The sequence below is a fragment of the Rahnella sp. GSA61A genome (assembly GCF_019969905.1).
In the GTDB taxonomy this organism is placed as follows: Bacteria; Pseudomonadota; Gammaproteobacteria; order Enterobacterales; family Enterobacteriaceae; genus Rahnella; species Rahnella aceris.
The window spans coordinates 1-57,671 of sequence record NZ_JAHXYO010000004.1; the positions used below are offsets into that span (position 1 = coordinate 1).

Below are 57,671 nucleotides of genomic sequence, written 5' to 3' on the forward strand. Positions count from 1 at the left end.
GCTTATTGAACGATTTTCTGAATATGCCCGCCACGCGCAGCGCGCTGAAGTATCTGAAAATTTATAACCCTTACCGTTTCCTCGAGGAGAAATTACGCGGCGTGATCGACAGCCTGGACGTCTTCGACCTGTTAAGTGTTTTTGATGAGCTCCTCTCCGTCACCAAAAAACTTCTCGATAAAGTCACGGCCTGGGGCCCGGCATCGTTAAAGCAACCCGTAGCCGCGTTGTTGAACATGCTGATGGCAGTACGTCGCAACGCGGACCGGATGCTAAGTAAAGCCCTCGGCCCCGTCACGGATTTACTGGAAAAACTGGCAAACCGCCTGCGTGTTGAAGGTGACAATGCCTACCGCGCGCATGTGGGCACCAACGTACACCTCTACGGCGGCGAACGGGCGGCTAAAGAAGTGGAGATGTTTAAGCAGGAAAAACCGGATTGGGTGGATGTTGGGGTATCCGTGGAGAAATATAAGCCGATTAAAAAACTATCCAAACCACAAATCGTCCAAATTGACCAAGGCTGGCCAGACATTAAAAACATGCCTCACCGCAAAACACCTTTGAATGGGAAATTTAATACTTTCGATAATTCCATGACAGGCGTTGAAATTCCCCCGGGTGAAATTATCTATCGGGTCATTGACCCAAACTCTTCAGACAACAGCATCTGCTGGATGCGTAAGGCAGAGTTTGAAAAACTGACATCGAAAAGTGACTGGCGTAAAAACTTTGCCGTATGGAAAAGCTGGAATGAAAACGGGGAATATGTCGTTTACACCGTTCCGCCGGGGCAACCGCTTAAAGTCTGGGAAGGTCGCGCTGCAACACAAGTTAATGAGAATGCCAAAGAATATTCGCTGGAAGGTGGAGCGGTACAAATCGTACTGGACCCGTCGCAGCTTAGAAAAGAGTTTACCGGTGAGCGGCGTAAAACCGGCTGGGGCTATGGTGATGTGGCCGGTGACCCTGTCAGCCCTTATCTGGGGCTACCGAAGCTAGAGAATAAAAACAACTGGTATGAACCAAAAGGAAAAGAATAATGGGTATTTTACATCCGCAGGAATGTTACTTTTTAGAAAAATTTATCTCAGCAGAACATTATGCCGAAACCCGTGATGCCATTATTGCTTATATCGATGCACATGAGGAAGCACTGGCAAGATATAAACGTGAAATGCCGCTTAACGCCAGAAAGCTCCCACAGTGGCAACAGGCCGATGTGGTATGGGAGTCTCGGGTGATGCCTAATATCAGGCCAATGAAAGAACGATACATGAAAGCTTATATCCTACGAACTCATAACGATATCAAAGCATTCGATATCGGTCATGCTATGAGCAATATTAACAAAGGTATTGTCGAGTTTTGGAATGGCTGGATGAAGGAGGAGGATATTTTAAATATCTCTGAATTAGAATATAAAGCATCAGCATTAGACAATAGACTGTCATATACTTTGCGCGGCAATTGGGACGACGGGGATTTGACCTATACCGGCTGCGGAAGCTTATATTCAAACATTGAACTCCCAGCAAAAATACCTTGTTATGAACTTGATCCTTCCGTAAGAATAGAAATAGGACAAAATCCCGAACAAACAGGATTCTATCTTCCGGATATTAAGTTTGCACCAGCCCGGTTTATTCCCGAGGACTTTGGGCAACCAGTCCCTGCATCTCAGGGCATCAGGCGCAGTAACTGGTCAGACCCAGACACAGGTGAAAAAGATTACGGTTGGGAAGAAACTGAGTGGACCGAAACCGGCTGGACCCTTATCCGTCGGGTTGAAGGCGAATTTATCGATGTGCCGCCAGAAGGTTTTTTCCCAAAAGGATTACCGGAAGAATTATACGGCTGATCAAAGTGTTCGCCTTAGTCCGCCGTCAATAATTTTACTTCACTGCCCCCATTGCCGCCTGCTCAATCAGTGCGGCCACTTCTTTTGGATGTGATTCATAAACGGAATGGCTGGCGCCTGCGATTTCCACGGTGTGGCTGTGTGCGCGTTTGGCGTACATGCGTTCTAAATCAGGGTTAATGATCTTGTCGGCCTTCGCCACCATGTACCAGCTCGGTTTCACTTTCCAGGCCGGATCAGGAATGTTCGCAGTAAATACGCTGGCGGATGTCAGCATCTGGGCCTGCGCTTCAAATTCAGCCTGTTTACGTGGCAGGTCTGCGGCGAAATCAGACGGGAAATTGGCCGGATTGATGTACAGGAAACCGTCCGGCGTTTTCACAAACGGATGCGCGGAGTTCGGGAATTTCTTACCGTTAATCGCTTCGGTTTCCCCGTTGTCCAGCGCATGCGCCGCGATATACACCAGCCCCGCTACGTGCGGATCGTTGCCTGCTTCAGTAATAATCGCGCCGCCATAACTGTGGCCGACCAAAATGGCAGGGCCGTTTTGTCTGTCCAGAATACGTTTAGTGGCTGCAACGTCTTCGGCAAACGACGTCAGTGGTTCCTGTACCAGTGTCACTTTATAGCCATCGCGGGTCAGAATGTCATACACCGGACGCCAGCCAGAGCCGCCAACAAACGCGCCGTGAACCAGCACGATATTTTTCACTGGCGCAGCGGTGGCTGCCTGGGAACCGAACGCCGCAGTGGCGGCAAACAACAATGTTGAAACTACACGTAAACGCATGGCACGACCTCTTTTACTGTGATCAGAAATGAAACTCAGTGTGTGATGCCACTTTGCGTGTGGCGCTCTGACAGAGGAGTGACCTGCGGATGACAAAAAAGTCATAAAGCCGCTGACCCGCAGGATGCGGTGAAAACGTTTCCCCGGGTTTATTTGCGGGTATTTTAAGCGCTGTGAGAATTCTCCATTTTATATCTTTTGTAAAGACGCCACGGTTTCATTACACGGAACTTATCGTCTGAAAAAACAGCGATGAATATGCCGCTGTCTTGAAATAGTGGTCTATATTTATTCTGAGGTCTGCGCCTTCGTCTGGATTTCGAAAGACAAAAAGGAATTAGCCAGCTGAAAATATTCTCTGATAAATACGCATCAGGTGCATTTTTGTTTTCCGGTAAATCACCTAATTATCAGTTGGTTGTATATTGTGTAATCGTTACCACTGAGGCGCGGATAAATACCGGGAGATCGTTGGATGATTTTTCGAATGAAAGCGGATGTTTATTTTGTATCGGAATATAAACGCTATCAGACGAATAAAACCCTGTATTTTGCGCGGAGATAGAATTTGAAAATGGCGTCAGATGTACACTGCGTGCGGTATTTTGTTAAAAAGTTATATTTGTAAAGTTGCGTATGTACTAACAAGAAGAAAAAATCTATAGTGAGCCCCTTCACGGCTCTCAATCAGATTGGTCAATTTATGTCTACTTCTTATGTCCAGAATTGAGAGATGCGTCGTATTTTTTGACTCAACCTTTTAACGTAAAACAAAAGAACTCATAAAGTGAACGCCAAAACCTCTGCTTTTATCATCACGTTTTTGTCATTTTTTAACCCGGTATCAGTCAGTTACGCCCAGTCTTCGACAGCGTCGCCGAAAGATGATGCGGGTGACACCGCCGGCTCATCAACAATGATGGTCATCAAGCGTGAAAGCACCGGTAAATTATCCGAACTCGATACCCCGGCGGCAGTCAGCGTGATTGATGGCGGGGATTTCAGAAACAGCAAAGCGCAGGTCAATCTGTCTGAAAGCCTTGGCAGCGTCCCCGGTTTACAGGTTCAGAACCGCCAGAACTATGCGCAGGATCTGCAACTTTCCGTTCGCGGATTCGGCAGCCGTTCCATGTATGGCGTGCGCGGTGTGCGTATTTACGTTGATGGTATTCCTGCCACCATGCCGGACGGGCAGGGACAGACCTCCAATATCGATCTGAACTCGGTAGAGCGTGTTGAAGTGCTCCGCGGGCCGTTCTCAGCGCTGTACGGCAACGCCTCCGGCGGCGTGGTGAACGTCGATACCCAAACCGGTTCACAGCCTGCCAAACTGGAAGCGGGCACTTATTTCGGCAGCTACGGTTCGTTTCGTAACAGCGTCAAAGCCAGCGGCGCAACCGGCGACGGCACCCATGCCGGTGATGTGAATTACCTGATTTCCGGTTCCCGTTTCACCACTGACGGCTACCGTGACCATAGCGGTACGCAGAAAAATCTCGGCAACGGCAAACTGGGCGTGCGTATTGATGATGACAGTACCCTGACGCTGATGTTTAACAGCGTGTCCGTGGATGCCAACGATCCGGGTGGCCTGACAGAATCTGAATGGCATGATGACCCGAAGCAGGCCAAACGCGCCGATCAGTACAACGCCCGTAAGAGTCTGGATCAGACACAAGTCGGGTTACGCTATCAGCGTCAGATGGGCGAAAACGACGAGTTCAGCCTGATGACTTATCACGGCGAACGCCACACGACGCAATACCAGACCATTCCGGCGGCATCGCAGAAAAATCCGCTGAACGCGGGCGGGGTGATTGTTCTGGAACGTAAGTATTCCGGTGTGGATACCCGCTGGAAACATGACGATCAGATAGGTTCCGTGCCGTTTTCCGTCACCGGCGGGCTGGATTATGAAACCATGACCGAGCGTCGTTTCGGTTATGAAAACTTCAATGATGAAGGCGATCTGGGCGTGAAAGGCGACGAACGCCGTAACGAAAAGAACGTGATGTGGAACCTCGATCCCTATCTGCAAACCACGTGGAACCTGACATCGCGCTGGACGCTGGATGCCGGTGCGCGTTACAGCACCGTGAGTTTCGACTCGCAGGATTATTACATTACCGGCAGCAACCCTGATGACAGCGGTTCGCGCCGTTATCACAAACTGCTGCCGATGGCGTCCCTGAACTATGCCGTGACGCCTGCACTGAACACTTATATTTCGGCCGGGCGCGGTTTCGAAACGCCGACCATTAACGAGCTTTCTTACCGCACCGACGGTAAATCTGGCCTGAATCTGGGACTGGAACCTTCCACCAGTAACACCGTGGAACTGGGCAGCAAATGGCGCGTGGGCAACGGTTTAGTGACCGCTGCCGTCTTCCAGACCGATACCGATGACGAGCTGATTGTGGCACAAAGTGTCGGCGGGCGGTCAAGCTACACCAACGCCGGTAAGACACGCCGTCGCGGTCTGGAACTGTCGTTAGATCAGCAGATTGAAGAAAACTGGCGCGTGAAAATGGCCTGGACGCTGCTCGATGCTACTTTCCGCAACGAGACCTGTGGCGCGGGTGATTGCACACCAGCAGGCAACCGACTGCCGGGTATTGCGCGCAACATGGGCTACGCTTCTCTTGAGTGGGCGCCGGTTGACGGCTGGCACGCGGGCGCCGATGTGCGATACATGAGCGACATTGAAGTAAACGACGAAAACAGTGAACAGGCCCCCGCTTATACCGTGGCCAGCGTGAATGCGGGTTACCGCTTCAACTGGAACAAAGTGACGCTCGATTTGTTTACCCGCGTCGACAACCTGTTCGACAGAAATTATGTCGGTTCTGTGATTGTTAATGAAGGCAATGGCCGTTATTTCGAACCGGCACCTGGCAGAAACTACGGTGGCGGCGCTACGCTTTCTTATAGTTTCGAATAACTTTTAGTCAGTACGTTCAGTCAGCAGAACAATGAACCACGCGGTGCTGCCCGTTACCTGCACTTTTTGAAGCGGGGCAGCACATGCAAGGAATGACACCCGGTGAGAACCGGATGTTCTTGAAGATTCGGCTCATGCCTGAATCGACGATTATAAAAAATCAGTAAGGTCATCAACTATGGAAACGAAAGCCTCGTTATCACGCATCGTCGTCATAATTACCGCTTTGTTCGCCGCGTTAAGCGGGATTTATCTTCTTGTCGGCGGTATCTGGCTGGCAAAATTAGGTGGTTCTCTTTATTACATTATTGCCGGTGTTATCTCGCTGGTTACCGCGTGGTTGCTGTATCGCCGTCGCTCTTCTGCATTACTGCTGTACGCAATCTTCCTGTTCGGCACCACGGTGTGGGCGGTGTGGGAAGTAGGCACAGACTTCTGGGCACTGACGCCGCGTTTAGACGTCACCTTCTTCCTGGGCCTGTGGATCCTGCTGCCGGTTGTGTATAACCAGATGCTGGCGAAAAATGCTTTCGCACGCGGCGCTCTGGCCGTTTCCCTGCTGTTCACCGTGATTGTGCTGGCGTACTCCGTTTTCAACGATCCGCAGGAAATCAACGGCACCCTTAAAGCTGCCGATGCTGCACCGGCAGCAACCGATTCCGGCGTTCCTGCCAGTGACTGGCCGGCCTATGGCCGTACTCAGGGCGGTACCCGTTACTCGCCACTGAACCAGATCAATGATAAAAACGTCAGCAAGCTCGACGTGGCCTGGACTTTCCGTACCGGTGACCTGAAGACCCCGAACGATCCGGGCGAAATCACTGACGAAGTGACGCCAATCAAAATCGGCGACATGCTTTACCTGTGTACGCCGCACCAGAAGCTGTTTGCTCTGGATGCCGCGACCGGTAAAGAGAAGTGGAAGTTCGATCCGCAGCTCAATTCTAACCCGACCTTCCAGCACGTGACCTGTCGCGGTGTGTCTTATCATGAGACCACACCTGCTGCACAAGGTGATGCGGCTAATGGCGCAGCGCCTGCTGTCTGTTCACGTCGTATCATTCTGCCGGTCAACGATGGCCGTCTGTTCGCGCTGGACGCTGAAACCGGCGCACGTTGCCCGGCATTCGGTAACAACGGTGAGCTGAACCTGCAAGGCAACATGCCTTACGCAACGCCAGGGCACTACGAGCCAACGTCACCGCCAATCATCACTAAATCTGTGATCATCGTGGCGGGTGCGGTTACTGATAACTACTCAAACCGCGAGCCTTCCGGCGTGATCCGTGGCTTTGATGTGGAAACCGGTAAACTGCTGTGGGCCTTCGATCCGGGTGCGGCTGAACCGAACAAAATCCCTGAAGATGGTCAGCACTTCACGCCAAACTCCCCGAACTCATGGGCGCCTGCGGCTTATGATGACAAGCTGGATCTGGTCTACCTGCCAATCGGCGTAGCGACACCAGATATCTGGGGCGGCAACCGTACTCCGGAAATGGAACGTTATGCGAGCGGCCTGCTGGCGCTGAATGCGACCACCGGTAAACTGGCCTGGTTCTATCAGACCGTTCATCACGACCTGTGGGATATGGACGTTCCGGCGCAGCCAACGCTGGCTGATATCACTGACAAGAGCGGCAACAAAGTTCCTGCGATTTATGTACCGACCAAAACCGGTAACATCTTCGTGCTGGATCGCCGTGACGGTAAGCTGATTGTTGACGCACCTGAAAAACCTGTTCCGCAAGGCGCAGCGAAAGGCGACCACGTTTCTCCGACTCAGCCGTTCTCCGAACTGACTTTCCGTCCGGAAGCCAAACTGACCGGTAAAGACATGTGGGGCGCAACGATCTATGACCAGCTGATGTGTCGTGTGATCTTCCACAAACTGCGTTATGAAGGCACCTTCACACCGCCATCCGAGCAGGGCACGCTGGTGTTCCCGGGTAACCTCGGTATGTTCGAGTGGGGCGGTATTTCTGTGGATACCGACCGTCAGGTGGCTATCGCGAACCCGATCGCACTGCCGTTCGTGTCTAAACTGATCCCACGTGGTCCTGGCAACCCTATGGAGCCAGATGAGAACGATAAAGGTGGTTCCGGTACTGAGACTGGCATTCAGCCACAGTACGGCGTGCCATTTGGCGTGACGCTGAACCCGTTCCTGTCTCCGCTGGGCTTCCCTTGTAAACAGCCTTCATGGGGTTACATCTCCGGCGTTGACCTGAAAACCAACGATATCGTGTGGAAAAAACGTATCGGTACCGTGCGTGACAGCTCACCATTACCGCTGCCGTTCAAAATGGGTATGCCAATGTTGGGCGCACCGATTTCTACCGCCGGTAATGTGTTCTTCATCGCAGCGACCGCAGATAACTACCTGCGTGCATTTGATATGAGCAACGGTGACAAACTGTGGGAAGCTCGTCTGCCAGCAGGTGGCCAGGCGACCCCGATGACTTACTCTGTGAATGGCAAGCAGTACGTTGTTATCGCAGCAGGCGGTCACGGTTCGTTCGGCACCAAACTGGGCGATTACATTATCGCTTACGCACTGCCAGACGCTGACGCTAAATAATTAGCTGTCATAAGCTCTGAAATCTGAAAGGCCGCGCAAGCGGCCTTTTTTATGGCTACAACGCCCGTAGCCATCACGCCGTGGCCGATAAAGCAGTTTTCCCCGACAGTGACATATTCACAAATAAAGGTATGCGACTGGATTTTTGTCCCCCGTCCGATGCTGGTGTTGGCCTGAATTTCCACAAAGGGCCCGACAAAAACGTCATCACCGAGAATACAGTCATACACATTAGCGGGTTCGTAAATCACCACATCCTGGCCTGCTTTCACATTACGGATTGTCACGCACATTGATGACCTTACGCAGATGGGCAACATCTTTTAGCGGTGGCAGACCAAAGATGCGGGCGTAATCCCTGTTAAACTGGGGCACACTCCTGTACCCCACTTCCTGGGCAACAAACGTCACGCTTTGTTGCCTGCCTAATAACATCGTTCTGGCATGAAGTAGCCTAACGCGCTTTTGATACTGTAAAGGACTCATGGCCGTGACGGCTTTAAAGTGACGATGAAAAGCCGATACGCTCATCGCCTCCCGTTCGGCCAATGATTCAACGACAAACTCTTCTGTAAAATTATGTCTTAACCAGCGAATGGCATTGCCGATTCGGGCCAACATCGTGCCCGGAGAAGCAATGTCCCTCAGCATCCAGCCATGAGGTCCTTTCAATACGTGATACAGAATTTCGCGCTCATAATTGGGCGCGAGGGCGGGGATATCGTCGGGGGTCTTCATCAGACGCAGCATTCTGACCCACGCATCAAGAAGTTCCGATGTCACTGAGGCAACAGAGAACGCGCCTTCCGGTCTGTTTTTCATGGCTGATTGAGGTAAATCGTCCAGCATAGCAGCCACCCGTTGAGGTTCCAGGGTCAGGCTCACCGCCAGATACGGTTCTCCCGTCGCAGACGGATGAACAGCACCCACTGCAGGTAAATCAACCGACATCACAAAATACGAGGCAGGGTCATAGTTGAAAACCCGGTCTCCCACCGTCATCGACTTACTTCCCCTGAGGATCAGATTGATCATTGGCTCATAAACCGCAGCCAGTGCCGAAGCCGGAATATTTCCCTGAACCATCGCGACGCGTGGGATCCCCGTCTCCGTTCGCCAGTTGCTGGCGTGTGCGGCAAGACCACAAAGCTCATCAAGCTGGGATTGCATCATCATGTCTTACATCCTCGGTCTCATCGTTGAAAGGAGCATAAAGCAGAAACAGGCAAGAATCGAGCAGGAACACGGAAGCCCCTGTTTGACCCTTACCTTACTATTACTCCAACGCAAACACAGAGAAAGGAAACATCATGAAAGTTATTCTTGTAACAGGTGGAAGCAGTGGTATAGGAGCCAGTACGGCTATCCAGTGTGCCGCACGCGGTATGGGCGTGGTACTCACCTACCATAATCATCCCGAAGCCGCTGACAAGGTTATCAAACAAATCGAAGCGACTGGCGGTAAGGCTATCGCTGTCCAGCTTGACGTTTCGCGCTCTGAAACTTTCCTTACCTTTAGGAAGACCCTTGAGGATTTACTACACCGTTTCTGGCAACGTTCTGATTTTGATGTACTGATCAACAATGCCGGTTTCGGCCTTTTTAACCCGATTGAAACGGTGACAGAAAATGAGTTCGACAGTCTGTTCAATGTTCACCTTAAAGGCCCGTTCTTCCTGACACAGGCTCTTTTGCCCGTCCTTGCTGATGGGGGGCACATCGTGAATGTGACCAGCGCAACGACACGCGTTGCGACTTCAGGTGTGGCGCCTTATGCCGCTTTCAAAGGAGGGCTCGAGGTACTGACACGCTATATGGCCAAGGAGTTTGGGCCACGCCGTATTCGCGCAAACGCTATTTCTCCAGGTGCCATTCGTACCGGCCTGGGCGGCGGCCTGAATGATGAGTTCGAAGCCTTACTCGCTTCACAAACAGCGCTTGGACGCGTTGGGGAGCCTGACGATGTAGGTAAGGCCATTGCGAGTCTGGTGTCGGATGAAAATGGCTGGGTTAATGCTCAGTCCATCGAAGTGGCTGGCGGCTATCACATTTAATGATGACAGGAGGCTCTATGATCGATCATATCTTTCTATCGGTGACTGAAATCGGGCGATCCGTTGCGTTTTACACCGCAGCCCTGGCGCCTCTCGGCGTCACCGTTCGCCTGGACTATGACGGAAATGATGGGCCGCCGGGGCATCCTGACCTCAAAGGCTTTGGTGCCAACGGCCGGATATTTTTCTGGCTGCGCGAGGGGGACGCTGCAGGCGGGGCCACGCACGTTGGCTTTGTCGCTAATAGCAAAGAAAGGGTTGATGAAGCCTATGCCGCAGCAATGAGTGCGGGAGCCGCTGACAATGGTGCGCCGGGCGCACGCCTTTATTATGATCCCCGTTATTACGCTGCCGGCGTTATCGATCCCGACGGCTACACCCTGGAATTCGTCTATAAAAGTTGGCAGCACACCTCATCATGAAAACATTACTTATTTACGGTGCCACCGGTTATACCGGACGCATGATTGCCAAACAGGCAAAAGACGCTGGTCTCAATTTCGTGATTGCCGGCAGAAATAAAGAAAAACTGGATGAACTGGCGAAAACATTGGACGTAAGGGCCCATGCTTTTGCGTTGGATGATGCCGGGGCTCTCCCTCGTCATTTAGACGGGATAACGGTTGTATTGAACTGCGCCGGTCCTTTTGCTCATACCTCAGAATCACTGATGCGAGCCTGCATTATTCAGGGTATTCATTACCTGGATATTACTGCCGAAATCAACGTTTATCGGCTGGCTGAGTCACTGCATGATCTCGCCTCCACGGCCAGGGTCATGTTACTGCCTGGTGTGGGATGGGATGTTGTGCCAACGGATTGTCTCGCGGTGACGATAGCTGAAAAGGTGCATGAGCCTGTACGCTTGAGAATTGCGCTGCAGGTTGCAGGCTCAATGTCACGGGGTTCGGCCTTCAGTGTGGGAGAGATTATCAGCGCGGGTCTGCTTGCCAGGGTCAATGGTGAACTGACGACGAAAACCGATGCCAAAACAGACTTTTTTGATTTTGGTGAAGGGAAAGTAGAATGTGCGCCACTCTCTTTCGGTGATCTTGTTACTGCATGGCATTCAACCGGCATTCCAAATATTGAAATGTATGTCCATGTGAGTGGCGATGCCTTTCCATCCGGAGATTTATCACGCTTGCCTGATGGCCCCTCTCAGGAAGAGCGCGCAGGTAATGTCGCTCGTGCAGTGGTAGAAATGACCGGGGTTGATGGTGACATTCACCATGCAGTCATTGAAACGGTCAACGGATATTCCTATACGCCACTCGCTGCGGTCGAAGCCGCCAGACGGGTGCTTAACGGAGTAAGCCAGCCTGGATTTCAGACGCCAGCTAAAGTATTTGGTGCAGATTTTGCGCTGAGTATTCAAGGGACGCGTATTTCCATACTTTGAGCCATAGGTGTGTAAAACCATGCTAAAGCTGCGCGGCAGTCAGTCTCGAGCATCTGTTCAATAAGATTGCGCACCGTTGGCAATCGCTCATGCCTTCGAAATAGTGCCGCCACCTCCGAAACAATAGCAGGGCCGGCAATTTCTCTGAAAACGACATTCGGCAATTGAATCGTGTTGATCAGCACACTGGGAATGATTGCGACACCCATACCCAGCGCTACTTGTGTCAACACCGCAACCAGAGTTCCGGGCGACGAGACGATATGTGGATCGAATTTTCCGCGCCTTGCGACCTCACGCAAGCCCAGACCTTGTTCTGGGATCACAAACGACTCATTGGAAAGCGCGCGCGGGAGAATGTCCGTCGACATCTTCGACAGAGCGTGGTCTGCCGGCAGAGCCACACAGAATCGGTCCCGTGCCATGACATGGCTGGAGACAGACAGAGGCAGATGCACGGGCGTTCGGACAAAAGCCAAATCTATCCTGCCTTCCTCCAGGAGTGGCAGGATCTGCTCGGTGGGTAATTCCTTCGTGTTAAGCATAACGTCGGGCCATTTATTGCGAAACCGCTGGACCTGTTCCTGGAGTACCCCAAAAAATGCCGCTGAACCAACATAACCTATCTCCACTCTTCCAACCTGACCCCAGACACCTACACGCAGTTGTAGCACGTGCCGATTACGGTAAGCTTCATAAGATAATGATCGGAGACAATAAGAATGATTTTGAGGCCGCCCAGGGATACGAAATGTCGTTTGCATTTGCAAATTGGGGTTATGGATCTCTGGTGGACGAGAGTGAAGCAGTCATTCTCAGAAAATTCATAGATATTCTCGACTTCGTAGATTTACCATCTTGATGAACCATCGTGTATTTGTTGACCACTTCAATGCCGGATGGCAGGGAAATCTGGACATAGGTTTCGCTATTTCCCGCAGCCTGTCACTTGCGGATAATTGCGGCAAACCAGCATGAGTTTATGTTTCGGTTCAAAACCTTTATCCAGCATGCATTGCTGAACTTTCGCGGCCTTAAGAATGGTCGGAACGAAAGGAACCGAGCCTAGCGGTTTCGGATATCCGCATTCATACATCATTTGTAACGCGAGCTTATCGTTCTCCACAGCGTGTGAAAAATGCAGTGAGGCGCCCGCTTTACGCCAGCTGATGAGCTGTGACTCATCCCGGCCTGAATCCGGTTTGATCGGGTGAAAACCCTTATCGGCGACAAAAGGTAGCGCTTCGAGCTGTCGCTGACTGAGCGGATGTCCCTGTTGTTTCTCGATGCAGGCAGGGGTGTTTTTGTAGTAATCGCAAATATGGAAATCGCCCTTATAGGTAAATCCTTTCCCCTCCATGCACTGGTAATACAGCACCGTTTCATTGTCGGTAAAAGAAGGTTCCGGCCCCGGAAGCGGGACGCCGCATTGCCCCATCGCAACACGCGCGTCATCTATGGTGCTGCCAGGGCGCTGCCACTGGGTTAAATCAGGCGGAGGCGGACATCCTGTGAGCAGAAAAACCGAACCGATCAGTGCAGATGAAGAAACCAGAGAAGTGATGCGGGGCATAAAAATCCTTTTTAATAATAATGTTATAGAATTCTTTGACTCCCTTTATGCAGCGGGAGTGGCAGGAGAAGGATAACTTTAGTTCAGTTTCAGGAAACAGAAGCGTTTATATGTCCTGAAGTAAGGAGAAGACAGATGACCGTTGTTTTGGATGAAGGCACGCCAGCGGCTGAAACTCTGGCGTGACACTGCGCGGAACTAAGAAGCACAGCCCTCTGGCTTAAATACCCGTGTTATGGACGCCGGATTATTGGCCAGTTTATTGGCCGGTCTGCGGGGACGGGCAACGAGTTCTCCGCCACAGTTGGGGCATATCCGGTGAAGTTTGTCTTCGGCACAGGTTACACAGAATGTGCATTCAAACGAGCAAATTCTGGCATCAGCAGCAGGGGGGAGATCGGTATTGCAACACTCGCAGTTGGGTCTCAGTTCCAGCATAGAATTTATCCTTCAACAGTATGACTTCAGGGATAACCATCAGACGTTCGCCGGTCTGTTTCGTCATAAACATATCCTGAAACAGGTGTTTGGGAAAGATCCGGCGCAAGGACTGACCGGAATAACGAAACATCTGCCGCAATCGCTGGAATGCGTATCAGAACCCGTTGATTTAAGCAGAGCGCCTGTGAGGGCGCTCCGGGTTGAGCTGTTTACTCTATCGACAACCGGTAAACCCGCAGGCGATACCCGTCAGGATCCAACGCGAGAAAGGTATAGCCGAAATCCATCTCAACAGGTTCCTGCATTATCTCAAGTCCCTTATCGCGCCAGAGAGAGCAGAGAGCATCGACCTGTTCATTGCTGTCAGCAGAAAAGACGATCTCACCATTTCCGGCATAACCTTCAGCGGCGGGTTCGACAGTATGCTTTGACCAAAGGCCCAGCCTCATCCCTGAGGGTAGAACAAACATGGCGAAAGTGGCTGAAGCCTCAACGGGTTGTTTTTCCAGAAGGTCTTCATAGAATCTGGCGCTGACCTGCGGATTGTTGACGTACAAAATAACGAAGTTTGAATCAATCATTAATGGCCCCTCAGGAATGAAAAGACATCCGGTTTGATGTCTGTTACTGAGTATCTTAGTGGCCACCACTGCCAGTTTCTGTCAGGAGTGATTCGGGTTACTGAGGTGAGATTTGTTCCTTATCCTGCCACTCTTTCAGCAATCTCTGACGCCGCCTTGGGTAGCGCTCATCCGTTCGTTTGAGAGACATAATGCAGTCGGTGCGGAAATGACGAAAGCTCTGACGCGACTCGCACCATGCGATCAGTATCTGAACCTGATCGAAATAACCGAGGGCAAATGGCCAGATCACCCGGGAGGAACTTTCATTTTTCAGGCTGCGATAAACAATTTCAATTTTACGTTCGTCTTTAATTGCCTGACGGATTTGCGGTAATAAGGCTGCGTCTGCGCCAGAATTGTCTGCTGGGCCGATGAGTAAGGTTGTCGATTCCAAAGACATGCGCAGATCTTCGGGCAGCACCGCTGCAATTTTGGCAAGCGCGTTTTTTGCTGCCGCGCTCAGTTGCCCGTCGCTACGTCTGGATACCCAGCGGGAACCCAACACCAGTGCCTGGATTTCATCCTCAGAAAACATCAGAGGAGGAAGCATGAAACCGGGGCGCAAAATATATCCCAGCCCCGGCTCGCCCTGAATATCGGCTCCCTGCTCCTGCAATGTTGCGATATCCCGGTAGAGCGTTCTGACGCTGATATTGAGTTCCGCAGCCAGCGTGAACCCGGTCACCGGAAACCGGTGGCGGCGGAGGATCTGAATTAAATCAAGCAAACGCTGGGAACGGGACACGGTGTTACTCTCTTAGGTATCGGTTATCTATTATTTCCATTATTTCTCCGCCTGCAAGTGACCGCGCTGACCTCGCAGGCGGCTGACGCTTATCACACTCGCCAGCACCGTCGCCATCACCGCCACCCACAAACTGACCTTCACCGCCTGCGCTTCGTGTAACACCGTGCTGGCAGAATAAAGTGTCAGGATGACCCCGACGCACGCGGCACCGAGACACTGGCCGAAGGTGCGCATAATGGCCAGTACGCCGGAGGCATAACCGCTGTTTTCCCGCGACGCATTGGAAAGCATTTCACGGTTGTTCGGGCTCTGGAAACAGCCGAAGCCCAGTCCGCAGATAAAGCTTCTCAGGCCGATATCCCAGACCTGGGGTTGCGCGGGGAGTTGCGCGAGTAACAGTAATCCCACCGCAAATACCGCCAGACCCACAGTAGAAATAATGGCGGCCGGATAACGGTCGGCAAGGCGTCCTGCATGCGGTGCCGCCAGAATAATCCCCAGCGGCCAGGGCGTGAAAAGTAATGCGGAAACAAAGGCGCTGTAACCGTAAACGCTCTGAAACAGGAACGGCAGCGCGACAAAGGTGATGCCCTGGCTGACGAATGAGGCCAGCGAGGTGAAGGCCGCCAGCGTGAACCGCGTGGAGGCAAACATGCCGAGCGGCAGCAGCGGTTTTGGCGCCCGACGCTGACGCCAGACAAAGGCCACGCCTGCAATTATCGCCGTCAGGCCATAGGTTATGGCGGTGGCAAGTTTGTCATTTCCCGGATGCGCAAAGGATTCTGCCGCCATAATCAGCGCGCCCAGTGCGACTGCCGATAAAATCGCCCCGGCAGTATCAAACGGCTGGCGCGTACTGGCGGGGTTTGATGGCACCACGCGCAGCGTAAGAATGACCGCAATAATGCCGAGCGGAATATTGATCGCGAACAGCCACTGCCAGCTCATCGCCGATAATATTGTCCCGCCCAGCACCGGCGCGACAGCGGTGCTGGTGGCGATCATCAGAGCATTCAGCCCCAGTATTCGTCCGAGAAGGCGGTTGGGGAAAACGGAGCGCAATATCGCCGGGCCAATACTCAGCGTGGCTGCTGCGCCAATTCCCTGAAGCACCCGCATGATAATCAACATGTCGAGCGATGATGACAGCGCACAACCCAAAGAGGCAAGGGTGAACACCGTCAGTCCGGCGGCAAACAGCGGACGGAAACCGATGCGGCTGGCCAGCGCGGCGAAGATTGCCAGTGTCATGGACGCCGACAGCAGATAACCGTTCGACACCCAGACCGCTGCACCTGCCGAGATATCCAGTGCATGTGCAATCTGTGGCAGTGCGATGTTGACCATCGAACCGTCGAATACCGCCATCGTTGCCATGATCATCACGGCGGCCATGGCAAATCCCCGTTCACGGCCGGGTAATCCTTCATCGCCTGGTTTGTCGGAAAATAATTCCATAACGCATTCGCCTTATTGATATTGAGTCAGGTAACTATACCGGCAGGTAATATAGTGCGGAAGACGCAGCATCTGCACTTAATACCTGCACCAAACGCCTTCTCTCATTATTGCCATTGCGTTACTCTGTTCAGATGACTGAACCCGATCTGAACTTACTTATTGCACTTGATGTGCTGCTGGCTGAAGCAAGTGTAGCCGCTGCTGCCCGACGTCTGGGATTAAGCGCCTCTGCTATGAGCCGTACACTGGGTCGCCTGCGCGAAACCACCGGCGATCCGCTGCTGGTGCGCGCCGGACGAAATATGGTGCTGACGCCTTATGCCGAAGAAATCCGCCAGCGCACCCGGAATGTGGCGTTTGAGGCGCGCGCCCTGTTGCGGCCTTCATCAGCAGATTTCAATTTAGCCAGACTTGAGCGTACTTTCCTGATCCGTTCCAACGATGGTTTTGTGGTGGCATTTGGCGCGGCGATGATTGCCGCCGCTGCGCAGGTGGCCCCGTCCGTATGTCTGCGATTTATGCCAAAACCGGAAAAAACCTCAAATGCGTTGCGGGAAGGGCGGGTGGATCTTGAGATTGGTGTTTTAGGCGAAATGGGACCGGAAATTCGTTTGCAAACTTTGTTCCGCGACAGGTTTATGGGCGTGGTGAGAAAAGGTCATCCGCTGGCGCTTAAGAAAACGATTACCGCGCACGAATACGTGTCGTTCGGGCATGTTGTCGTTTCACGTCGCAACAACACTTACGGACCTGTGGATGACGCGCTGGCCGAAGTCGGGCTGAAAAGGAAAATTGCCGCCGTCGTGCCGGGTTTTTCCGCCGCCCTGGCGATTGCGCAAAACTCCGATCTGGTGGCGCTGATCCCCGCGTCATTCCTGATTGCTGAGCCAGACCGGTTATATGCTTTCGAACTGCCGCTGGAAACCCGTGAAATCACGATTTCTCAGATGTGGCATCCGCGTTCAGAAGTTGACCCGGCGCACCGCTGGCTGCGGCAACTGGTGTTGGGTGTGTGTCGTGATAAGGTGCCGCTGTAACGGTTTACTCTACCTCCAGATAATGCCTGAGTGTCATCCGCAGGTCAGGCGTTAATTCTTTGATGTTATTCAGCATCCAGCGCAGGTACATCGGGTCGTCTTCGGCGATTTCAGCAATTTTCCTGCCGCGATATTTCCCAAACATCATGGTGCTCACCAGCGCAGGGCGGCCGGTAATGGTCACCATTTCTTCCGGTGTCCAGCCTGATTCATCCATAATGCGGATAAGTAACGCGGCGGTGATGTAGCAGTCAAACAGCGCGCGGTGATGATGCAGATCCGCAGGCGTTGCCACGTCCAGCTTGAGGGATTTGTACAGCGCCATGTTGCTGTATTTGATCCCCGGCCATAAACGGCGGGAAAGTTTCACGGTGCAAATCCAGTCACCCGGCATATCGGGTAGCATGCGCTGGTCAAAGCTGGCGTTATGGGCCACATAATATTGGCTGCCGTGATAACGCGGAATGATCTCTTCAATCCACGGTTTGTCGGCCACCATGGCCTCGGTAATTTTGTGGATGGCCATTGCCTGATGGCTTATCGGCCGGTCGGGGCGCACCAGATCACTCATCGGGTTGACGATTTTCCCGTCTTCAATGTCGACCGAAGCCACTTCAACCACGCCGCCTTGTAATCCACAAGTTTCCGTATCAATAACGCGCAACATATTCCACTCCGACTGGTCAGCAAACACCTTCTAAAAACGTTAGCCTAACGGATTGACTTCCTCGTGCCCACTTTTCTCATCACAAAGTAAAGGCCGCAATATCCCCCTACATCCCATCCGTCTATTTCCTGTACAGATCACACTTCCCCTCACTTTCGTGAAAATGCTCACATTCCGTCGTGCAGATGCCCAAATCTACCGGCAAATTTTCGGCTTTTAGCCGTGGAAATGCGTCACCAAACTGGCTAAGTTCAATAATGAAACGCTATTTTATTATTGTTGGATTGCGGTTTTAAAGAAGTGTGAGTGTGCTCACACTGCTGAATGGACGCGCAATGACGAAGCGCTCTGAAGGGCGTTAACTCTCTCAGTAATGGCAGGTATCGCTGTGAAAATAAGTTCTGTTGAAGTCTCTGTTTTTACTTATCCGACCCGTCGCGTTTCTGACAGCGCGGGTCATTCTCATCCGGGTGAAGAAAGTCAGGCGAAAATGGCCATGTTAACGATCACCACTGACGAAGGTGATTGCGGGTATTCGTTCGCACCGCCTGAAGTGGTGCGTCCGCATGTGGTGAACGCATTTTTCAGGAAAGTGCTGATAGGCCAGAACCCGTTCGACCGCGAACGCCTCTGGCAGGATTTGGTTCACTGGCAACGTGGCAGTGCGCATCAGCTGACCGAGCGGGCACTGTCGTTTGTCGAGCAGGCATTGTGGGATCTTATTGGCCGCAAACTGAATATGCCGGTGCACAAACTGCTGGGCGGTTTTCGCGAAAAAGTCCCGGCTTACGGCAGCACCATGTGTGGCGACGAACTGAAGGGCGGGCTGTCGACGCCGGACGAATTCGGGCAGTTTGCCGAAAAACTGGTGGCCCGCGGTTATCAGGCTATCAAGCTGCACACCTGGATGCCGCCGGTGGCATTTGCGCCGGATCCGAAAATGGACATCAAAGCCTGTGCCGCCGTGCGTGAAGCGGTCGGGCCGGATATCGAACTGATGCTCGACGGCTATCACTGGTACAGCCGCAGTCAGGCGCTGACCATCGGTAAGGCGCTGGAAAAACTCAACTTCGCCTGGTTCGAGGAACCGATGGAAGAAGAGAGCATGGCTTCTTATGCCTGGCTGGCGGAAAACCTGTCTATCGACGTGATCGGGCCGGAAAGTCTGGGTGGCAAGCACCACAGCCGTGCGGACTGGGTGAAGGCCGGTGCCTGCGACATTTTACGCGCCGGTGCCAACGGCGTCGGCGGCATCTCGCCGTGCATGAAAGTCGCCAGTCTGGCGGAAGCTTTTGGGATGGACTGCGAAGTGCACGGCAACGGCGCGGCGAGTCTGGCGGTGGTCGGCGCAATCCGCAACTGTCGCTGGTACGAACGCGGTCTGCTGCATCCGTTCCTGGAATACGACGAACCTGCTGCATACCTGAACAGCATTGTTGACCCGATGGATGAACACGGCTTTGTTCATCTTTCTGACCGCCCCGGCCTCGGAGAGGACATTAATTTTGATTACATAGAAACCCATACCGTCAGCCGCGACTGACCTGCGGGCAGAAAAAATAATAAACCTCTGACTCTACCCGGAAGGTACATCATGAACTCTGGCAAACCGTGGGGCGCATGGCTTTTCGCGCTCCTGCTGATGACGGCTGGCTGGACGGTGCAGGCGAAAACGCCGCCCGACCAGCTGATCATCGGCATGAACATGAATAACCTGTTAACGCTCGATCCGGCAGCGATGACCGGCAATGACATTGTCGGCATCGTGGTCAATCTTTACGACCCGCTGATTGAACTGGATCCGCAACAACTGACCAATGTGCGCCCGGCGCTGGCGACCTCGTGGGAGGTCAATGCCGACCGCAACCTCATCACCTTTCATCTGCGCGACGGCGTGAAATTCCACTCCGGTAATCCGGTCACCGCCGACGATGTGGTGTGGTCGATGCGCCGGATCCTGCACCTCAATCTGGCGCAGGCGTCGGTGTGGAAATCCTACGGTTTCAGCAAAAAGAATGTCGATGAGATGGTGCGTTCGCCGTCTCCCGGTATCGTCGAAATTCAGTTGCCTAAACCGAATGACCCGAAACTGGTGATCTACTCGCTGGCCGCGCTCGGCAGCGTGGTGGCGCTGGACAGCAAAACCGTGCAGGCGCATGAAGTGAACGGCGACTGGGGCAACCGCTGGCTGACCACTAACGAAGCCGGTTCCGGCCCGTTCCGCCTCGATAACTGGCAGGCGAAAGACGTGCTGAACATGAGCCGTAATCCGCAGTACTGGCGCGGCGAGCCGAAACTTTCCCGCGTGGTGTTCCGTCATTTTCAGGAATCCCAGACATTGCGCCTGATGATTGAAAAAGGCGATCTGGATATTGCCAATAACATGGCGGTGTCCGACGTTAAGGCGCTGAGTCACGACCCGGCCATGCAGGTCGATCAGGTGAAAAAAGGCACCATTTATTACGTGGCAATGAGCATGAAAGAGCCGCATTTCGCCAACCCGAAAGTACGCGAAGCGGTGCGCTATCTGATTGATTATCAGGGTATCGGCAAGGCGCTGATGAACGGCTATGGCATTGTGCATCAGCGGCCGATTCAGGTCGGTATGCCTGCCACGCTGCCGGATCCGGGTTATACGCTGGATATTCCTCGCGCCAAAACCCTGCTGGCGGAAGCCGGTTATCCCGACGGTTTTGATACCACGCTGCGGGTGCTGGCCGATCAGCCTTTCCTCAATATCGCCATTGCCGTGCAGTCGACGCTGATGCAGGCAGGCATTCGCGCCAAAATTGTCACCGGTACCGGCAACCAGATTTACGGCGCGATGCGTGAACGTAAGTTCGCGATGCTGGTCGGGCGTGGCGGCAGCGGCGTGGAACCGCATCCGCATTCCAGCCTGCGTGCGCTGGTCTATAACCCGGACAACAACGACGCGGCGCGGCTGACCAATTTTCAGGGCTGGCGCACCGGTTTTTACGACAAGCAGCTGAATGCGCAGATTGATCAGGCGCTGCTTGAACGCGATCCGGAAAAACAGAAACAGGATTACTTCGCCATTCAGCAACGCTACGACGCGCTGATCCCGGCGCTGGTGCCGGTATCTCAAATGGTGGATTCCATCGTGGTGCGCAGGGATGTCAAAAATTACCTGCCGCATCCTTCCGCGACCACCTTCCTGCGCGATGTCTGGAAAGACGAACCTGCCGACGTGCAGCCAACCGGAGGTAAAGGGTTATGACCATGCAAATCCCGGCTCCTGCAACAAAGCAAACGGCGCGGATGTCATTCCCTGCCGGGCGCATCGGCAAACGGCTGGTACAGGTGGCGATCACGCTGTTTGGCCTGTTGCTGCTGACGTTTTTCATCGGGCGTGTGATGCCGGTCGATCCGGTGCTGGCGATTGTCGGGCCGGACGCCGACCACAGCACCTATGAGCAGGTTTACCACCAGCTTGGCTTTGATAAACCGCTGTGGACGCAGTTCGGCATCTACCTTTACGGGCTGGCGCACGGCGATTTAGGCAATGCGCTGCTGACCGGTAAACCGGTGACGCAGGACATTTTGCGCGTCTTCCCGGCCACCATGGAACTGGCGACGCTGGCGATCATTCTCGGCGCGGGCGTCGGTATTCCGCTCGGCGTACTGGCGGCGGCAAAACGCAACAGCATCGCCGATTACGTGGTGCGCATCATCAGTCTGGCCGGGTATTCCACCCCGATATTCTGGGTCGGCATGATGGGTTTACTGGTGTTTTACGCCTGGCTCGGCTGGGTCGGCGGTGCCGGTCGGGTGGATTTCAGTCTCGACGGGCAGGTCACGCGCCACAGCGGATTTATGCTGATTGACGCGCTGATCGCCGGAAACGGGGAAGTGTTCCGCAACGCGCTCAATCACCTGATCCTGCCTGCGTCACTGCTCGGCTTTCACTCGCTGGCCTACATCAGCCGTATGACCCGCAGCTTTATGCTGGCGCAGCTTTCACAGGAATTCATCATTACAGCCCGCGTCAAAGGGCTGAGCGAATGGCATGTGCTGTGGAATCACGCGTTCCGCAACATTCTGGTTCAGTTGCTGACTGTGGTGGCGCTGGCATACGGCTCACTGCTGGAAGGCGCGGTGCTGATCGAAACCGTGTTTTCGTGGCCGGGCTTCGGTTCGTATCTCACCAGCAGCCTGATGCTGGGCGACATGAATGCGGTGATGGGCTGTGTGCTGGTGGTCGGCATGATTTTCGTGGTGCTGAATTTGCTCTCTGACCTGCTGTATCAGGTCTTTGATCCGAGGACAAAAGTATGACGATTTCCCTCGATTCCGTCACGCTCAGCGCGGGTGACGAAAAACGTCAGCGCGTGAAAAGGGCGGTTGGCCGTGTCGGCCATTTTCTGTGGCAGATGGCTTGTAATCCGCTGACGGCCATTGGTGGCGCGATTGTTCTGGTGCTGATGATTGTGGCGATATTTGCGCCGTGGATCGCGCCGTTCCACCCGCTGGTGCAGGATTTAAACAACGCGCTCAGTCCGCCGTCGGCCACGCACTGGTTCGGCACGGACGAGTTTGGCCGCGATATTTTCAGCCGTCTGGTGTACGGCTCGCGCATCACCTTGTATATCGTGCTGCTGGTGTCGGTGACCGTCGGGCCGCTCGGGTTACTGCTCGGCGTGACGGCCGGGTATTTCGGCGGCAAAACGGACATGGTGCTGATGCGCGTTACCGACATCTTCATCTCCTTCCCGAGTCTGGTGCTGGCGCTGGCGTTTGTCGCCGCGCTCGGGCCGGGGCTGGAACATGTGGTGATCGCCATAACGCTCACCGCCTGGCCGCCGATTGCGCGTCTGGCGCGTGCCGAAACGCTCTCGCTGCGACAGGCTGATTTTATCTCGGCGGTGCGGTTACAGGGCGCGAGTCCGCTGCGGGTTTTGTGGCGTCACATTGTGCCGCTGTGCCTGCCATCGGTAATCATCCGAATCACCATGAACATGGCCGGTATCATTCTGACTGCTGCCGGTCTGGGCTTCCTCGGCCTCGGCGCACAGCCGCCGGATCCGGAGTGGGGCGCGATGATTTCCAGTGGTCGTACTTACATGATGGAGTGCTGGTGGGTAGCAACCATTCCCGGTCTGGCGATCCTGATTAACAGCCTGGCGTTCAACTTTTTAGGAGATGGCCTGCGTGACATCCTCGATCCCCGTAATGACTGACGCTCCGGCGTTACTCGATGTGCAGGATTTGCACGTCAGCTTTGTGAATGGCCGTCAGGTCACGCAGGCCGTACGCGGCGTGTCCTTCCAGCTTGGGCGTGAAAAACTGGCGATTGTCGGTGAATCAGGCTCGGGGAAATCCACTGTGGGCCGCGCGTTGCTGCATCTGCATCCGTCGAAAGCGCGCATCACCGCCAGCAAAATGCAGTTCGCCGACGTCGATTTGTTGCACGCCAGCCCGAAACAGATGCGTCAGGTGCGTGGCAAGCGGATTTCCATGATTATGCAGGACCCGAAATACTCGCTGAATCCGGTGCTGTGCGTCGGGGATCAGATCGCCGAGGCGTGGCGGTCGCACCACAAATGCTCCTATCACGAGGCCAAAAGCAAAGTGCTGAACATGCTCGATGTGGTGCGTATCCGCGACCCGGAACGGGTGTACGGCCTGTATCCGCACGAGATTTCCGGCGGACAGGGGCAGCGCATCATGATTGCGATGATGCTGATCACCGACCCGGAAATGGTGATCGCCGATGAGCCGACCTCGGCGCTCGATGTGTCGGTACGTTTACAGGTGCTGGCGCTGCTCGACGATCTGGTGAAAACCCGCGGTCTGGGGCTGATTTTTATCAGTCACGACATCAATCTGGTGCGCAGTTTCTGCGACCGCGTGCTGGTGATGTACGCCGGACGCATCGTTGAATCTATCGCTGCCACCGATCTGGATAACGCACAGCATCCGTACACGCGCGGCCTGCTCAATGCGCTGCCGGACATGGATAACCGCCGTTATCCGCTGCCGGTGATGCAGCGTCAGGCCAGCTGGCTGACCGATTAAGGAGCACCTATGCCACAGAAAACCATGATTGACGTGCGCAACCTGAACCTGACGTTTGGTGAAGGGGCGAAAACCACCCAGGTGCTGACCGATGTGAATATCGCCGTGCGCGAAGGCGAGATTTTCGGGCTGGTCGGCGAATCCGGCTCAGGCAAAACCACGGTGCTGAAATGTCTGGCGGGATTGTTTACCCACTGGCAGGGCGAACTGGAAATCGAGGGTCAGCAGCTCGAACACCGCATTGGCCGCGAGCGTTGCCGGCTGGTGCAGATGGTGTTTCAGGACCCGTATGGCTCGCTGCATCCGCGCCATACCATCGGCGATATTCTGGAAGAGCCGCTGCAAATTCACCGTATCGACCAGCGCGAACAGCGGATCAACACCATTCTGGAAAAAGTCGGCCTGAACCGGGCATTCCGCAGCCGGTATCCGCATCAGCTTTCCGGCGGACAGCGCCAGCGCGTGGCCATTGCGCGGGCGCTGATCCTGAAACCGCGCGTGTTACTGCTCGACGAACCGACCTCCGCGCTGGATGTCTCCGTGCAGGCGGAAATCCTCAATTTGCTGTTCGATCTGCAAAAAGAGGAAGGACTGACCTATCTGATGGTCACCCACGATCTGGGGGTTATCGCCCATCTCTGCCAGCGCGTGGCGGTGATGAAATACGGCAAAATCCTCGAAACGCTGGACACCGATGCCCTGCTGCGCGGCGATATCACCGACGATTACACCCGCGTGCTGGTGGATGCCAGCCGCGATTACAGCCGGGAAATGGCGGCAAAAGTGATGTTATAGGAAGGAGAAAAGGCCACTGTAGCGGCAGTAATGCAGCGGCCTTTTTACCTATTATCCCTGATTCTGCCCAGTTTCATCGTCACCTGTTCCGGCATTTTATCCAGATTATCTTCCCGCAATCCCAGCACCACGTTGTAACCCGCGAACAGAGTGCGATCGCCCAGACGCGGCAGTACCCACCCGACCTGTTCCTGACGCTGTGTGACCAGTGCGGCAATCTCCGGCGCGATGGCGCCTTCGTACGCCTGGCGGGTAAAGCTGCCTGGTACGTCGGCGTCGAGAGTAAACATTCCGCCGGTCTCCTGACCGTCAAGCAACTGCGTCAGCGACAAATTCGCGAAGTTACGTGAGGTGCGGTCAATCAGGGAACCATAAAGTTTTTGTTCTGCGTCCGCGCCGCTCATGGCGTTCAGCAAGGCCGCCCGCGCCTGCGTGACCGCCGCGCTGTCAGGCTGGATTTTCCAGTCAGGATGCCGGGCGAACTGCGCGGTCATAAAAGCGATATCCTGCGGCGCGACGTTTTTCAGCAACGGCGTCAGCTGTTGCGTTAAATAGCGCTGCGCCTCTGCGCCGGTGGTTTTGTCGGGCTGGGCCAGCATCAGGTAGGTTTTCAGGGCATCGTAGGACGGCGTGGGTGACATCAGCGCCGCACTAAGCTGCTTTTCGGCCGGTTGAACGATAAGCCGATGGGCCAGCGCCGAGTATTGCGGCCAGAGGGCAGGAAGCAGCGAACCCGTTATGTCCAGACCGAACCGGCGATACAGCGGCGTGCCCTGTTCCTGCTGAGCCAGTAAGGTTTGCACCCTATGTTGCAGCGAAGACAAGACCGCAGGCGAGGGCGAGGTTTTCGCCTGTTGTACCTGCTCCGCACTGCCGGTCACCAGCCGGTAATTGCTGATGCCGGACACGATTGTACCGATGGCCAATACCAGCATCGCGGTCGCGGCACTCCACTTCGCCACTGTTTGCGCCGTTACCCCAACCGGACGACCGGCGCGGCGGTGAATGCCGGCAGACAATTCCCGCCAGACCGGAGAATCCGCACGTTCATGCGGGCTGTAGGCGCGTAACGTCAGCGCCGGTGAAAACGCCACGCCGTAAAGCGGCAGCTGAAAATAGCCACTGAGCAGCGGTTTGAATGCATCCGTCCAACCGGTCAGGCGGGCTTTTAAATCACGGGCCAGTTGCAGCAAAAACGCATGGCTCAGGTTTCCGCTGATTTGTGCCATGCCCTGTGCGCGAAGTTCGGGAAGCAGTGAATCGACAGAAGACGATAAAGACTCCGGTGTCAGCCTTTTGTTCCCGAACACACCGACCAGCTGCACCGGCCGTTCGGGTTGCGGCCAGGTCAGTTCGCGCCGGTCCAGCAGATACACCGGCAGCTCCCAGCGCAGCCGGTGGCGGACAATTTCATAACCACGAAGCACGGAATCAGCTTGCGCCGCCTTGGTATATTGCGCCTCATGGCTGACCCAGATCAGCGCATCAGCAGGGGCGTGAGTACGCAGACGACGTAAAGCCTGAAGGTCTGCCAGGTTACCGCCCGCCGTCAGTGAGCCACCCCATAACAGCAGGGTATTGCCGACGGTCATCCAGCCAGATTGAGTCAGTCCCGGCGCGACCGCTTCAACATCGGTCACTTCACCCATCACCAGCAGCCAGGGGAGTTTGCGTTTCCAGTGCTGGCTGTAGCGATGCCTGAGGGCAGATTTTAACCGGCCAACATCAATGGACGCCTGAAGGGGCCGCTCTGATTCTGTACCCTTCGATGCGAATTTGGGGCGCACAGGAACCCGCCAGCTGGCCGATGTGGTGACGAGGGTAAATGACAGGGCAATCAGCGCGACAATCAGCGTGATGACCAGAACGGTCATTAAAATGCCGGAGTCCTTTGAGGACGAAGAAAACACGCCGTATTGCCGGAACACACTGATAATCGCGACTGCGACGGCCAGCAGCAGGAACAGTATTCCCAGTGGCTTGATGAATTTCTTCACAATCAGCTTCCTTGCTGCGCAGAACGGATAAAGTGCGGCTCAAGCAGGCGATTTAACACGATCCGCAGGCCCACGGCGCTGCCAGTCATTGTGACAACCAGTGTCAGGATCAGCGTGATCGCGCCCCAGAAAGAAAACAGCCAGTCCGGGAAGGTATTGCCGAGGGACCAGAACAACACCAGATTGAACAGCAGTGAAGCGACCAGGCATCCTGCAGGGTAGACATCGCGGGGTAACTGGCTGTGATAGTCAGCCTGAACCGGCGCTTGATCCCCGACAACGACTGCCCAGGCTGACTCTTCTGCGGCGGCCAATACCCACTGGCTGCCCTGACCGCGCTTAATCATATCAGCGGCGGCGCCGATCATCAGCCAGCCTGAAAATGACCCATACATCCCGCAGCCTTTGTCGAAATCCAGCTGCCCGCCCATAGGGGCTTCTTTGCGCAGCGGTAATTTCACGTCATGGACGACGGTATTGAGCTTCTGACGCAGGGTGTCGGTCAGCCCGGAGAACCACAGCAGGCGAAGAGACTCTGTCGGCTGCTGCGTCATGTCTCGCAGTTCCAGCAAATCTTCGGGCAGTTTTTTCAGATTTAACGGCATGGCTCTGAAGAGCTGCGGGGCATTTTGCAGGGTATCTGGTCTAAGCAAGTCGGCGGGGGAGAGCAGCAGGCCAGTCGCTATTTCGCTGAGAGGCTTTTCCTCCACACCGTCGTAATACTGCATCGCAATAACGAGAGAGGGCGTGTGTGCGTCTAAGCAGGTTCCCACAGTTTCCAGAGACGCCTGAGGGCCGACAGGGTTTACCTGTAACGAGTATCCGGGATAAAGTGTTTGCCAGAGCTCTTCGAGGTAAAGAACGTGTGTTTCGGTCACCTCCGTCTGCGTCTGCACAAAGAGTCTGAACGTTACCTGTTTTGGCAGATTCAGCGCTTTAATGGCGTCTTCAAACGACGTCAGGATATGGCGGCAGATGATTTCAAAGCGATAAATACCCGGCGGCGCCTCGTCCTCAGGAAACAGTAACACCGCAGGCTCCTCGTTATCGCCTTCTGGACGGGAGAGGCCCGCGACCTGTGGGTATAAATCCAGACGGGTGGTGAAGTTCACGTTATCAATAATATGCAGATGCTGATGTGTCCAGTCTTGCCACGCAGCGTTTGTATTTGCCTGCCAGTGCGTCCAGCTGTAATACATCAGCGCTCCTGCCTCCCATATCAGGAGATAAAGCGACAGGCACGACAGGATCCCAACCAATGTGAAGCCGGTCAGCGGCAGATAATGACCTGAAGACAACGGATACAACCCGGTTGATGGCGTATCGAGCACGACCCAGACTAAAGCCAGTGCAAAAGCCAGCAGAAAAATAAACACGCACACCCACGGTGACCACGCAGGTGGCTTTTGCTGAGGTTCAGCCTGAGGAACTGACCAGCCCATTATTCGAACCCTGCGTCAGGGAAGCTGGCATATACTACCGACCCACATTCAGTTTTGCAGAGATGTACCACAATCCCTTTTCCCTGCTCCTCATAACCCGGCTCGAATTCGATAATGCGGTTCGGGCCGTGTTCAGGGCAGCTCACGCTGTCATTTAACAGTGCAGCATTTTTGCCCTCAATCTCAAACGTCGATGAAGCAGAAATCACAGCGCCGCCGTGGGAAGTTTTATCTCCAAGAACTACGACATTTTTCATGCGAGTTCTCCCTGCGGTTTCTGTGCCCGGACTAACGCGATATTGTCAGCCTCGGCCTTTTTCACCGCCGCGTCATAACGTTGCTGGGCATCGGCATCCACGTCTTTACGGATAATGGGCGGCAGCGGAGGTGGCGTGAAAGTGCCTGTTTGGTAGTAATCATCGGATCCAATATGTGTCCAGTCAGCCATATCGCGCAGCATCTGCATCTGTGTTTCGTTTTGTCCGATGTTACAGAATCCAATAGGCAAGTCGTAGGCCATTACCTGCTGAAGGAACAGCGGATTTTGGGGTAAATCACTGTGATCGGCAGGCCGGGAAATATACTGGCTTATGCGCGTTCGCATCTGTTCAACGCTTTCCCTGTCAACATTCCGTTTATCGTAAGGAGAGCCTGAGCCTGGTGGCACAGGGAAGGTTTTGCGCTCATTGAAGCCATACAGCTTGATATAATATTTGTAGGTATTGTCGTTGGGCTTCCCTGTTTCCGGGGCATTGGTGCTCCAGCTATAACCATAACTGTCATAATTTTTATCAGCCAAATAGATAGAATGTGCTGCTTTATCGGCGGGCAAATCTTTAATATGTTTACGGTCTTTATCGAAATCAGCCAACTGCTCCGCTGTTATTGGCAGAGGGACCTGCTCGGCATTGATGAACAGCTTTTGGTTTGGGTCAGGATTAGGCCATGCCTGGCGACTAAACACAGAATCATTGCTGTCCCAGAATGTCTTACCGCCATTCGGCTTCCAGTCCCTGCTCATATCTGGCAACGTACCGAACGGTGTTTGCGGATTAGGTGCTTCGCCACAAGCCATATTACGGGCGAGCATGCGCACAAAAAGTGAGTTTTCCGGCACCATCGCAAAGACAGGGTGTGGCTGGGTATAGTTGCTGGCTTTCGTATTAGGAAGCCCTTGCCAGCCAATACTCAATAAGGGTGACGACCCCATTACCCGATCATGTGGGCTGCAATAAATATACGTGCGTCCGTGATTGTCCCGCTCAGGAACATCCGGATTGGAGGTTTCCCCATCCGGTTGCCAGTTCTCGCATGCACCATCAAGACCACAGACGAGTTTCTTCGGGTTGGCGTTCTTAAGCCGGTCCTTGTTTTCAGCCACTTTTGCAACAATGTCAGCAAAGGTGATGCGTCTCGCGGCTTCAGAAATACATTCCGCTAATGGATAGGAGAGATAGTCCATCCCTTTGCTTTCCAGACAGAGCGGAGAATTCATCACAAAGAGCGCATCGGGTGCGGCACCCTCCATTGCCGCTGCGGCAGTAGCAATCATAGTGCCCTGGCTGTGAGATATAACAGTTACGGTATCAGTCGGGCTGAGTTCGCGGATCTTTCTCACCAAATTTGCCAGTCGTTCAGCAGCGTGAGAATAATATTCACGCGGTGGTGCGTTTGCCAAAAGGCGGTCAGTTTCTTCATTGATAAACTGCGTACTGAAGGGGATAGGGATTTTATTGACCCATTTACTGAAGCCATATTTGCTCCACAGCGAATAAAGTGATGTGCAGCCGTTCTGGAAAGGACCTCCACCCCAGAAAAACCGGTTATTACCATTCTTAATTTGTTGATCACTGAGGTCGGTATAACTGTCGCCTTTTGCAGTTCTCAGTGGGATGACAAAATCTTTTTCTGTGCCGGGTTGTGCTCTATATCCCCAGTAGAAACGGATGACAGGAGATCTGCCTTTCTGAGTTAATTTTACTGGAAACGTATTATCTTCATTATATGCATTAGGTTTTAAACTAAATGGAGAGCCCTCCAGTCCAAGACGCTGATTAAGACCCTTGCAGAGATGCTCTTCTGCTTTGAGGTACCATTCGCCTTCAGAATTTACGCCATGAACAAAGATAACCAAGCCTGGAAGTTGGGCACCTTTTCTTACCTCCCCTCGAACACAAACATTTTGGGGGCTCATGGTACTTCTGGCTTGTTGAATACCATTAGGAGTCGTCTCGCTGTTCAGTAAACGAGTAGGCTGATCGTGTTGATAGGCTTCAGACATGGGTCATCCTTGATTTTTAGGCTGAGTAGGGAGCAATGCGGTGTTGCAGGTAAATTGAGTTGCGCTTTGAGGGAATGGCATCAATTTAGGGATTGTATCTTGGGGAGTATTATCTCTTATATCATAATATAAAGCACTAACCTTATTACCCAAGTCAGAAAGCTGTTCATTAGTATATGAATATTTAGTTGATAATAAACTCCCATTTACATCCAAAAGATTTTTTTATCTAAAGCATCATCAGGTATTCCCATTGCCAAAAGTTTTTTGTAGAAAATGTTGTTAATTGATAATTCTCTTGGTTGTATAAAAGCACCTTCGTTATTGCGTACATATTTATCAGCATTATAGTTGATGCTTTTAATATATATGGCATTATCAGAAATAACGATTGTGTAATCTTTAGAAGCTGAGCTATCAGTTGCTCTAAATTTTATATCATTAAATGTTTTTCCACCATCATTACTGGCTGATAGTATGCTGTAAGCACAGCCTCTTAATGGGTCACCACAAGGTGCGTTATCACCGCTCACCAATGGAATCGCCAGCATGTCGTCGTTTTTCGCTGCCCAGATAAACTTGCCCTTATAGTTCATCGTTCCCTTAGAGAGGAACCAGAGTTTAGTTTTTATCTTCTTGCTGTCATTGCGATAATAAATCGAACCATCATCGCAGTTCGAATAATCCTCCAGCGTGAGATAGCGATTTTTATCGATACGATAAATCACCTGTGGTGGGTTATGGATGGGTTGTACTGCCAGCTTTTTTGGCTGCGTTGATGTCTGCACCGGAGGCGGTGTCACGGCGCAGCCATTCAGGCTGGTCAGTGAAAATATTAATGCACCTGCGAGTAAAGTTAGATTCTTCATGGTCATCCTTGATTTTTAGGCTGAGTCGGTTTCAGAGCATCATTGCAAGTAAATTCACTACTTATTGATTTACCGATCTTTTCATCAGGTAATTTCTCTAAAGTCGGTGAGTTATTGAGTCGGTTTAACAACGTATGAGCCTTTACATCAACTTCATGAATTTGAATATCAGAGTAATCGTGTAATGCTTTTAGCCAAGAAGGTATATAACCTACTCGGTTATTTGCTAAAACATCTTTTGGCACCCCGAACTTCAACAAGCCTTTATAAAGTTCATCCTGGACCCAGACTTGCCTTACATTATAAAATTTACCATCTGTATCGACAGAAAATTTATCAGTAGGATATTTGTCTCTTTTGGTGAAGATAGCATCATCTGTAAGGACAACCGTGTACTCTTTAGAGTTTGAGCTATTACTTGCACCGAATATAATATCACTAAATTTCTCCCCCCCATCGTTACTGGCTGATAGAATGCTATAAGCACAGTTTTTGAGAGTGTCACTACAATGATCGTTGCCGCCTCTCACTAAAGGAAAAGCCAGCATGTTGTCGCTCTTCGCTGCCCAGATGAATTTTCCTTTGTAATTCATTACGCTTCGCGATGAGACCGCTAGTGGTAATTTTATATTTTTTTCATCATTATGAAAAAATATCTGACCATTGTCGCAATGGGTATACTTTTCAAGCGTGATATAGCGTTTTTTATCAATACGATATATCACCTGTGGCGGCCCATAAGTTTTTTCGGCCAATAGCTCTTTCTGTAGTGCTTCTTTCTTTAATTCTGCTTGCCTTTCATTATATTCTCTAGCCTGACGAGCTTCCGCTATTCCGGAAAAAGGGTTACCTATAATGAGGCCTCCCCAGGGGCCAACAGCACAACCTGTCACACTTATCACAACAGAAAGACTGAGCGCGCTGATGATTAATTTAGTTATTTTTTTCATATTCTTTCCTTGAAATCCTTATTCGCCATCCAGTAACGAAATGACCATATCCTGCGCGGCTTGTGATTTAGTGAGAGAGGTCATGCCTTTTTCATCAGTCAGCCCTTCAATGATCTGTCCATCATCCAGTGTGATTTTATATTTCTGGGAAGCCAGTGGCTTGCCGTTGAGCGGATGAGTAACGACAAATCCTTCATTGAACTGTTCGGGCTCGAACGATTTCATCGCACTCTGCATGCTGGCCGAGCCTTGCTTGACGATGCCGCCATTTTTAACCAGCAGTTTCCCCGGCCCGCCAATTTCAACGTTACCGCCTTTCAGTTTGATGTAGGCACCGCCGCAGATCAGAACCAGCTCGTCCTGTGCTGTCACCGTCATTTTTTTGCCACTGGCAATATGCGTATCGTCCGTTGACCAGGTGGTGAATTTCCCGCCCTGCGCCTGAACGTCAATGTCGCCTTTGGCGGCAAATATTTTGGTTCCCTGACGGCTGTAGAGGCTGATCTGATCACCGGCGGCGACGGTGAATTTCTTCGTCGCGCCGATATCCACCTGCTTACCGGCGGTCAGCGTCAGGCTGTCTTCCGCGTACAATTGCATACTGTCCCCGCTGACAATACCGACGCCTTTTGGTGCGCTTAAAAGCAAAACGGCTTGCTGAAGTTTGTCGAGTTTCTGCTGTAACAGCGTCTGTTGCCGGTCGATATCCGCCGCTAATGCCTGGGCCTGTTGAGCACTGGCCGACAGGCTCTGCATTTCTACCATTGCACTGGAAAGAAGTGCTTTGGCCTGTTGCATGTCCAGTTGCTGACCTCCGGCTGACGCCTGCACGTCGGCGGTAATAAACACCCCTTTGCCGCCACGAACGGCCACCCAGTCGTCGGTGCGCAGTTCGGCGCCGTGACCGCGGTCTTTGCGCTTGTCATCGACCAGCGCCCCCAGGTTCAGCTGGCTTTTGCCGCAGGCCGGTGTGGAAAGCTTGATGTGTTCTTTGCCTCGTGAATCATCAAGTCTTAACTTATTTCCAGAAGGAGTGCGTATGACGTTCCGCTTATAATTCGGTAACGCCACATGATCCGGGTGCGTTGAATCATGCAGCGCACAGGCGATATAAGGCCGGTCAACGTCGCCATTTTCGAAGGCAATCGCCACGCCGGTGGAATCCAGCAGCGGCATATGGAAGCCGCAGGTATCACCGGAATACGGTTTGGCCAGACGCAGCCAGCAGCTCTCAAAGCCTTTCTGCCATTCGGTACGGTCGAAACCAAACTGGGCGCGGTACAAACCGTCGGCGTTGATGTGGGCGTAAGGTTCGTCCGGATGCGCGCTGGAGATGCGGGCAGGCAGCGTGCCGGTGACGGTCGGCCACGGCAACAACGCAGGGCGGTACGGATGCTGAGTATTACGCGGAACCGCGGTGAAGGTGACGAAGTACGCCGTATCGCGGGCGACGTTTTTAGAGTTGGTGGAAACTATCAGGAGACCGTCCGGCGCTTCCGGCCAGTCTTTGCCGGGTGTGGTGATGACCATCCCCGGACGCAGCGTCATGCAGTTAGATTTGCCCTCAAAGGTGATTTGCTCACTGAGGTAACGTTCCTGACGGCGTCTGGCGTACCACATGCCCTGTCCGGGCTCGTTGCTGAATTCCTTGCCCGGCTCAGGATAGTACTCACCCCAGCGGTAATCTTCGGCGACCAGCGCCGGATAATCGGGATTGGTCTGCGTCGTGCCGGTCATATCGCTTTGCGCAGCGGGGTAATAGTCGTCGTTAACCGTGACTGACTTCGGAATGGCCTTGCGGCTGACCGACATCTCCCAGACTGATTCCAGGCCGCCGTCAAAAAGTCCCGCCGGGTTGCGAAACGGGATCTCAACCGGTTCCGGCCAGGCGTAAGAATGGTCGGCCAGGACCATGACGTCGCAGTTGTTCTCTTCGTCATATTCGAAGAAGTACGAGATGCCGCTGTCTGCCAGGCGTCGCGCAATATGGGCGTATTCGCTTTCACCGAACTGCATCATGAATTTTTTCAGCGGGTACTGGTCATTGAGCGCAAACCGAAAATCCAGCCGGTCCATGTTGTAACGCAGGAAGGTGTTTTCGGTCATGCTGATGATGCTGTCGTTCTGGTAAATCGCGTTATTGCTGCCCTGATTTAAGCGGGTGACGCGGTGCTCCAGCGTGGCGACGTAACGGGTTTCATCAGCAGAAGTGCTGCACTGGCGAAACTGGGTGATCACACCGGGGATGATGCGCGGCTTAACCGTTTCCCACGGCTTGCCGTCGGGGTACATCAGGAACAGCGCGGAATAATTGATGATGTGCCGGGCGGGAATATCTTTCACCGTGCTGGTAAACGCTATCTCATAGCGCAGAATATCGCTGATGGCCTCGCTGCCGCCGAATTTGAGCACCGAAATATCGACGCCGGGCTGTTGGGATTCCAGTCTTTTAAGACGCAACTGATAATGGTTGTGGACCGGTAATTTACTGCCTGCAATAATATATTCCTGAATGCTCATTTTTTAATTCCCTTTGACACAACGCAGCATGTGGCTGGTTAATCGACACCCTGTTTACTGGTTATGAAATGAATCCATTGTGTTAAATCATTAGCGGCATGAATGAAAATATAATTTGACTTAAGTTAAATTTAAAGATCGCGCAAGTCTACTTAAAAATCCCAAAAACAGAAGTGATGTATGTTCAATAATTAAAAATAATGGCTCTGGCAAGTATGCCTGAAGGCTATGATTTGTATTGCCGGGTTTTTATAATCATTTTCTTCTTATTAATTCAGGTTATTCATCTCGTTAACGTAATGCCAGATAAGTGCAGGCGCAGCGGCTCAGAATTGAACGGTAGTGTATGAGTGGATTGAGGGATGTAGTTCAGGGTTGACAGAATGGCGGAAGCTGTTTAATTTCGTTGATACTATCAACTAACAGAGTTAAAAATGACGGCCATTCATTCGATTCGCACCGAGCTGCGTTACCTTGTCAGGGAGCTCGGGTTGCTGGATAAAAACTGTTTTCGCTCGGGTTTATCTCTTACGCAGGCGCATCTGCTGACCTATCTTTCAAAGAACGGCGTGACGTCTTTTGCTGAGTTATGCCTGCAACTGAGCATGGATAAGGCCTCGCTAAGCCGCACGCTGAACGTGCTGGCCGGAAAAAATTATGTTGAACCGGTCACCGGAGAGAGAGACAAGCGGCAAAAAAGTTTTCAGCTGACGACGGCAGGTGCGCAGTGTTTAGCCGCGGCTGATGCTTCGGCGGATAATGAATTTTCATTTGTTCAAAATGCAATGGAATTACAACAAGCGCAGGAAATAATTAATGGGTTACGTGCGTTGAGAATAAATACTTTCCGGCGGAATGCCGCACGTCATCCGCAAAGAATACAAATTGAAATTATGCGCAGTAATTACCTTCCCGAAGTGAAAAAACTCTTAATGGAGACTTTTTCGCAGGAACAGAATATTCCGCAGGCGCTTATTCTGTTACCCGCAGAGCTTAAAACTAAATGCTGGATAGTTCGCTCGGGAGAATATGTTCTGGGCACTGTCGCCTGCTGGCAGGAAAATAACGAATGGCACTGGGGAAGGTTTGCCGTTAATCCTTGTTATCGCGGGATGGGCATCGGCAGGCAACTGGCGCGGGTTTCCCTGACGGAGATGCTTGAAGAAACAGATAACGTGATAATGGAGGCGCGGGATTCCACGGTCAGGATCATCAGCGAGCTGGGTGGAAAAATCACCGGGCCCACCCGTGATTTCTACGGCATGCCCATCACCCCGATGCATCTGAAAAAAGAAGATTTTGAGCACGTAACAGAACAGCGAAAAAATACACGCCTGACCGGAGATTGTCATGAGGTGAAATTGAGTCCGGCCGGTCATCAGGGCGGCAGTACCGTCAGATTGGCGCGAAAATAATGATTCAGGTAACAGTTCAGCCAGCCCTGACGGTTTTTTTCCAGCGCAAACTGCTCATCGTCACCGCCATCACGGACAGCAGCGCCAGCGCACCGGCAGGCGCGAGCACACTCCACGGGGCGCGTTCAATATACGGCATCCCTTCCGCCAGCACGCGTCCCCATTCCGGGGCGGGCGGGGATGCGCCAAGCCCGAGAAAACCTAATGATGCCAGCGCCAGCGCGATGCCCGGTAAACGCAGCAGGGCGTGGCGCAACAGCGGACCTGCCAGCGCAGGAAACACATAAAATACATTACGGCGCAATGCACCCACGCCAATGACCGCAAGCATCTGCATGTATGGCCTTGCGCGGATTTCGGCCACCAGCGCGGCGGTATGTGCTGCCAGCGGCGCCCAGCTTACGGCGGTGACGGCAATCGCCGCGCCGGTGGCTGTTGGGCCATTGATGGCAGCGATCACCAGCCCGGCAATGACCGGCGGCAGTGCGTTAGTGACTTCAATCGGGCCGGTCATAGCACGGGGAAAAGCACCGGTAATCACGCCTGCGAGCAGGCAAATCAGTGAAACACTCAGTGCCTGCAAACAGGTGCTGAATGTGCCACGCGCCACGCGGGCGAGAAGGTCACGACCCATCGCGTCAGCGCCAAACGGCAAAGCGAAAGAGGGGGATTGCAGGCGCAAATACTCTGATGTCAGCGGGTCGCGCGGCAAACCGGCGAGAACCATAACGACCAGAACGCTCAGACAAAGCCACGGCAGCCATGCCCGCTGTTTCTCGGGCGTGGCATCGGGTTGCGGAACCGGCACCGCACCCAATGACAACGCACGGCCCAGTAATATCCGCCGCATGCCGCCCGTCAGCATGCCGATGGCGGAGGCCAGCAGCAGCAGGATCAGCACGCCGGTTTGTAACGCCGGTAAATCTCCCGCTGCCGCCGCGCCCAGCGTAGCGCGCCCCAGGCCGGGGATGGCGAAGACTTTTTCCACCGCGATTGCACCGCCGGTCAGCGACACCAGCACCAGTCCGGTTAACGGCATTACCCCGGGCAATGCGCGCCGGATAATGGCCAGCGCGGTATGGCGGCGCGAAATGCCCAGCACGCTCCAGGTAGTCAGCCAGCTTTCATTAAAGACACCGCTGAGGGCATCGGAATACAGCCGCCCGAGATAGCCACCCGCCGGAATGCCCAGCGCCAGTGCAGGCAGCACAGCGTAATACCAGCCGGACCAGCCATAAGGCGGGAAAAATTTCAGCCAGACAGCGCCGGTAATCAGCAGCACCGACGCCAGTAAAAACTCGGGCAGCGCGGTCAGCAGTGCGGCCAGAAAACCGGCCGGGCGTGCCGTGCCGCCCTGCAAGCCACGAATCATCGTGCCCGCGCATAACAGCAGTGCAATCAGAAACGCCACGCCAGCGGAAACCGCCATCAGCGTCAGTGAAACGCCGGTGGCCCGCAACATGCCGGGTAAAACCGGCATGCCGGATACCCAGGAAATTCCCGCGTCACCCCGCAACAAACCGGCCAGCCAGTGGGTCAGTGCATGCCACGGCCCCTGATCTAACCCCAGAGTAAGGCGGATCGCATTGAGCGTTTCTGCCGTGGCTTCCTGCTCACCGGATTTTGCGCGCAGCAAGGTCAGTGCCGGATCACTGCCCGACAGCCACGGCAACAGGCCGATCAATACCACGATGGCGGCCAGCGTCAGCAGGCGCGAAATCAGCGGTATCCACGCGCCGCCGGTCTGGCTCATGCGAACACGGCTGACGGCCATGCAGGTGCGGCAATACAGAGATTCACTCATCAGTCGGCCTGAACCGCACGTTGTGTCGCGGCATTGATTAATGTGCGTTCACGCGGGTCGCGCACTGCATCACGAATATCCGCTGCTTCGCCCTGAATCACCCGTTCATGCAACATTGGAATGGCAGCATCCGTGGCGAGGATCCGGTTTTCAGCCTGCATGATCGCCTGACGGCGTTCAGCGCCCGCCGGAATAACGGCAGCCTTTTGCAGCGCCTGATCGATGTCAGGGCGGCAAAGCTGCGCAATGTTAAACGACCCTTTGCAGGCAAAATCGCTGTACATATAGGCCACCGGGTCGCCGGAATCCAGCACCGTCGCACGGGATAAAATAAAGGCATCGAACTTGCCTGCCAGCGCGTCAGATTCGATTTGTGAGTATTCGCGCACTACCTGTTTCACGGTAAAACCGGCGGCCTTCAGTTGTTGCGCAAGGTACACCGCCACCTCCGGCAGTTCAGCGCGGTCACTGAATGTCGCTAACGTGATGGTTTCACCGGCCGGTTTACGGGCAGCTACCGGATGGCTCACCGGCTGGCGCAGTTGTGCTGCCCAGGGTAGTGCCGGGCCGAGCAGACCCTGCGCCACATCTGCGCGTTTTTCGTAGACATTATCCACCAGTTGCTGACGGTTAATCGCCTCGCGAACGGCGGCACGCAGCGCCGGATCCTGCATGACACCGAGGCGCGTATTGAGATACAGCGTGTTGGTGCGCGGCATCGGCACCTCGTGGATTAAGTTCTGATCGAGCAGCGGGGCCTGAGACACGGGAATGGCTTCGACAATATCCGCCGTGCCGCTGCGTAATGCCGCGCCGCGTGCGGTGCCGTCCGGCACGAAACTGACATCAATGCCGCTGGCTTTGGCCTTTTCACCCCAGTAACCGGCGAAACGTTCAAGCCGGGCGCTGCTGGTGCCATTCACCTGCACCAGTTTAAACGGGCCGGAACCGGTATGGCGTGGATCCACCACGCCGCTGGCGCTGTAGGCTTTTTGTGAAAGAATCGCCAGTTGCGGGCTGGACAGACGCTGCGGCAGCAACGGATCCGGCAGTGCGGTGGTCACAATCACCGCCAGTGCGCCGTCAGCCACGGCGGTCAGTTGCACGCCATCCAGAATGCGCGGTTTCGGCGCGGCATGGGCGGCGACGGTCAGTGCATTCACCACTGTGGCGGCATCAAGCGGGCTGCCGTCGTGGAATTTCACACCGGCACGCAGCGCGAAACGCCAGCTGTTATTACCGATTGGCTGCCAGCGGATGGCCAGCGCCGGTTGCGCTTCGCCGAGCTTATCGAGCGTCACCAGCGTTTCTGCTGTACTCCAGCGCGAGAGTTTAAATGCATCGTCGCTGAGCGGCGTCAGACCGGAACGCGGCGGCTGTAACATCGCCAGCCGCAGGCGTTGATCCGCGCTTTTTTCCGGGGTTTTATCGGCTTCACTGAAGCAACCGGTCAGTAAAAGGGCAGCAGAAAGCAGCCCGGCCAGCGGGCTTACACGTAACAGAGACATCAGAAGTTCCTTGTCAGATTGCAGGAGGGGGCAACTGGCGGCAGATTCGCCACATCGCCAGCGCGCTTAAAAAGGGAACGGCGGCCAGCGCCAGCCACGGAATCACTGCGCCCGGAGACGGTGTCAGGGCGTTATCGAGCAGGCCGCCGAGCAGGAAATTGCCCGCGAGCACCGCAGCGCCGCCCATCGACGACAGCGCACCATAATGCGCACCGAGATTATGTTGCCCGGCAAAGCGCGGAATGAGATCCATCCCGACCGGCACAATCAGCATCTGGCCGACAGTCAGCAGGGTAATCAGTAATACGGAAGGCAGCAGCCGCAGCCAGCCTTCCGGCGGTATTGTCCAGGCGAAAAGCGCCACGGCGATAAACGCGGAAGACTGCAATCCGAAGCCCGCAGGTAAAATCCGCGCCGCGCCTATCCGGCGGGAAAAACGCGCCAGCGGCATTTGCAGAACGATCACCAGAACCGAGGCCAGCACGAACAGCGGCCCGAGGTCCTGCTCGCTGCCGCCCGAACGGCGCAGCTCCACCGGCAGCGCCAGATACAACTGGTTGTAGCTGAACAGATAAGCGCTGTAGGCAATAATAAAGGCCACAAAACGCGGCTGACGGAAGGTCTGCCACCACGGCACAATTTTCAGTTCAGCGGCGCGTTCCGGCGTGGCGGGCAGCGTGAAAAACAACACCACCAGCGCCATCAGAAACAGACCGGAGCCGGCCAGCGCCACCGGCTGAAAACCGTAACCGGACAGCAGCGATCCGAGCAATGGCCCCAGCACCGCACCCAGTTCCGCGCAGACCGCCGAGAGCGCGAACCATTCTGCCCGGCTGCGTTTTCCGGCTTTCTCGCTGTGCGTTCCTGCCTGTGCCAGCAGCGCTTCGATCGAAGGGGAAAACAGTGCGCCGCCGATGCCGGTCAGACAGGCGCCGAGAATCACCGGTGCCAGTGTGTCGGAAAGCCCGAGCAGCAGAAAACCGGTGATACGCACCACGCAGCCCAGCAGAATGATGACCCGTGCGCCGTAGCGGTCAGACAGTGCCCCGCCGAGCAAAAACATGCCCTGTTGCGAGAATGTCCGCAAACCCAGCACCAGCCCGATCGCCCAGCCGGAAAGCAATAAGTCGTCGCGCAGAAAAATCGCCAGGAACGGCACGACGGCATAAAAGCCAATGTTAAATACCAGATTGCTGGCGAGCAGCAGCGGTGGTTTTGGCGCAGAAGCGCGGGCAATGGAACGGGTCAGCATCCGGTTATCCGTTAACGGTCAAAGGTAAATGAGGAATGGCCTGCAGCAGTTGTCGGGTATGCGTATGGTCCGGGGCGCGCAAAATATCCTGTGTGGCGCGGTCTTCCACAATTTTGCCGCCGTGCATTACCAGCAACCGGGCGCATAGCCCGGCCACCATCGAGATATCGTGCGTGACCATCAGCAGGCCCATGCCATTTTGCTGCGTCACCTGTTGCAGCAGTTGTTTGATCTGCCCGCGCAGGGGAAGATCCAGCCCGCTCACCGGCTCGTCGGCCACCAGAAATTGCGGGCGGATCGCCAGCGCACGGGCAATCGCCAGCCGCTGCGCCTGCCCGCCGGAGAGTCCGGCTGCCGTACGCCCTATCAACGTTTCGTTCAGGCAGACCTGCGCCATCACGTCAGTCACGCGCAGACGGATATTGCCGCTAAACCCGAGGCGTTTCAGCGGTTCGGCAATAATCTGATAAACGGTCTGAGCCGGTGGCAGCGAACCGGCCGGATCCTGCGGAATGTACTGCACGCGCTGCCGGTATGCGCGCAGAGACCGTGCAGAGCCGGGGCGAATTTTAACACCGGCGCAATATACTTCACCGCTGTCGGGAGATTCAAGCGCCAGCAAGATTTTCAGCAGGGAGGATTTTCCGCAGCCGGACGCGCCGACCAGCCCGAGCGTTTCGTGGTGGCCGATACGCAGCGACAGATGCTCAAAAAGCGCAGCGTGCTGCCTGCGCCAGCCGGAACGCGGCAGGGCGAAATGGCGGCTGACGTTATGCAGATGCAGAAACGGTTCGGTGAACAGATGCAGTGAAGATTCCATCAGACGGCAACCCCGCGCAGCGACGCGGCATTCTGATGCAGCGCGGCGGCCTGTCTTGCAGCGTGAACCAGTTTTCTGGAATAAGGATGTTGCGGATGACGGAGTAACTGCGCCATACCGGCAGATTCCACCAGCACGCCGTTTTCCATTACCAGTGCGCGCTCGCATAGCTGCGCGGCGACGGCAATATCATGGGTGATAAACAGCAGCGCCCGGGGTGATTGCGGGCGGGTGCAGGCGTTATGCATGACCTGTAAAACCTGTTGCTGGGTCAGCACGTCGAGCGCGGTGGTCGGTTCATCCGCCACCAGCAGCGAAGAAGAGGATTGCATCGCCAGCGCCAGGCACAAACGCTGGCGCTGACCGCCGGAAAGCTCCGCCGGATAACGGGTGGAAAATTGTGCAATATCGCCCAGCCCGACGGCATCCAGCATCGTGCAGATTTCGTCTTCGCGGGCGGCGGGCAGGGCGAGACGTAGCTGTTTTCCGAGCGTCATCAGCGGGTTCAGTGCGGTGGAAGAATCCTGAAAAACCGTGGCGACGCGGCTGGCAGCACAACGTGAAACCGGATGTATGCCGCGCACTTCGACGCTATTCACCCGAATGCTGCCGCCGTGTATCGCGCCCGCAGGCGGCGTGCCGGTGATGGCTTTGGCAGTCAGTGATTTACCGGAGCCGGAAGCACCAAGCAGACAAACCCGTTCGCCCGCACTGACGCTGAAACTCAGTCCGCTGACGCGTTCTTCACCTGCGAGCCGCACTGTCAGCCCTTCCACTGCGAGAACCGGTTCAGTATTTTGCGTCCTGTTGTATGTCATTCCCTAAACCTGTTCATCGCTGCGACTGTTTTGATATGTGATAACATAACAAAATGTGTCAATTTAATGCAAAAGGTTTTGTGATTTTCTCTGTGCTATTTGCCGGTGCAACTGTGTGCAGCACCCTTTCAGGCAGCGAAATGATGAGTTCGCCGCTGTCGTAGCCGGGACATGATGAAGCAAAGCTGGCAGGAACAATCAGATGACGCGAGATGAATTAACATCTCTCATCATCCTCATGTGACGACATTGAATATCTATTTGATCTGCGAGAAGTGCGGGGAACGCCAGTGCAATTTAGGGGTTAAAAAGCATTGTGGCTGTGCGATGGGGTGTTCATTCATCAGATCACTGATCATGCTGAAGCAGTGCATGGCCAGCTCCCCGCAGTCCTGAGCGACGGTATCAATTTTCACGGACAGCGAGTCGTAAAGATAGTGATCGTCAAAACTGCAAAGATGGATATCACTCTCAAGCAATTGATGCTGACTCATATAGCGCAGAACCCCTTCCATCAAACCGCAGGAGGCCACGAAAAGCGCTTTGGGTGGACGCCCAAGCCGGGCACACAGCTGCGCAAACATTTCGTAGCCGGAGCTCGGGTGGTAGTTGCCGTACACAATCCAGTCGGGGTCGAGACTGACACCTGCCCGCTGCAGGCCAAGCTGATAGCCTGCGAGGCGATCGCGGGTCGGAGAAATTCGCGGCTGGCCGCCGATAAAATAAAACTCGTCCCGCTGAATTTTCGCTATCCGCGAAACCAGTTCTGCTGAAGATTCGATGGCTTCACAGACAACAATAGGGAGCTGCGTGTCCTGCATATGACGGTCAAACAAAACGACGGGGACTTGCTGGCTGATTTTTACGTATTCCGCATCGCTGAGCATGCTGGACGCCACAATCAGGCCATCGACCTGACGCTGGATGAGATTATTGACCACCATGGTTTCCTGGCTGGTATTTTCATCCGTACAGGCAATCAGCAGCTGCATGCCGTTCTCACGACACAGTGTTTCAAGTTCGTTAGAACAGGCAGCAAAACCGTAGTTGGTCATTTCCGGCACCACCAGCCCCAGGGTGAAACTGCGGCTGACATTCAGCGAGCGGGCGTGAATGCTCGGCTGATAATGATGTTCAGCCGCCACGGCGAGCACCCGATCCCGGGTAGGATCGGAGATACGAAACTTCTTGCTGTGCCCGTTGAGTACCTGGCTGGCAGTCGATTTCGATACGCCAGCCAGTTCGGCTATGCCACTGATAGTGATGCGTTTGGTCTTTTTCACTGCGCCATATTCTGTTGTCCGGAAAGACATTTATTCTATCACGCATTCCGCCAACGACCAGTGGCGCAGCGTAATCTGATGAGAACCCTGCAAGTTCAATTGTGCTGGTAAAACAGGGAAATAGCGTGTGGACATCACCGCTTCTCCGTCATTAATGAAAATTTCAAGGCTCGATGCATCGCTTAACACCGTCAGCTTACGTAACTGACCCTGCCAGACACGATGTTCAGGCTCACCCGTACGCCGGTTTTTACGGCTTAAACGCAGCCATTCTCCGTCGAAGCTGAGGGTCATATCACCACCAAAATCGGCGATGAAGGGGTGCTCAGTGACAATCTCTGTCTCGGCGTGGGTGATGTCCAGAGGCAGGCAATAGTCCGCAATCCCTTGCCATGTCTGCTCGTCACGACGAAGTTGTTGCAGTTCACGGGCCGGTTTCTGGATGATTTTTCCCGCGACCAGTGTCAGTTCGCGCGGGCAGGTCAGGGTATGCAGCCAGCCGTTTTGTATCGTTGGCTGGAAAAATTCATCGCCGTCCGGGATCCCCATCCACCCAATCAGCAGGCGTCGCCCGTCATCCGTTTGCGTGGTTTGCGGTGCATAAAATTCGAACCCCAGATCCAGCTCAGCGAAATCGCCGTGCGTAAACGTGGCATTGGCGTAATCCAGTTGTCCGACAAAATAACCCGACTGGAAGGTATTCAGATAACGGTCAGATTCCGCCGCTAAACCTTGCGGGCAGCAAATCAGAATGTCGTTTTCGGCCAGCCGGAATAAGTCCGGGCACTCCCACATGTAACCGAACTCACCCAGCCCGTGTAAACCTGAACCGGCAATTTCGCCGAGCAGATCCCACGCGGATAAATCGTCAGATCGCAGCAATAACACTTTACCCTGAAGGCTGAGATCCTGAGCGCCCAGCACCATGTACCAGTGTTTGTCATGCCACCAGACTTTCGGATCCCGGACATGTCCGGTATAGCCTTGCGGCAGGTTGAATACCGGCCCGGTTTTATCAAACTCACCCTCAGCATTTTCGCGCGCCAGACACTGAAACGCCGTGCGGCTGCCATCGGGATATTTCACGTTGCCGGTGTAAATCAGCGTCAGTTGGCCGTTGTCTGTTACGGCTGAGCCGGAATAACAGCCGTGGGTTTCGTATTCTTCTGACGGCGCCAGCGCCAGTGGTTCATGCTGCCAGTGAAGTAAATCTGCTGAACTCCAGTGCCCCCAGAACTTGGCACCGTGCGCGCAGGCCAGCGGGTTCCATTGATAGAACAAATGGAATCGACCGTTATGCTGGATAAAGCCATTAGGGTCATTGAGCAGCCCGACCGGCGGCGCGAGATGCCAGCCGGGTCGATAAGGATCTGCCGCCGCTCTGACCTGACCGGCCACCACACTGCGCAGCGCTTTTTTCAGCAAACTGACTTCTGTCATTTTTCACTCTCCGTGTTGTATTTCAGCAGCAATGACAACAGGAATGCGCTGCCGAAGGCAATCACCAGACCAATCAGGTAGCTGAGAATCGAACTGGACTGGACGATGGCCAGCCCCGGAATACCGGTCAGGCCAACCGCCGTCATATTGACGTGCATCGCAACCACCCAGGCGCCGCCAAGCGCACCGCCGACCAGAGCGGCGAGAAACGGTTTCATGAAGCGCAGGTTGATACCAAAAATTGCCGCTTCCGTTATGCCCAACATCGCGGAGAATGCTGAAGGCACGGCAATGGCTTTAATTTTCGCATCACGCGTTTTGAAATAGACCGCAAGACAGGCTCCTCCCTGTGCAACATTCGCCATCGACCAGATAGGCAGCAGGAAATTCACCCCGATATTCGGATTCCCCAGCAAACCGGCCTCAATCGCATGGAAGCTGTGGTGAATACCGGTGATCACGATAACCGAATACAATCCGCCAAACACCAGACCTGCCACCCAACCGGCATGGGTAATTAACGTGCTGAGAATAAAGGAGATACCGTCCCCGAGCGCACGACCCGCAGGGCCGATGATCAGGAAAGCGATAAAACCGGAAATGATGACCGTCAGGAAAGGCGTCAGGATCAGATCCAGTGCATCAGGGATCACTTTGCGCAGGCGTTTTTCGATGAAGCTCATAAACCAGACCGCCAGCAAAACCGGGAATACCGTGCCCTGATAACCGATCATCGCAATTTCGATACCAAAGAAATTCATGGTATGGAAACCACTGGCAACGCCCCAGGCGTTAGTCAGTGCCGGGTGAGTCAGAATGCCGCCCAGTGTTGCACCCAGGAACGGATTACCGCCAAATTCGCGCGCGGCAGTGAAACCAATCAGGATCGGCAGAATGATAAATGCCGCCGAGCTGAACATATCGAGCATGATAAAAATCGCGCTCTCAGGGTTGGCCCAGCCGTAGGTTTTCACCATGCCGAGCAGCCCCATCAGCAGGCCGGATGCGACAATCGCCGGAATAATCGGCACAAAGATATTCGACAGCACGCGCGCGAGTCGCTGGAAGGGATTGAGTTTTCGCGCCGCAATATCGGCGGCTTCGGATTTGCTCGATTCGCTGATACCGGCCACTTTAATAAACTCGGCGTACACCTTGTTCACCAGTCCCGTACCAAAAATGATCTGAATCTGTCCGGCGTTGCTGAAACAGCCTTTTACGCCTTCCACTTTTTCGATAGCACTTTTGTTGATCAGACTGTCGTCTGCCAGCACCAGGCGCAGACGTGTGGCGCAGTGTGCCGCGCTGGCAATATTGTCCTTCCCACCCAACAGCGGAAGCAGCTCAGTCGCGATTGCATTGATGTTCATAGAATCCCTTAATTTGTCATTACCGTTAACACCCGGTCAGACCGGGTGCTTTTTTTTTAAATCAAACCCTGCCGTTTAGAACCAGGTTTCCATCTGGATGCCGAAATTCCACTGTCCGCCCGCTGTAAAGCCATCAGTACCAAATGAATCACTGGAGGAATAACTGTCGAGTTCTTTGCTCCAGTCCATGTAGGTGGCAAAGAAGCGGATTTCAGGGCGGCTCAGCATGTTGCTGATATCGCCCACTTTGAAGGTCGGTGCGAAGGTCAGTTTGTAGAAACCGCCTTTCACTTTGTTGTAATCGCTGTAACCCTGCGGATTGAGATCCATATACTGATAGCTGCCTTCATACGCCAGCTCGAAGTTCTCGGTAATTTGCTGAATCAGCCGGGTGTTGAAGGTCAGCCATTTATAGTCATCGCCGGAGACATAACGGTCTTTGCTCTGCTGAGCCAGAACAGCCGGAGCAATACTCCAGTTTTTGCTGATCGGTGTGATGCCGTAGGTTGCCAGACGCAGTGTACTGGCATCGTCAGTCAGATGTCCGTCAGAGCCCAGTGCTTTCACCTCCGCCCCCAGTCCGTGACCGTAAAGCAGCGCGGTTTTGGATGACCCTTCACGCAGACCATAGAAACTGTCGCCGTGGTACGCCAGCATGGTATGGAAGCCGGTATCCGCCGCATTAGTGATCCCATTTGTGCCGCTATTTTCGCGATCCTGATTGTTTTTGGCACGCAACCCGCTCAGCATCCACTGGAAAGGCCCGGCATAGTTGTTGGCTGTGACAATGTAATTTTCGATGCGGGTATCATCGTTGTTATCGTCTTCAAGATCGTCAAAGTTTCTTCCGTAAAGCGAGAAGTTACTTTTCAGGTTATCTCCCCATTTGACGTCATAGATCCCGCCGCCGGTCCCCGCCAGGAAGATGATGTCGGAATCGAGCCAGTGAATGTCGAAATTATCGCGGTCAAAGCGTTTACCCGCCCACAGCGTGGAATCTTTCCACGGACCGGTGAACGTCGGCAGCGAGCCGAGTTCAACAAAGGCCTGACGGATATTTAAATCGCTGGTCGCGCCGGTCCAGTCGTTGTAGCTGCGCTGACCGTCAGCCAGCATGACTTTGTAGCGGGAAGTCGCGCCGCTGGCCATTGTCTGGTTATGCTCCAGATTCAGCTCGACGTAGGTGTTGTTTTCATTGCCAAGACGCCCGACTGCACCGCCTGTTTGTCCGGCAGGCGTCACGTACGGGCCGCTTTCCGTGGAGGTCGCCGAGTCATTCATGATCACGCCGGAACGGGCATATCCCGTGAATTTAAACCCGCTGTTATCACTGCTGTTTTTATTGTTATCAGCGGCTAACGTTTCAGTGCGTTTAGCCACATCGGCAGTTTGCTGCTGGGTGATTTCAGCCGTCTTCGCCACCTGACGGGTTTGCTGTTCGTTGCTGGCGGTGCGAGTTTCGAGTTGCTTAACCTGCTGTTCTGCCTGCGTAGCACGGGCTTCGGCCTTAGCGGCGCGGCTTTCGGCGAGTTGTAGTCGTTTTTCCATCGCCGCAAAGCGCGCTTCAATCGCACTGGCGGAGATATCGGCACCCTGGGCCGCAGAAGAAAGAATAAGTCCAATAGCAACAGCAAGATAGCGAGGTTTCATCATCATTTTTATCCCTTCAGAGGAAGTTTAATTATTATGGGAAAACCATTTTGCTAAATTGCTAAACTGGTTTTCCTGAGCACAATAAACGCCCGTTATGTATTTACGCAACGAAGTTCGGCAGCCTTGTGCTGGATTTGTGATCTTGCTGGCAATTCCATCTCTCGTCCTGAAAATTCATTTGCTCTTGATTAGCTAAACCGGTTCTTCTATTTTATCGACAGACGATTTATCAGGATTTAAAAAAGGAATGAAGATGAATAACCGGATTTGGGTTTTGGGTGACGCCGTGGTGGATCTGATCGCTGAAGAGGATGACCGCTTATTAAAATGCCCGGGCGGGGCACCGGCGAATGTTGCCGTCGGGATCCGCCGCCTCGGGGGAGACAGCGCATTTATCGGACGCGTGGGCGATGACCCTTTCGGGAAGTTCCTGATGAAAACCCTCGCGGATGAGGGGGTGAATATTGACTGTATGTACCTTGACCCTCATCACCGTACCTCCACAGTGGTGGTGGAAAACGATGCTGACGGCGAACGCTCTTTCACGTTTATGGTGCGTCCGGGCGCGGATTTATTCCTCCAGGCCACCGATATTCCGGCTTTCCATCCCGGGGATTTTTTACATTTATGCTCAATCGCGTTATCTGCGGAACCTTCACGTTCCTCCGCCTTTCTGGCAATGGCGAAGATGAAAGCGGCAGGCGGTTATGTCTGTTTTGATCCCAATATCCGGCATGACTTGTGGTCTGATGAGGGACAACTGCGTGAAAATCTTGCCCGCGCCTTGTCGCTGGCTGATGTGATTAAAGTCTCAGAGGATGAGCTGGAATTTCTGACGGGCGAAGCGTTGCTGTCGGAGGGGATGCTGCGTCTGTGTGACCGCTATAATCCCGAGCTGCTGCTGGTCACGCAGGGAAAACTGGGGGTTTCGGTTTACCGGAAAAATAATGCCAGTCTGAAGCACTATCCGGCCCCCGAAGTGAAAGCGGTGGATACCACCGGCGCCGGAGATGCTTTTGTCGCCGGATTACTGGCCGGGCTGGCGCAACACTGGCCGCTGACCTCGGAGAGTGTCTGGCAACAGATCATTCATCAGGCACTGGCATGCGGTGCTCTTGCCACCACCGCCAGAGGCGCAATGACCGCATTACCCGACAGCGTTACCTTAAAAGCGTTCTCTTCTCAGGGGTAATCGCGCCCGACGATGTTGCCCGGACCGCAACTGTTCACCCGACGAAAATAATGTAAGTAATCTGTAATCCAACGTCATGTTTTACGAAAATCAAATGTTTGCCGCTGAACCTCCTATATATCCCACAGTCTGTTAGCGAGGTTATTTCTTCTGATAGCAAAATATTTTGTTAACAGGAATTTTTGTTAGTTGAAAAACGGCGAGCACGGATCACATGACAATGAAAAAATTACTCTTAGCGTCGCTGCTGTTCAGCAGTGCCCCGGTTTTTGCTGCCGGCGGGTTTGTCGTAAAAGACATTCACGTCGAAGGATTGCAGCGGGTCACCGTCGGCGCAGCCTTGCTGAGCATCCCCGTGCGCGTGGGCGATACGGTATCCGATGACGATATCAGCCAGACGATCCGTGCCTTGTTTGCGACCGGCAATTTTGACGATGTGAAGGTGCTTGAAGATGGCAACACGCTGATTGTTCAGGTGAAAGAGCGGCCAACGATTGCCAGCATTACGTTCTCGGGCAACAAAGCCATAAAGGACGAGATGTTGCAGCAGAACCTGGAAGCCTCAGGGATCCGCGTCGGGGACGCGCTGGATCGCACCACCATTTCGTCGATTGAAAAGGGACTGGAAGATTTTTATTACAGCGTCGGCAAATACAGCGCGAGTGTAAAAGCGGTGGTGACGCCGTTGCCGCGTAACCGCGTGGACGTGAAACTGGTCTTTACCGAAGGTGTGTCGGCAAAAATTCAACAAATCAATATTGTGGGCAATAAAGCTTTTACCAGTGACGATTTAATCGCCCATTTCCAGCTACGCGATGAGGTGCCGTGGTGGAATGTGATTGGCGATAAAAAATATGAAAAACAAAAACTGTCAGGTGATTTAGAAACACTTCGCAGTTTTTATCTCGACCGCGGTTATGCCCGTTTTAATATTGATTCCACCCAGGTCAGTTTAACGCCGGATAAGAAAGGGATTTATATTACCGTCAATATTACTGAGGGTGCGCAATATACCGTGTCCGGCGTGGTAGTGACCGGCGACATGGCCGGACATTCTTCCGAAGTTGAATCGCTCGCCACCATTCCTGCCGGTGAATTGTATAACGGCGCGAAAGTCACCAAAGTGGAAGGTGACATCAAAAATCTGCTGGGCCGCTACGGCTATGCCTATCCGCATGTCACGACGCAAAGCGACATTAATGAAACGGATAAAACCGTGAAACTGCATATCAGCGTGGATACCGGCAACCGTTATTCGGTGCGCCGCATTCGTTTTGAAGGCAATGACACCTCGAAAGATGAAGTGCTGCGGCGCGAAATGCGCCAGATGGAGGGCGCGTGGCTGGGCAATGATCTGGTGCAGAAGGGCAAAGATCGCCTCAACCGTACCGGCTATTTCGAGTCGGTTGATGTGGATACCCAGCCGGTGCCCGGTTCAGCGGATCAGGTTGATGTGGTGTATAAAGTTAAAGAGCGTAACACCGGCACATTCAACGTGGGCCTGGGTTATGGCACCGACAGCGGCATCAGTTATCAGTTGGGCGTAACGCAGGACAACTGGCTGGGCAGCGGTAATACGGTCAGTTTCAGCGGCACGCGCAACTCCTATCAGACCTATGTCGAAGTCTCGGCCACCAACCCGTATTACACCGTTGATGGCATCAGCCTTGGCGGCAAAGTGTTCTACAACCATTACGACGCGGAAGATAACGATCTGGCGGCGTATAATCTGCAAAGTTACGGCACAGGCGTGAATCTTGGCCTGCCGGTCAGCGAAAACAATACGCTGAATCTGGGGCTGGATTATGTTCACAGTACGCTGAGTGATATGGAACCGCAGGTCGCGGTCTGGCGCTATCTCAATGCCAGCGGCGTACAGCCGGGGCTGGTAACGACGTCCACCAACAGCGATGCTCAACTGAGCACCAATGACTTCTTCGCCAGTGTCGGCTGGGCGTATAACGATCTTAACCGTGGCTTCTTCCCGTCATCCGGCACGCGCGCCAGCCTGGCGGCAAAAGTGACCACGCCTGGCTCGGACGATAGCTATTACAAAATCACCTTTGATGCCAACCATTACATTCCGCTGAGCGACAAATCGGACTGGGTATTGATGGGCCGCGCCAAAGCCGGTTACGCGGCAGGCATTGGCAGCAACGAAGTCCCGTTCTACGACAACTTCTACGCAGGTGGCTCCAGCTCGGTTCGCGGTTTCTCCTCCAACACCATCGGGCCGAAAGCGGCGTATTACAAATGCAGCAGCGCGGACAGCTCGTATTCCACCTGTCCGGTGACCAAATCGACTGATGCGGTGGGCGGTAATGCGATGGCGATTGCCAGCGCGGAACTGTATGTGCCGACGCCGTTCATCAGCGAGAAATACGCCAGTTCAGTGCGTACCTCATTATTTGTCGACTCCGGTACGGTGTGGGATACGAGATGGGAAAATACCTCAGCGACCGAAGCCGCGGGTATTCCGGATTACAGCGACCCGACACATATTCGTGTTTCCAGTGGTATTGCGCTGCAATGGCAATCCCCGCTCGGCCCGCTGGTGTTCTCTTATGCGCAGCCGCTGGTGAAATATGAAGGGGACAGTGCGGAGCAATTCCAGTTTAATATCGGTAAGACGTGGTAATAATAACGCTGTCTTACAAAGTTATTACTTTTTACAGACGCAATGAGAATAGAAAATAAATCTGATTCAATTATAATGCCGGCATGATGTTTATTGAGCAACCCTTAGGGTAAAACATCATGCCATTATAATATTGTTGGAGTTCTTCCTTTTAAGGGCTGCCCCTGTGCGGCCCTTCTTTTTATTCGTTTATCACAGCAGAAATAAGCGATTATTCTGCTTTGTGGTAATTCCCTTGCGCATCGGCACTTTCAAAAATCATTGAAACGGAATTGACACAATGGCGCAGATTCTTCTCAGTTAAATATTCCCCCTCAAAAACATGCCCCAGATGTGCCTTGCAGTTGGCACACACAATTTCTGTTCTGCGGCCATCGGCATCCGGCACACGTTCAACCGCACCCGGAATTTCATCGTCAAAAGCGGGCCAGCCGCAATGGGATTCGAATTTGTGTTCTGATGAATACAGCGGCGCAGAACATCTTTTACAGACGTAACGGCCCGGTGAAAAGTGGTCGTTATACTCACCGGTATTCGGGCGCTCTGTCCCTTTGTTTTCGATGACAAAACGTTCAAAATCATTCAGTTCTCTGTTCATTATCATTGCTCCTGGCAGGTGACATTGCAGCCTTATAGTGTAGCGCTATATTGGGGCGACATATCAAGCTGCAAGTGCCCTCCTGCCATAGTGTGCTATTTCACGCCGCCGCCCAGCGTCTGCCACAGGGTGATACGGTTTTCAAAATCAGTCTGTTGCAGGGCAATCAGGTCGGTCTGCGCCGACCACAGTGAACGCTGATCGGTAAGCACCGTCAGATAATCGCCCGCACCGGTTTCATAACTGCGGCGCGCCAAATCGTAACTGCGCTGTGCGGCCGCAACATATTGCTGCTGGGCATCCATCTGTTCACTGAGCGTGGCACGGCGGGCGAGGGCGTCCGCCACATCTTTAAAGGCGCTCTGGATGGCTTTTTCATACGCGGCAATCAGCCCCTTTTTCTCCGCTTCAGCGTAGCGCAACTGCGCGGTATTACTGCCGCCGGTAAACAGAGGCAGGCTCAGGCTGGGCGCGAACGACCACACATTGCTGCCGTGGCTGAACAGGTTCGACAGCGAACTGCTGCCGACGCCTGCGCTGGCAGTCAGCGAGAGCGTCGGGAAGAAATTCGCCCGCGCTGCGCCGATATCCGCATTGGCACTTTTCAGATTATGTTCCGCTTCCAGCACGTCCGGGCGGCGCAGTAATACCGACGACGAAATCCCGGCGGGCACCAGTTTGATGGCCTGCGGTGCCAGGCTTTCCAGCGTACCCGGCAACAGATTTTGCGCCACGGTGTCGCCCGCCAGCAGATTCAGGGCGTTGATGTCCTGCGCGACCAGCGTCTGGTAGCTGGCGACACTGGCGCGTGCCTGCTGATAAATCGCCATCGAAGAGCTGACGTCCGGCCCCGAGGCGACGCCTTCCTGTTGCCGCCGTTGCGTAATGCTCAGCGAATCCGCCGCGCTTTTCAGGGTATCCTGCGCCAGTTTCAGATTGCTGTTGTCCGCCGCCAGTGTGATCCACGCGGTGCTGGTTTCTGAAATCAGCGTCAGACGGGTGTTCTGCGCGGTCGATTCACTCGCCAGCCAGGTTTCTTTTGCCGCTGTGCTCAGGCTGCGGTTACGGCCAAACAGGTCGATTTCAAAACTGCTGACCGCACCGTCGGCGGTGGCGCTGCTGCTGACGCCTGCATCCTGCGTCCGGCTGCGGGTTTGTGAAAGCTCAGCATCCAGCGTCGGGAACAGGCTGGCGCGTTGCTCGCCATACAGCGCTTTGGCGGCTTCAATATCAGCAATCGCTTCCTGCAAATCGCGGTTGCTGGTCAGCGCTTTGGCCACCACGGCATTCAGGCGCGCATCGGCCATGATGCCCTGCCAGTCGCTCAGCACCGTGGTGGCCGCTGGCTGTGCGCCCTGCGCAGGCCAGACTGCAGGCACCGGCGCGGCAGGGCGCTGATAATCGGGATCCAGCGAGATACAGCCTGCCAGCAACATGGCCAGCGAAATAATACTCAGACGAAAAATCATGCTGACTCCTGCGCGTCTTTGTGACCGGTGAAGACTTTTTTCACCAGCACGAAGAACAGCGGAACAAAGAAAATAGCCAGTAAGGTGGCGGTCACGGTGCCGCCAATAATGCCGGTACCGATGGCGATGCGGCTGTTAGCCCCTGCGCCGGTCGCGACTGCCAGCGGCATCACCCCGGCGATAAAGGCCAGCGACGTCATCAGGATCGGGCGTAAACGGGTGCGGGCAGCGGAGAGCGCGGCAGCGGTCAGGGTGTTGCCTTGTTTGAGTGCTGCTTCGGCAAACTCAACTATCAGGATGGCGTTTTTCGACGACAGGCCGATGGTAGTCAGCAGCGCCACCTGGAAGTAAACGTCGTTATTCAGGCCACGCAGTTCGGCGGCAAGGGATGCGCCAAGCAGACCGAGCGGGATCACCAGGATCACGGAGAACGGCACGGACCAGCTTTCGTACAGTGCGGCGAGACACAGGAATACCACCAGAATCGAGATGGCATACAGGCTGAGCGCCTGACCGCTGGCGAGCTTTTCCTGCAGAGAGAGTCCGCTCCATGCCCAGGTTGAACCGGCGGGTAATTTATCCGCCAGCGCTTCCATTTTTGCCATCGCCGCGCCGGAACTGTAGCCGTCGGTGTTCTCGCCCTGGATCTCATAGGAAGTTGATCCGTTATAGCGCGCCAGACTTTCCGGGCCATAGGTCCAGTGGGTGGTGGCGAACGCGGAGAACGGCGTCATGCTGGTACCGTCGCTGCTGCGCACAAACCATTTATTCAGATCCGCCGGTTTGGAACGAAACTCGCTGTCGCCCTGGATATACACTTCCTTGACGCGGCCACGGTCAATGAAATCATTGACGTAAGTGCCGCCCCACGCGCTGCTTAGCGTGGCAGTGACATCGCTGAGCGTCAGCCCGAGCGCCACGGCTTTGTTGTTGTCGATATCCACCTGCAACTGTGGCATTTGTGGCAAATCATTGGCGCGAACCGATTGCAGTTCCGGACTTTTGGCGGCCAGTGCCAGCAGTTCGGTGCGCAGTTTGAGTAAGTCCGCGCGGCTGGTGCCGCCGGTAGCCATCAGCTCAAAGGTGAAACCGTTGCTTTGCCCGAGCCCGTCCACGGAAGGCGGCGTCATGGCGATGACTTTTGCGTCGCGGATCACCGCCAGATCCCGCATCGCGCGACCGGCTACCGCCTGCGCGGTGTTTACGGCACCCGGACGTTCATCCCAGTTCTTCAGTGACACAAACGCCATCCCGGCATTCTGACCGCTGCCGCTGAAGTTAAAGCCGGTGATGGTGAATATGACGTTGGTATTGGCTTTCTCTTTGCCGAGGAACCACTCTGTAACACGGGAATTGACGGCTTCGGTACGGTTCGCTGTCGCCCCGGCGGGCAGGGTGTATTGCACCATGACTTCGCCCTGATCTTCCGACGGCAGGAAGCTGGTCGGCAGTTGCCACATCAGCACGCCCATCAGTGCGGCCATGGCGCCGTAAATCAGCGCCATCACCACCGGACGGCGCTGCACATGCGTCACGCCATTTTCGTAGCGTTGTTCAGTACGCGAATACAAACGGTTGAAGCCACCGAAGAAACCACGGGTAGCCTGTGGTTTATGGCGCAGAAACGCGCCGCACAGCGCCGGTGTCAGGGTCAGCGCCACCACCACGGAAAGTATCATGGCGGAAATAATGGTGACGGAGAACTGGCGGTAAATCACCCCGGTTGAGCCGCCGAAAAACGCCATCGGCAGGAACACGGCAGAGAGCACCAGCGCAATCGCCACCAGTGCGCCGGAGATTTCTCCCATCGACTTCTCGGTGGCCTCGCGGGCGGGAAGCCCTTCATCACGCATGATGCGCTCAACGTTTTCCACCACCACGATAGCGTCATCCACCAGCAGGCCGATGGCCAGCACCATCGCGAACAGCGTCAGGGTGTTAATGGAATAGCCGAACAGCGCCAGTACGCCAAACGTGCCGAGCAGTACCACCGGCACCGCCAGCGCGGGGATCAGCGTGGCGCGCAGATTCTGCATAAACAGATACATCACCACGATGACCAGCACGATGGCTTCGATCAGCGTTTTAATGACGTCTTCCACCGACACTTTAATAAATTCGGTGCTGTCTTTCGGATAGGCGACGTCATAACCTTTCGGCATGCTGCGCTGGTATTCGCTGATGGTGTTTTTCACCAGCGTGGCGGTATCGAGCGCGTTGGCGCCCGGCGATAACATCACCGCCATACCCGCCGCCGGATGACCGTTCAGCTGTGAAGACGCGGTGTAATCTTCGCTGCCCATTTCGACGCGGGCGATATCACTGATGCGCACCACCGCGCCGCCGGTATTGCCTTTAACAATGATGTTACGGAACTGCTCCGGCGTTTGCAGACGTGATTGCGCACGCACCGTGGCGGTCAGTTGTTGTGAAGCGGAAGACGGCAGACCGCCAATTTTACCGGCGGAGATTTGCACGTTTTGCGCTTCGATGGCCGTTTCCACATCTGACGGCATCAGGTCATACGCCGCCAGTTTGGTGGGATCCAGCCAGATGCGCATGGCATATTCCGCACCAAACACCTGCAAGCTGCCGACGCCGCTGACGCGCGCCAGCGGATCCTGCATATTACTGACCAGCCAGTCGGCGATATCCGAGCTGCTGGTTTTGTCGGTTTTATCGTACACCGCCATGATCAGCAGGAAACTGGACTGCGACTTGGTGACCGTCACCCCGGCTTCCTGTACTTCCGTCGGCAGGCGTGATTCCGCCTGCTGGACTTTGTTCTGCACCTGCACCTGCGCGGTATCGGCATTGGTGCCCTGTTTGAAGGTGACGGTGATATCCACCGACCCGTCGGAACTGCTGCTGGAGCTGAAATACAGCAGATTATCCAGGCCGGTCAGTTGTTGTTCGATGACCTGCGTGACGCTGTTCTCCAGCGTTTCGGCGTTAGCCCCGGAATAGGTGGCTTTGATTTTCACTGAGGGAGGCGCGACGTCCGGATACTGCGCGACCGGCAGCGTGCGGATCGCCATAATCCCGGCCATCATGATCAAAATCGCAATCACCCAGGCAAAAACCGGGCGACGCACAAAGAAGCGGGAGAACATCAGGCGGCTCCTTCTGTGCTTTTCGCAGCGGCGGCGTTATTCACTTCAACCGGTTTCACCGTATCGCCCACCGTGACTTTGTCACTGCCTTCCACCAGCACGCGATCGCCCGCCTGCAAACCTTTGACAATCAGCCAGTGGGTTCCGGTAGCCTCGCCGGTTTCGATATGACGTTGTTCGACTTTGTTGTCGGCGGTAACCACCAGCGCGGTGGCATCGCCTTTGGCAT

46 protein-coding genes and 1 pseudogene (1 of these 47 running past the window's edge) are annotated in these 57,671 nt (G+C 54.2%); 17 read left to right on the forward strand and 30 right to left on the reverse strand.

The genetic code is table 11. The features are described from left to right. Together LC431_RS06465 and LC431_RS06470 are read left to right on the forward strand one after the other, a co-directional pair. Positions 1-1,043: hypothetical protein (locus LC431_RS06465; protein ID WP_223509505.1), on the forward strand; the 1,043-nt coding region annotated here is incomplete at its 5' end. After that, positions 1,043-1,861, forward strand: a complete 819-nt coding sequence (locus LC431_RS06470) for a hypothetical protein (RefSeq protein ID WP_013578035.1) — start codon at positions 1,043-1,045, stop codon at positions 1,859-1,861. The genes LC431_RS06465 and LC431_RS06470, both read left to right, overlap by 1 nt. Before the next feature lie 34 nt (positions 1,862-1,895). Here LC431_RS06470 and LC431_RS06475 read toward each other — a convergent pair whose 3' ends face one another. Then, the gene (locus tag LC431_RS06475; RefSeq protein WP_112151465.1) at positions 1,896-2,654 is read right to left on the reverse strand and encodes an alpha/beta hydrolase; all 759 of its coding nucleotides are present in this window, start codon (positions 2,652-2,654) and stop codon (positions 1,896-1,898) included. A 787-nt stretch (positions 2,655-3,441) separates the two neighbouring features. On the opposite strand from LC431_RS06475, the gene pqqU reads away from it, so the two are divergent. Together pqqU and LC431_RS06485 are read left to right on the forward strand one after the other, a co-directional pair. After that, a complete protein-coding gene (gene pqqU, locus LC431_RS06480; protein ID WP_013578037.1) occupies positions 3,442-5,595 on the forward strand; it encodes a TonB-dependent receptor PqqU in 2,154 nt (717 codons plus the stop codon). Positions 5,596-5,773: 178 nt separating this feature from the next. Continuing rightward, a complete protein-coding gene (locus LC431_RS06485) occupies positions 5,774-8,173 on the forward strand; it encodes a glucose/quinate/shikimate family membrane-bound PQQ-dependent dehydrogenase (protein ID WP_013578038.1) in 2,400 nt (799 codons plus the stop codon). A 71-nt stretch (positions 8,174-8,244) separates the two neighbouring features. Here the strand turns inward: LC431_RS06485 and LC431_RS06490 are convergent. Continuing rightward, positions 8,245-8,466: pseudogene (locus LC431_RS06490) on the reverse strand (hypothetical protein); the annotation flags it as partial. Further along, positions 8,447-9,349: an AraC family transcriptional regulator gene (locus LC431_RS06495; protein WP_013578040.1), complete on the reverse strand. Its 903-nt coding sequence runs from the start codon at positions 9,347-9,349 to the stop codon at positions 8,447-8,449. The gene LC431_RS06495 and the pseudogene LC431_RS06490, both read right to left, overlap by 20 nt. 134 nt (positions 9,350-9,483) lie before the next feature. Here LC431_RS06495 and LC431_RS06500 point away from each other — a divergent pair, with 134 nt between their 5' ends. The 3 genes from LC431_RS06500 to LC431_RS06510 are packed head-to-tail and all read left to right on the forward strand — an operon-like array spanning position 9,484 to position 11,629. Further along, the gene (locus LC431_RS06500; RefSeq protein ID WP_013578041.1) at positions 9,484-10,227 is read left to right on the forward strand and encodes an SDR family NAD(P)-dependent oxidoreductase; all 744 of its coding nucleotides are present in this window, start codon (positions 9,484-9,486) and stop codon (positions 10,225-10,227) included. Positions 10,228-10,244: 17 nt separating this feature from the next. Next, positions 10,245-10,649, forward strand: coding sequence for a VOC family protein (locus tag LC431_RS06505; protein ID WP_013578042.1), 405 nt, complete (start codon positions 10,245-10,247; stop codon positions 10,647-10,649). Continuing rightward, on the forward strand, positions 10,646-11,629 hold the full coding sequence (locus LC431_RS06510; protein ID WP_223509507.1) for a trans-acting enoyl reductase family protein: 984 nt from the start codon (positions 10,646-10,648) through the stop codon (positions 11,627-11,629). The genes LC431_RS06505 and LC431_RS06510 overlap by 4 nt, the downstream gene beginning before the upstream one ends. Here the strand turns inward: LC431_RS06510 and LC431_RS06515 are convergent. The 6 genes from LC431_RS06515 to LC431_RS06540 form a co-directional block, all read right to left on the reverse strand. Then, positions 11,602-12,261 carry a LysR family substrate-binding domain-containing protein gene (locus LC431_RS06515; protein ID WP_014416637.1) on the reverse strand — a complete coding sequence of 220 codons (660 nt, stop codon included), beginning with the start codon at positions 12,259-12,261 and terminating at the stop codon, positions 11,602-11,604. The two genes, LC431_RS06510 and LC431_RS06515, sit on opposite strands and share 28 nt — an antisense overlap. Before the next feature lie 296 nt (positions 12,262-12,557). Continuing rightward, complete coding sequence (locus LC431_RS06520) at positions 12,558-13,202, reverse strand: hypothetical protein (RefSeq protein WP_013578045.1); 645 nt, start codon at positions 13,200-13,202, stop codon at positions 12,558-12,560. A gap of 198 nt (positions 13,203-13,400) precedes the next feature. Further along, a complete protein-coding gene (locus LC431_RS06525; protein WP_013578046.1) occupies positions 13,401-13,640 on the reverse strand; it encodes a DUF1272 domain-containing protein in 240 nt (79 codons plus the stop codon). Between the two features lie 212 nt (positions 13,641-13,852). Then, complete coding sequence (locus LC431_RS06530) at positions 13,853-14,224, reverse strand: VOC family protein (protein WP_013578047.1); 372 nt, start codon at positions 14,222-14,224, stop codon at positions 13,853-13,855. Between the two features lie 97 nt (positions 14,225-14,321). Beyond that, positions 14,322-15,011 (reverse strand): YafY family protein, encoded by a 690-nt coding sequence (locus LC431_RS06535; RefSeq protein ID WP_223509508.1) that lies wholly within the window; start codon positions 15,009-15,011, stop codon positions 14,322-14,324. A gap of 39 nt (positions 15,012-15,050) precedes the next feature. Then, positions 15,051-16,472, reverse strand: coding sequence for an MFS transporter (locus tag LC431_RS06540; RefSeq protein ID WP_013578049.1), 1,422 nt, complete (start codon positions 16,470-16,472; stop codon positions 15,051-15,053). A gap of 134 nt (positions 16,473-16,606) precedes the next feature. Here LC431_RS06540 and LC431_RS06545 point away from each other — a divergent pair, with 134 nt between their 5' ends. Further along, the gene (locus LC431_RS06545; protein ID WP_112151461.1) at positions 16,607-17,512 is read left to right on the forward strand and encodes a LysR family transcriptional regulator; all 906 of its coding nucleotides are present in this window, start codon (positions 16,607-16,609) and stop codon (positions 17,510-17,512) included. A gap of 4 nt (positions 17,513-17,516) precedes the next feature. Here the strand turns inward: LC431_RS06545 and exoX are convergent, their stop codons facing one another. Next, positions 17,517-18,179: an exodeoxyribonuclease X gene (gene exoX, locus LC431_RS06550; RefSeq protein WP_013578051.1), complete on the reverse strand. Its 663-nt coding sequence runs from the start codon at positions 18,177-18,179 to the stop codon at positions 17,517-17,519. A 388-nt stretch (positions 18,180-18,567) separates the two neighbouring features. Between exoX and LC431_RS06555 the strand changes: the two genes are divergently transcribed. The 6 genes from LC431_RS06555 to LC431_RS06580 are packed head-to-tail and all read left to right on the forward strand — an operon-like array spanning position 18,568 to position 25,010. Next, positions 18,568-19,722, forward strand: coding sequence for a mandelate racemase family protein (locus LC431_RS06555; RefSeq protein ID WP_037033211.1), 1,155 nt, complete (start codon positions 18,568-18,570; stop codon positions 19,720-19,722). A 51-nt stretch (positions 19,723-19,773) separates the two neighbouring features. Then, the gene (locus LC431_RS06560) at positions 19,774-21,417 is read left to right on the forward strand and encodes an ABC transporter substrate-binding protein (RefSeq protein ID WP_370633754.1); all 1,644 of its coding nucleotides are present in this window, start codon (positions 19,774-19,776) and stop codon (positions 21,415-21,417) included. A 41-nt stretch (positions 21,418-21,458) separates the two neighbouring features. Beyond that, positions 21,459-22,475 (forward strand): ABC transporter permease, encoded by a 1,017-nt coding sequence (locus LC431_RS06565; protein ID WP_095925839.1) that lies wholly within the window; start codon positions 21,459-21,461, stop codon positions 22,473-22,475. After that, positions 22,472-23,377 carry an ABC transporter permease gene (locus tag LC431_RS06570; RefSeq protein WP_095925468.1) on the forward strand — a complete coding sequence of 302 codons (906 nt, stop codon included), beginning with the start codon at positions 22,472-22,474 and terminating at the stop codon, positions 23,375-23,377. The genes LC431_RS06565 and LC431_RS06570 overlap by 4 nt, the downstream gene beginning before the upstream one ends. After that, positions 23,349-24,215, forward strand: a complete 867-nt coding sequence (locus LC431_RS06575) for an ABC transporter ATP-binding protein (RefSeq protein WP_095925840.1) — start codon at positions 23,349-23,351, stop codon at positions 24,213-24,215. The genes LC431_RS06570 and LC431_RS06575 overlap by 29 nt, the downstream gene beginning before the upstream one ends. Positions 24,216-24,239: 24 nt before the next feature. Further along, on the forward strand, positions 24,240-25,010 hold the full coding sequence (locus LC431_RS06580; RefSeq protein WP_095925841.1) for an ABC transporter ATP-binding protein: 771 nt from the start codon (positions 24,240-24,242) through the stop codon (positions 25,008-25,010). Positions 25,011-25,054: 44 nt separating this feature from the next. On the opposite strand, the gene LC431_RS26385 is transcribed toward LC431_RS06580, so the two are convergent. The 7 genes from LC431_RS26385 to LC431_RS06615 all read right to left on the reverse strand — a co-directional run bounded on the left by LC431_RS26385 (position 25,055) and on the right by LC431_RS06615 (position 35,069). Further along, positions 25,055-27,007: an ImcF-related family protein gene (locus LC431_RS26385; RefSeq protein ID WP_223509510.1), complete on the reverse strand. Its 1,953-nt coding sequence runs from the start codon at positions 27,005-27,007 to the stop codon at positions 25,055-25,057. A 2-nt stretch (positions 27,008-27,009) separates the two neighbouring features. Beyond that, entirely contained in the window at positions 27,010-28,449 is a 1,440-nt protein-coding gene (locus LC431_RS06590; protein ID WP_223509511.1) for a hypothetical protein, read from the reverse strand. After that, on the reverse strand, positions 28,449-28,706 hold the full coding sequence (locus tag LC431_RS06595) for a PAAR domain-containing protein (protein WP_153375186.1): 258 nt from the start codon (positions 28,704-28,706) through the stop codon (positions 28,449-28,451). The genes LC431_RS06590 and LC431_RS06595 overlap by 1 nt, the downstream gene beginning before the upstream one ends. Next, the gene (locus LC431_RS06600; protein WP_223509512.1) at positions 28,703-30,730 is read right to left on the reverse strand and encodes a hypothetical protein; all 2,028 of its coding nucleotides are present in this window, start codon (positions 30,728-30,730) and stop codon (positions 28,703-28,705) included. The genes LC431_RS06595 and LC431_RS06600 overlap by 4 nt, the downstream gene beginning before the upstream one ends. A 206-nt stretch (positions 30,731-30,936) precedes the next feature. Next, complete coding sequence (locus tag LC431_RS06605) at positions 30,937-31,599, reverse strand: hypothetical protein (protein WP_223509513.1); 663 nt, start codon at positions 31,597-31,599, stop codon at positions 30,937-30,939. A 2-nt stretch (positions 31,600-31,601) separates the two neighbouring features. After that, positions 31,602-32,549, reverse strand: coding sequence for a hypothetical protein (locus tag LC431_RS06610; protein WP_223509515.1), 948 nt, complete (start codon positions 32,547-32,549; stop codon positions 31,602-31,604). An 18-nt stretch (positions 32,550-32,567) separates the two neighbouring features. Further along, entirely contained in the window at positions 32,568-35,069 is a 2,502-nt protein-coding gene (locus LC431_RS06615; RefSeq protein ID WP_223509516.1) for a type VI secretion system Vgr family protein, read from the reverse strand. A 434-nt stretch (positions 35,070-35,503) separates the two neighbouring features. Between LC431_RS06615 and LC431_RS06620 the strand changes: the two genes are divergently transcribed. Next, positions 35,504-36,484: a GNAT family N-acetyltransferase gene (locus LC431_RS06620; RefSeq protein WP_223509517.1), complete on the forward strand. Its 981-nt coding sequence runs from the start codon at positions 35,504-35,506 to the stop codon at positions 36,482-36,484. A gap of 16 nt (positions 36,485-36,500) precedes the next feature. Here the strand turns inward: LC431_RS06620 and LC431_RS06625 are convergent, their stop codons facing one another. From LC431_RS06625 to LC431_RS06665, 9 genes are all read right to left on the reverse strand, one after another. Beyond that, positions 36,501-38,288 carry an ABC transporter permease subunit gene (locus LC431_RS06625; protein ID WP_131637415.1) on the reverse strand — a complete coding sequence of 596 codons (1,788 nt, stop codon included), beginning with the start codon at positions 38,286-38,288 and terminating at the stop codon, positions 36,501-36,503. Beyond that, positions 38,288-39,796 carry an ABC transporter substrate-binding protein gene (locus tag LC431_RS06630; RefSeq protein ID WP_223509519.1) on the reverse strand — a complete coding sequence of 503 codons (1,509 nt, stop codon included), beginning with the start codon at positions 39,794-39,796 and terminating at the stop codon, positions 38,288-38,290. Before LC431_RS06630 ends, LC431_RS06625 begins: the two co-directional genes overlap by 1 nt. 13 nt (positions 39,797-39,809) lie before the next feature. Further along, the gene (locus LC431_RS06635; protein ID WP_223509520.1) at positions 39,810-41,048 is read right to left on the reverse strand and encodes an MFS transporter; all 1,239 of its coding nucleotides are present in this window, start codon (positions 41,046-41,048) and stop codon (positions 39,810-39,812) included. Positions 41,049-41,052: 4 nt separating this feature from the next. After that, positions 41,053-41,868, reverse strand: a complete 816-nt coding sequence (locus LC431_RS06640) for an ABC transporter ATP-binding protein (RefSeq protein ID WP_223509521.1) — start codon at positions 41,866-41,868, stop codon at positions 41,053-41,055. Further along, complete coding sequence (locus tag LC431_RS06645) at positions 41,868-42,686, reverse strand: ABC transporter ATP-binding protein (RefSeq protein WP_013578074.1); 819 nt, start codon at positions 42,684-42,686, stop codon at positions 41,868-41,870. The genes LC431_RS06640 and LC431_RS06645 overlap by 1 nt, the downstream gene beginning before the upstream one ends. A 257-nt stretch (positions 42,687-42,943) precedes the next feature. Next, positions 42,944-43,999, reverse strand: a complete 1,056-nt coding sequence (locus tag LC431_RS06650) for a LacI family DNA-binding transcriptional regulator (protein ID WP_013578075.1) — start codon at positions 43,997-43,999, stop codon at positions 42,944-42,946. Beyond that, on the reverse strand, positions 44,000-45,409 hold the full coding sequence (locus LC431_RS06655) for a sucrose-6-phosphate hydrolase (RefSeq protein WP_223509523.1): 1,410 nt from the start codon (positions 45,407-45,409) through the stop codon (positions 44,000-44,002). It abuts the gene before it with no gap. After that, positions 45,406-46,779 (reverse strand): sucrose-specific PTS transporter subunit IIBC, encoded by a 1,374-nt coding sequence (locus LC431_RS06660; protein ID WP_013578077.1) that lies wholly within the window; start codon positions 46,777-46,779, stop codon positions 45,406-45,408. Before LC431_RS06660 ends, LC431_RS06655 begins: the two co-directional genes overlap by 4 nt. A 75-nt stretch (positions 46,780-46,854) precedes the next feature. Further along, positions 46,855-48,435 (reverse strand): carbohydrate porin, encoded by a 1,581-nt coding sequence (locus LC431_RS06665; RefSeq protein WP_119262343.1) that lies wholly within the window; start codon positions 48,433-48,435, stop codon positions 46,855-46,857. A gap of 250 nt (positions 48,436-48,685) precedes the next feature. Between LC431_RS06665 and LC431_RS06670 the strand changes: the two genes are divergently transcribed. Beyond that, the gene (locus LC431_RS06670; protein WP_166860964.1) at positions 48,686-49,624 is read left to right on the forward strand and encodes an aminoimidazole riboside kinase; all 939 of its coding nucleotides are present in this window, start codon (positions 48,686-48,688) and stop codon (positions 49,622-49,624) included. Positions 49,625-49,838: 214 nt separating this feature from the next. After that, the gene (bamA, locus tag LC431_RS06675; RefSeq protein WP_223509524.1) at positions 49,839-52,262 is read left to right on the forward strand and encodes an outer membrane protein assembly factor BamA; all 2,424 of its coding nucleotides are present in this window, start codon (positions 49,839-49,841) and stop codon (positions 52,260-52,262) included. A gap of 211 nt (positions 52,263-52,473) precedes the next feature. Here bamA and LC431_RS06680 read toward each other — a convergent pair whose 3' ends face one another. From LC431_RS06680 to LC431_RS06695, 4 genes are all read right to left on the reverse strand, one after another. Beyond that, the gene (locus LC431_RS06680; protein ID WP_013578081.1) at positions 52,474-52,860 is read right to left on the reverse strand and encodes a methionine-R-sulfoxide reductase; all 387 of its coding nucleotides are present in this window, start codon (positions 52,858-52,860) and stop codon (positions 52,474-52,476) included. A gap of 95 nt (positions 52,861-52,955) precedes the next feature. Then, the gene (locus LC431_RS06685; RefSeq protein ID WP_119262443.1) at positions 52,956-54,326 is read right to left on the reverse strand and encodes an efflux transporter outer membrane subunit; all 1,371 of its coding nucleotides are present in this window, start codon (positions 54,324-54,326) and stop codon (positions 52,956-52,958) included. After that, positions 54,326-57,442: an efflux RND transporter permease subunit gene (locus tag LC431_RS06690; RefSeq protein ID WP_121019881.1), complete on the reverse strand. Its 3,117-nt coding sequence runs from the start codon at positions 57,440-57,442 to the stop codon at positions 54,326-54,328. The genes LC431_RS06685 and LC431_RS06690 overlap by 1 nt, the downstream gene beginning before the upstream one ends. Next, positions 57,442-57,671 carry the 3' portion of an efflux RND transporter periplasmic adaptor subunit gene (locus LC431_RS06695; protein WP_013578084.1) on the reverse strand. Its footprint extends 910 nt past the window's final position, so only the last 230 of its 1,140 coding nucleotides appear in the window; its start codon lies beyond the right edge, outside the window; the stop codon is at positions 57,442-57,444. Before LC431_RS06695 ends, LC431_RS06690 begins: the two co-directional genes overlap by 1 nt.

Coding starts and splice junctions, on each gene's coding strand:
- LC431_RS06470 (WP_013578035.1), top strand. CDS start 1,043: ATGGGTATTTTACATCCGCAGGAATGTTACTTTTTAGAAAAATTTATC.
- LC431_RS06475 (WP_112151465.1), bottom strand. CDS start 2,654: ATGCGTTTACGTGTAGTTTCAACATTGTTGTTTGCCGCCACTGCGGCG.
- LC431_RS06485 (WP_013578038.1), top strand. CDS start 5,774: ATGGAAACGAAAGCCTCGTTATCACGCATCGTCGTCATAATTACCGCT.
- LC431_RS06495 (WP_013578040.1), bottom strand. CDS start 9,349: ATGATGATGCAATCCCAGCTTGATGAGCTTTGTGGTCTTGCCGCACAC.
- LC431_RS06500 (WP_013578041.1), top strand. CDS start 9,484: ATGAAAGTTATTCTTGTAACAGGTGGAAGCAGTGGTATAGGAGCCAGT.
- LC431_RS06505 (WP_013578042.1), top strand. CDS start 10,245: ATGATCGATCATATCTTTCTATCGGTGACTGAAATCGGGCGATCCGTT.
- LC431_RS06510 (WP_223509507.1), top strand. CDS start 10,646: ATGAAAACATTACTTATTTACGGTGCCACCGGTTATACCGGACGCATG.
- LC431_RS06520 (WP_013578045.1), bottom strand. CDS start 13,202: ATGCCCCGCATCACTTCTCTGGTTTCTTCATCTGCACTGATCGGTTCG.
- LC431_RS06525 (WP_013578046.1), bottom strand. CDS start 13,640: ATGCTGGAACTGAGACCCAACTGCGAGTGTTGCAATACCGATCTCCCC.
- LC431_RS06530 (WP_013578047.1), bottom strand. CDS start 14,224: ATGATTGATTCAAACTTCGTTATTTTGTACGTCAACAATCCGCAGGTC.
- LC431_RS06540 (WP_013578049.1), bottom strand. CDS start 16,472: ATGGAATTATTTTCCGACAAACCAGGCGATGAAGGATTACCCGGCCGT.
- LC431_RS06545 (WP_112151461.1), top strand. CDS start 16,607: ATGACTGAACCCGATCTGAACTTACTTATTGCACTTGATGTGCTGCTG.
- exoX (WP_013578051.1), bottom strand. CDS start 18,179: ATGTTGCGCGTTATTGATACGGAAACTTGTGGATTACAAGGCGGCGTG.
- LC431_RS06560 (WP_370633754.1), top strand. CDS start 19,774: ATGAACTCTGGCAAACCGTGGGGCGCATGGCTTTTCGCGCTCCTGCTG.
- LC431_RS06565 (WP_095925839.1), top strand. CDS start 21,459: ATGTCATTCCCTGCCGGGCGCATCGGCAAACGGCTGGTACAGGTGGCG.
- LC431_RS06570 (WP_095925468.1), top strand. CDS start 22,472: ATGACGATTTCCCTCGATTCCGTCACGCTCAGCGCGGGTGACGAAAAA.
- LC431_RS06580 (WP_095925841.1), top strand. CDS start 24,240: ATGATTGACGTGCGCAACCTGAACCTGACGTTTGGTGAAGGGGCGAAA.
- LC431_RS06590 (WP_223509511.1), bottom strand. CDS start 28,449: ATGGGCTGGTCAGTTCCTCAGGCTGAACCTCAGCAAAAGCCACCTGCG.
- LC431_RS06595 (WP_153375186.1), bottom strand. CDS start 28,706: ATGAAAAATGTCGTAGTTCTTGGAGATAAAACTTCCCACGGCGGCGCT.
- LC431_RS06600 (WP_223509512.1), bottom strand. CDS start 30,730: ATGTCTGAAGCCTATCAACACGATCAGCCTACTCGTTTACTGAACAGC.
- LC431_RS06605 (WP_223509513.1), bottom strand. CDS start 31,599: ATGAAGAATCTAACTTTACTCGCAGGTGCATTAATATTTTCACTGACC.
- LC431_RS06610 (WP_223509515.1), bottom strand. CDS start 32,549: ATGAAAAAAATAACTAAATTAATCATCAGCGCGCTCAGTCTTTCTGTT.
- LC431_RS06615 (WP_223509516.1), bottom strand. CDS start 35,069: ATGAGCATTCAGGAATATATTATTGCAGGCAGTAAATTACCGGTCCAC.
- LC431_RS06620 (WP_223509517.1), top strand. CDS start 35,504: ATGACGGCCATTCATTCGATTCGCACCGAGCTGCGTTACCTTGTCAGG.
- LC431_RS06625 (WP_131637415.1), bottom strand. CDS start 38,288: ATGAGTGAATCTCTGTATTGCCGCACCTGCATGGCCGTCAGCCGTGTT.
- LC431_RS06630 (WP_223509519.1), bottom strand. CDS start 39,796: ATGTCTCTGTTACGTGTAAGCCCGCTGGCCGGGCTGCTTTCTGCTGCC.
- LC431_RS06635 (WP_223509520.1), bottom strand. CDS start 41,048: ATGCTGACCCGTTCCATTGCCCGCGCTTCTGCGCCAAAACCACCGCTG.
- LC431_RS06640 (WP_223509521.1), bottom strand. CDS start 41,868: ATGGAATCTTCACTGCATCTGTTCACCGAACCGTTTCTGCATCTGCAT.
- LC431_RS06645 (WP_013578074.1), bottom strand. CDS start 42,686: ATGACATACAACAGGACGCAAAATACTGAACCGGTTCTCGCAGTGGAA.
- LC431_RS06650 (WP_013578075.1), bottom strand. CDS start 43,999: ATGTCTTTCCGGACAACAGAATATGGCGCAGTGAAAAAGACCAAACGC.
- LC431_RS06655 (WP_223509523.1), bottom strand. CDS start 45,409: ATGACAGAAGTCAGTTTGCTGAAAAAAGCGCTGCGCAGTGTGGTGGCC.
- LC431_RS06660 (WP_013578077.1), bottom strand. CDS start 46,779: ATGAACATCAATGCAATCGCGACTGAGCTGCTTCCGCTGTTGGGTGGG.
- LC431_RS06665 (WP_119262343.1), bottom strand. CDS start 48,435: ATGATGATGAAACCTCGCTATCTTGCTGTTGCTATTGGACTTATTCTT.
- LC431_RS06670 (WP_166860964.1), top strand. CDS start 48,686: ATGAATAACCGGATTTGGGTTTTGGGTGACGCCGTGGTGGATCTGATC.
- bamA (WP_223509524.1), top strand. CDS start 49,839: ATGACAATGAAAAAATTACTCTTAGCGTCGCTGCTGTTCAGCAGTGCC.
- LC431_RS06680 (WP_013578081.1), bottom strand. CDS start 52,860: ATGAACAGAGAACTGAATGATTTTGAACGTTTTGTCATCGAAAACAAA.
- LC431_RS06690 (WP_121019881.1), bottom strand. CDS start 57,442: ATGTTCTCCCGCTTCTTTGTGCGTCGCCCGGTTTTTGCCTGGGTGATT.